Consider the following 57,671-nt stretch of genomic DNA (forward strand, 5'->3'; position numbering starts at 1 on the left):
CACGACCTTGGCCATGGTGCCGTCGGCGTTGAAGCGCAGGCGGTCGATGGTCACCTCCCGGTGCGTGCCGTCACCGCCGGGGACCCGGAACCGGTGGTAGGCGATGTACCAGTCGTCGGTTCCGGGCACCTGGACGATGCTGTGGTGCCCGGTGCCGAGGATGCCGAGCGACGGGTCCTTCTCCAGCACGACACCGCGGTTCACCAGGCCGTCGGCCATGGGTCCGGTCACCGTGGCGTAGCCGACGCGGTAGTTCTCGCTGCCGGTGTCGTCGATCGACCAGGTGAGGTGGTACGCACCGGCGCGCTTGGTCAGGAACAGCCCCTCGCGGAAGCCGTCCAGACCGGTGATGTGCTTGATCTTCGTGGCGTCGAACGACGTCATGTCCGCGTTCAACGGCACCACGTAGGCGTTCCCGTTGCCCCAGTACAGGTAGCTCCGGCCGTCGTCGTCGGTGAAGACGGCCGGGTCGATGGCCTGACCGCCGTTGGGGTTCGTCGCGATCAGGGGTTTGCCGAGCACGTCGGTGAACGGGCCGGTGGGCGAGTCCGCGACCGCCACACCGATCTTGGCGTCGGCGCAGAAGTAGAAGTAGTACTTGCCGTTCTTCTCCGCGATGGCCGGCGCCCAGGCCCGGCTGTCCGCCCACGACACCCCCGGCCCGAGGTCCAGGATCTTCTCGTGCTTCGTCCAGTTCACGAGGTCCTTGCTCGACCACGCGTCGAACGACGTGCTCGACCAGCCGGGAAAGCCGTCGGTCGTGGCGTAGATGTAGTAGGTGTCGCCGAACCGGACGATGTTCGGATCCGCGTTGAGGCCGGGAAGTACCGGGCTGTTCATGACCTCCGCACGCACGGTCCAGGTGCGCTTGCTCCGGTCGGCTCCGGTGACGGTGTAGGTCACCGGTTTGCGGAAGTCCTGTTTGGACCCGTTGCGCGGCGACACCTTCGCTCCGTCCGCGACCACGAGCCGGGGCGCGAGGCGGCGCAGGTCCGTGCCGGGCTTGACGGGCAGGACGATGGTTCCCGCCTGGCTGTCGACGATCGCCGGAACCTTGAGCGCGTCGAGCTCCACCGATGCGACGGCCGTCTCGTTGCCCGGCAACGCCAGCACTTCCGACGTGGTCAGGCCGCGGTTCCACACGGTGAAGCCGCGCATCTTGCCGTTGAAGAACTTGTCCGCAGCGTAGGCGGAGCGGCCGATGTAGTTCGACGTCGTGATGCCGCCGCCCAGGTCGCCCGGCTTCGTCGTCACGTTGTCCGCACGGGCCACCTCGACCCCGTTGTCGTACAGCCGCGCCTTCCCGCCGGCCAGCGTGTACGTCAGCGTGTGCCAGGTGCCGCGGGCGAGGTTGCGCCCGCTGTTGACGTTCTGCTCGGTCGACCAGTTGCCGGCCGCGATGGCAGCCCGGTAGCTGTCCCCGCTGGCGAACAGATAGCCGTCACCGGCGTTGTTCGTGCTGTTGCCGAGGTTGAACAGGAAGTACGGCGTCTGCTGGCCGGGATCGACCCACACCCGTGCCGACACGGTGATCGCGTCGAGCCCCGTCATGAGGTTGTTCGGCAGGTGCACGTAGCCATCGGTGCCGCCGAAGGCGAGGCCGTCCGACGAGCGGGTGACACCACCGTGGAGCACGGCGTCGCGGCCGTTTCCGGAGCGGTCCGCGACCGTCGTGCCCGAGCCCGCGGTGAGGTCGTAGTCGGCGATGACGCCCTTCTTGTTGGCAGTTGCCGGTGACGGGCCCTGACGCAACCGGTCGAGCTCGGCCTTCGTGACCGGGAGAACCGTGCCGTGGCGCGGGCGGGCCGGCAGCTGGTAGTCCGCCGGGATCTGCCAGTTCGGGTTTTCCAGGGAGTCGGTGACGAACGGGATGTAGCCGCGCCGCGGGGTCTCGTCCATGAAGGCGTAGAACTTCTTGCCGTCGTTGGACTTGAACACGGTCGGGCCCTCGACCCAGTCGGTGCCGAGACCGGTGCGGATGCAGTCGTCGACCAGCTCCCAGTTGCGCGGCTTGGTCGAAGGCAGGTCCACGGCACGCAGATCCTTCGAGCGCTCGAGCACGATGTCGCGGGTGCACGAACCGATGACCTTCTCGTCGGTGGTGAGGCGGTAGTAGTAGTCGCCGTCCTTGATGACCGTCGAGTCGATGACGCCCTGGCCGGGGTCGTTCCACACCTTCGGTTCCGAGAACGTCCGGAAGTCGCGGGTGGTCGAGTACATCATTCGCGGGTAAGTCGGCCCGGTGTGGTCGGGGTCGTCGGCCGCGTACGGACTTGTGGCCCAGTAGACGACGTAGGCGCCGATGGCGGGGTCGTAGGTCGCTTCGGGCGCCCACGTCATGCCGGCGGTGTCGGGCGAGACCCGGACGTGCCGCTGGGCCGACCAGTTGACGAGGTCCGTGGACTCCCAGATCTCCAGGTACTTGCTGCCCTGCCGCTGGGCCGCGCCCCAGCCACGGCCGTCGTTGATCTGCAGGTCGGTCGCGATGAGGTAGAACTTGTCACCCTCCGGGCTGCGGATGATGAACGGGTCGCGCACGCCGGTCTCACCGTACTGCGACTTCAGGACGGGCCGCCCGCCGTTGAGCTCGTCCCAGTGCAGCGGGTCGTTGCCACGGCTGACCGCGAAGTGCACCTGTTCGGTGTCCTGTGTGGCCTCGCCGGTGAAGTACGCGAACATGTAGCCCTCGCGCGCTTCCGGTTTCGGCAGCGGCAGCACGGTGAGGATGAAGTTGCGGACCTCGCTGACCTTCCCCTTGGTCGCGCGGACGCTCAGATGTGCCTTGCGCGGCTTGGCACCGTGCGGCGGCCGGGTCACCACACCGGACGCGGAGACGACGCTCTTGTCGTCGCTGCGCCAGGTGAACGTGACGTCGCGGGCCCCCTTCGCCGGCAGCGTGATGTTGCCGCGCACCGCGTTCTGGTCCCAGATCACGATGTCCCGCAGCGCGTCCCGGACCTTCTGCCGATCGGTGATGTCCTTGAGCACCGTGATTGTGAACGTGCGCGTGGCGGTGAAGCCGGCGTACGAGACGGTCGCCGTCAGCGTCGCGGTCGCGTTGGCCGCGCCCGGCGCCGGCCGCGTGACCACACCGGTCGCCGACACCACGGCCGGGTTGCTGGACGACCAGGTGATCGTCGAGCCGCCCGCCGCCTTGGCCGGCAGCACGAGGTTCTCCGTCACGGCGGACGTGTCACCGAGGTCGAGTGCTGCGGCATCGGCCGCGGCCCGGCCGGCCGCCGTGCGCTCCCCGAGCAGGCGGGCCTCCGCCGCGCTCACGGCGCGGTCGTAGATGCGGAAGTCGCGCACCTGCCCCTTGAGGTACCTGTCCGCGGTGTACACCGAGCGGCCCAGGTAGTTGGCCGTGGTGGTGCCGCCGCCGATCGACCCCGGGGTGATCGTCACGTCGGTCTTGCGGCCCACCTCGATGCCGTCCTCGTACAGCACGGCGACACCGCCGCTGAGCGCGTATGTGAGCGTGCGCCAACTCCCCCGCGCGAGGTTGCGCCCTGCGGAAACCGTCTGCTCCGTCGACCAGTTGCCGCTCGCGATCGACGTGCGGTACCCGTCGCCGGTGGTGAACAGGTAGCCGTTGCCGGCACCGTTCAGCGTGTTTCCGAGGCCCCAGACGAAATAGGGCGTGCCCTGGTCCGCGGCGACGTTCACCTGCACGGACACCGTGACGTCCGTGAGCCCGCGCAGCACGTTGTCGGGCAAGCGGACGTGCCCGTTCGAGCCGCCGAGGCTCAGCGCATCGCCCTGCCACGCGGCATCACCGCTGAGCGTTCCGTTCCGGCCGTTGCCGGAGGTGTCGATCGCCGTCGTGCCGGAGCTCTGGGCGAGGTCGTAACGAACGACCAGTCCCTGGTCGAGCGTCGATGCCGCAACGGCGGCCGGTGGGAAACTCGCTGTCGATGCCACCAGAGCCAGGACACCGAGACCCGCCGTCAACTTCCGACGCCAGGTCAACGAACGAATCGAACGCATTCCAGCCCTCCGCGAGGCCAACTGAAGTGAGCGCTAACAGGACGTGCGCAAAGGCGAGTGTCGGACGCCAGCTCAAGGCATTGAGCAGCCATGATCGCGAAATCAGCTGATCTCGCCACGACCTGGCCGCACCAGAACCGGCCCACAGATGTTAGCGCTAACATTCACCTTCGAGAGATGGCCGGACACAGTGTCTCCTTCGCGTCATTGCGTTACCAGGCAGATGCCTGGACACCGTCCGGACCCGTTTCGCGGTGAGCACGCCGCTCGCGTCGGGCCGTGGAAATCGCTCCAGATGATGACCTCACTTCGAGGCCGCAGTCAAGACGTTGCCGGGCAACCGGCGGACGACCGCTCCACACCAGCACACCTGGCGGCGTCCAAACAGGACAGTCCCGGTTCGCCTGATCAGCCGACGGCAGCAGGCGCTGTGCCAGTGGGGTGGCAGACCGATCCGTCGGTGGTGAAACCGAAACGGACAGCTCAGCGTCGGTCGCGGACACGAGTACGCACAAGTACGCATGGAGGCGAGCACCCCGCGGTTGGTGGCATGGAGGCCCAACCCAACCAACGGGAGATCTGAAGTGGTCGCAACGAAGAAGATCGCCGCGGTGGCCGGACTCGCCGCAGCGGCCGTGCTGGGCCTCGCGAACACCGCGTCGGCGGCACCGGCGCAGTACACCGAGACCAGCCTCAACCTCAACAGCAGCCTCGCCTCGAACCTGTCCGGGCTCGTGGTGGCGGCACCACCCAACGCGGCCGACGGCCTGCAGCGATGGCATGCGACAGAACGCACCATCACGTTGCCGGGCGGGGGAACCGCGTTCGGGTGGCAGCTGAAGAACGTCGCCACCCAGAAGTGCATCTCCGACGCCGGCGCCAACGCGCAGGTCAAGGAGGTCACCTGCGAGACGGCGCCGGGGTCGACCACCAGACAGGTGTGGCAGACCACGGGCCTCAAACACGTCGGCGGCAAGCTCTACTGGTTCTGGGAGAACGCCACGACGCACCGCAAGCTCAAGAACACCGGCGAGGTGACGGACGGGAAGTTCCCCACCTTCAAGGTGATCGCGTCCACGGACACGTTCAACTCCGGTACGGCGCGGGAAGCGCTGCACCTGTGGCACGAGATCCGGGTGGCCTGACGGATGGGCGCGGGCTCGTCCCGCGCCCATCCCAGGAACGGGTGCTCGATGATGCGTTGACATCGCCGTGGCGACCACGAACACTTGGCGCGCCCAAAATGTGATCGTTAACATCCTGGAGTCGAACTCGTGCGCGCACGGCGTGATGGTTGCTCGGTTGCGGTGACCGCGATCCTGCTCGCGGTCCTCGGCTCGCCGGCCGCGGTCGCACAACCCGGTGGCAGGGACGTCACCGCCGACATCCAGGCGAATCGGAACGTCACCCTGAACGGCGACGCTGTCGTGCGGCTCACCGGCGGCGTCACCACCTACACGGGCGTGATCACCGGTGAGGGAGTCTTCACCGTCGGCGGAACAGGCACCTTGGTGCTGGTGAAGAACAGCGACTTCGCCCTGCCGGCCAACCGCCGCCGGCAGAAGGTCGTCACCGTGGGCGGCAACCATCCGGTGACGACGATCCAGAACCCCGACCCGCCCGCCGTGATCGTGCAACGCGGCGCGACGCTGCAGTACGGCAGCGGCTCGGGCGGCGACGGCTTCATCGGGCACGTCACGCAGGCGCCCGAGGTGTCGCTGAACACGCTCAACCACCAGGTCGACGGCACCCTGGACCTGGCTCTGCACCGGCGGGTGAACCTGGGCGTCATCAGCGGGTCCGGCCTCGTCAAGCAACGGAGGGGCACCTGGCCCGGCATCGATCTGCCGGGCACGCACCCGTTCGCGGGCACGCTTTACGTCGGCACCGGTGCGGACTATGGCAGCCTGCACTACCTCACCGCCATGCCGAAGGTGCGCAAGGTGGTGAACCAGGGCTCGTTCATCCACAACGCCCCCGACGCCGAAGTGGTCACCAACGCCGCCGACATCTACTCGCAGTTCTACGGAAACGACATCAACTTCCACACCTGGGGCTCCGGCGTGGTGCGGATGTCGGGCGTGTACAGCTGGTCGGACAACGGATCCGACACCGATCCCGCGCTCAGCAACCCGTCCAGGAACTTCGCCACCGTGCCGCACCGCGACAACAAGCGCGGCATCAACATCGAGGGCGCCACGGTGACCTGGGGCGACGGCACGCACAACCGGTTCTTCCTGCCAGGCAACGAAAACACCGTGTACATCAACATGCACGCGGAACGCAACGGCACTCGCAGCGTGCTGAAGTTCGACTACAACGGTCCGGTCACCCTGGACGCGCCCATCTCCGGCGGCAAGTTCCACGACACGATGGCGGACGTCGGCCGCGGCGACGTCGTCATCGCGCCGACTCGCGGCAACGCGGTCACCTTCACCGCGCCGCAGAACTACGACGGCAACACGACGATCGGTGCCGGTGCGTCGCTGCGCCTGGGTGACGGAAGCCCGCAGGGTGACAGTGCGCTGCTGCGGACCGGCAAGATCGTCGACGACGGCGAGCTGATCGTGCAGAACGCCACCAGGGGCGTCGAACTCTCCAGGATCAGCGGCAGCGGTTCGGTGACCCAGGCCGGCCCGGCCACCACCACCCTGACCGGCGACCTCACCTACACGGGCAGGACCACGGTGAAAGCGGGCACGCTCGCGGTCACCGGGGGTGCCCTCGCCGCGAGCAACGCGGTCGACCTGCCCGCCGCGGGCACGAGGCTGGACCTCACCAGGGCCGGTGACCAGACGGTGAACAACCTCTCCGGCGCCGAAGGCAGCACGGTGGCAGGGGGCGGCACGCTGACCGTCCACGCCACGAACGCGACGACGTTCGGTGGCGCTCTGACCGCCACCGGAGGAATCACCAAGACCGGCGCCGAAACGCTCACCCTGACCGGCGCGCACGCCACCCCGGACAGCCCGTGGACGGTCGGGGAGGGAACCCTGGCACTGGGCGGGTCCGTGCAGGCGCGGAGTCTCACCGTGCAGCCTGCCGCCACCCTGCGCGCCACCGGCACGGTCGAGGGCCCGGTGGACAACGCCGGCACCGTCGACGCCTCCGGCCTGACCGTACGTGGCGACTACACCCAGCGTCCCGGCGCACGTCTGACCGGGACCCGGATGAGCGTGAGCGGCGCGGTGACGCTCGCCGGCACGTTCGCACCGGACCCGGCACACGGCCCCGGCGTGATCATCGACAACCTGGGAACCGCCCAGGTGAGCGGTACTTTCGACGGCCTTCCGGAGGGTGCCTCACTCGGCGCCCTGCGGCTCACGTACCGCGGCGGCGACGGCAACGACGTCGCCCTCACGAGCGACCCGACCAGCCCGGACGCCACGACGCAGCAGGCCGCGTCCGGGTCGAGTCTCAAGCTGTTGTGGTGGCTCTTGGCGGCCGGCGCGCTCGTGCTCGTGGTCGCACTTGTGCTGCTGCTGCGCAGGCGGTCACGGAACCAGTGAGTCCCCAGCCGTTCACCGAAGAAGCTGAACCAGCTTCTTCGGTGCGAACTTGCGATAGCTCTCGGTCAGCAGCTCTTTCACCTCAGCCCAGTCGGCATCGGGCTCGACCGTCATCGCGACCAGGTCGTGGCCCCACGGCCCGCGGCAGAACGGTGCACCGCCGGCGACCAAGGCCTCGAACTCCTCCGGCTGAGCGCGAAAGGTCATGACCACCGTGTCCTGGTCCGGACGTGTGTACACGTGCACGAAGGTGCGACCACGAACGCGCCATCGAGTTCCCACCCAAGCGGGTTCCTCGTAGCTTTCCGGCAACGTGGCACAAATTCCGCGAAGCGCTTCAAGCACCCACGGCGGCACGTCGGCGCGATCGGTCATGCCCCCACTCCCCTATTCGACCGAGCACTGCACCCCGTTGAGCGCGAACGACTTCGGCGCCGAGTGGGGGCCGCGCGAGTTGCCGTTGTACCCGACCTCGACCGAGGCGCCGGGTGCGATCTGCGGATTGTAGTCGGCGTTCACGGCGTTGACGGTCGCACCGGACTGCCGCGCCGACGCGTTCCACATCTCGCGAACGGTCTCACCGCCCGAGAAAGTCCAGCGCAACGTCCAGCCGGCGGTCGACTCGGTACCGGTGTTGCGCACGGTCGCATAAGCCTGGAACCCGCCCTGCCACTGCCCGGTGATCCGGTACGAGACGGCGCACGACCGCGCCGGTGCGGGCGGAGTGGTCGTCGGCGCAGGAGGAGCTGGAGGTGCGGGCGGGGGCGGCGGAGGTGTTGTCGGAGATCCGGGAGCGGGCTTCGACGTCGGGGAACCGTCGCACGGCGGACCCCACAGACCGCGCTTGGCCGCAGCCGCCTCGTTCTGGGCGTTGATCAGCGGTCCGCCGTCGACGCCTTCCGGTCGCAGTGCGCCCTGCAGCACGGCCAGCACGGCGTAGTCGGTGCCGTCTTCCAGAACCAGGTGGACTTCGCCGGGCGTGAGACCGGTGAAGCGGACGGACCGGGCCAGCAACGTTGTTCTCGCGAACGTCAGAGCGCCTGCGGCCCAGCACTCGGCGGGCGGCGCCAGCTGGGCGACGCGGACTCGGGAGCCGTCGGCGAGTTCGACCGTGCGGGCGTCGATCACATCGCGCACGACCGTGAGGACGTCCTGCGGTGGCACCACCTCGTTGATGAGCGAAGGTGGTTTCAAGGGTGTTCGAGTGGACGGTGGCGGCGCGGCTGGATCAGCCGAGCAGGCTCCGGTGAACAGAACCAACATCACCAGCAAGTACTTGCGCGCCACCGTCTCGCTCCCGACTACCTGACCGAAGAAGCTGTCCATCGCTGGTTCGCACCGGAAGTCGCGTGGTACAAACCGATTCTGGCTCCGTCCTCACGCGACTCGCCCACCACGTCGAGCAGTGCTCCGGTGGCCGCGTTGACGAACGTCCAGTTGTCGTCGCCGGTGGAGGACAACACCCACCTGGCAGCCGGACTGTCGGTGGAGATCAGCGTCGCGTTACCGTCCACGGCGGCGATTCGCTGGCCCGTGGCGGAGTTCACCACCGAGAACTGGACATCGTTGCCGTAACCGCCCGTGCGCCGCTCCAGTCGCCACACCTGGTCCTTCGCGGCGGCGTCGGCCGTGCGCTGGACCAGCGTGGTGCCGGACGGTGCGAGGTTCTTGCCGCTCTGCGCGCCGGTCAGCCGGACGTTGCCGCCCAGCGCCGCAGACCGGTCGAGCCCGCTGACACCGGAGACGTCGAACGTGACCACCGACTTGGCCGGCACGGTCAGCGTCGCCTTCTTGTCCTTCACCTTCACCGCGGCGCCCTTGACCAGCGCGCCGAACATGTCCGTCACGATCGGGCGCACCGAGGCGTTGGGACGCACCGAGCTGAACGCCGAGACGTCCAGCGTCACGGCCTGCGGCTGCTCGGACTGGTTCAGGTGCACCACCGTCTTCAGCTCGGTGTTGCGCACCGCGGCGAGGTCGGACTTCGTGTTGACCTTGACCATGCGGTCGCCCGGCTTGACGTAGTGGGTGAAGTTCCGCAGCGTGTGGAACTTCGTGTTGACGCGCGCGGGGCAGGTCGCGAGCGTGTCCTGCGCGCCGCAGTTGAACGGGATCTGAATTACGCCCCAGTTCATGCCGTTCGGCGTCTCGCCGCCGGGCTTCATGTTGTCGTAGTCCTCGATCGCCTGCCACAGCAGCCAGGCGCGCGGCTCGAGCTCGCGCACGTCGTCGATGACGCGGGCGGCGATGCCCAGGCCGGAGTCCATGGCGGTGAAGTTCTGCGAGTTGCCCCACGAGCCGTCGACTTCGCTCATCCACAACGGCTTGTCCGCCGCCTTGGCGATGTCACGGGCGGACGTGCGGCGATCTTGACCGTAGGTGTGCACGTTCAACTGACCGACCTGGTTGCGCACCGAGGCCGGGTAGCCGGCCCAGTCGTCGGCGAAGATGCCGGGGTTGGTCTCGTCCGGTGCGGACACGACGGCCTTGAGCCGCTTGGCGCGCAACGCGTCCGCGACGGCAGGCACGACCTTCGCCTGCAGCGCCGGGCTCATGTGCGCGCCCTCCTGACGGCCACCGGTGGGGTTGCCGTCCGGGCCGAGCGTGGTCTTCCAGTACGGCGTGTTCGGCTCGTTGAACGGGTCGAGCGTCTGGAACTTGATGCCGTGCGCACGTTCCAGCTCCGCGGTCGCCTGCGTCAGGTACGCGGCGAAGTCCTTGACCCGGTCCTCGCGCAGCTGGTCCGCGTTCGCGTCGAAACCGCCCGACACGTAGCCGCTGACGGTCTGGAACCACGGCGGCGAGTTGCTGAACGCCTCCCACTTGGTGACCTGCGACTTGATCCGGTCGACCCACCAGCGCTGGTTCGGGTCCGCCGAGGCGTCGAAGAACCGAGGATCGTTCGGCTTCCACCAGTCGGTGTCCGTCCGCTTCGTCCCGGAAGGCGCTTTCCACCAGCCGGGCACGGCAGCTCCCGCGCGCAGGTACGACGGCACGTCAGGAGCGTTGCCGCCGCCGATGTTGTAGCGGGCGATGTTGAGGTTCAGTCCGTCCTCACCGAACAGCAGCTCCGCGAGCTGGTTGCGGATCTCGTCCGGGTAGCCGCCCGTGGCGTGCGCGAACCACACCAGGCTCGTGCCCCAGCCCTGGAACGGCTCTTGCTGGTAGGTCGGATCCGGCCGCACGGTCACCGACTCCACGGCGGCAACGGCAGGCACGCCGCTGGCGACCACTGTGGACAGTGTGAGCGCCGTGGCGGCGAGAAAGGCAGGGATTCTGGTCATCGGTTCTCCGTTGAACGGGCGATGTTCGCGCTAACATCTACCGAGGACCACCTGATGCGTCAAGGTCCTGCCGAGCGGTGGCGCGTCCGCTCGGCAGGCCCTCGTTGGAACGCTCACCCCGAGGAGAGGTGGGCCCTGTGGCGCTCAACCCCGAGGAGGGTTACTTGAGCGAGCAGGTAGCGAAACGTTCCAAGCCTTCCGGCTTCGCGGCAACGCGGCCGATCGCGGTCTCGATCCGGTTCAGCGTCGCGATCCGCTTGTCCTCCAACGGCCCGAGGATCGCGTTCTGCACGAAGTTCGGGCCACCCTGACCGGCCGAGGTGCGCAGCCGCTCGTTGGCCTCCGCCTGTTGCTGGCCGAGGAGCTGCAGGTTGCGGTCCACTTCGGCCTTGGCCTGGGCGGGCACGTTCTGCACCACCGGCACCGGGCACTCGATCGTCTTCCCCGACGCCGACGCGTTGCCGTTCCCGTTCGCGTTCCCGTTCCCGTTCGCGTTGCCGTTCCCGTTCGCGTTGCCGTTCCCGTTCGCGTTGCCGTTCGCGTTGCCGTTCCCGTTCGCGTTGCCGTTGGCCGGCGCCGGGGCCGGGGCGACAGCGGGTGCCTGGCCGAGTCCGCAGGTCGCGAATCGCTCCAGGCCTTCCGGCTTCGCGGCCGCACGGCCGATCGCGGTCTCGATCCGGTTCAGCGCGGCGACCCGCTTGTCTTTCAGGGGCCCGAGAATTGCGTTCTGCACGAAGTTCGGCCCGCCTTGACCCGCGGACGTGCGCAACCGGTTGTTCGCCTCGGCGATCTGCTTGTCCAGATTGGCGAGTTCACGTGTGACCTCTGCCTGCGCCTGAGCGGGAACAGCCACGCCGATGACGGGCTGCGGGCACGCGATGGACTGACCAGCGGCGTTGTCCCCGCCAGCGGCGAACGCGGCGATCGCGGTCCCGGTGGTCAGCGTCGCAGCAACGGCGACTCCGGCAATGAGCACCCGCTTGCGTCGCTCTGGTTTTGCATGTGCTCTCGACATGTTCGAACCCTCACGAATCAGTGGACGATATCTGCCGGCACAGCGGGATACGGACCGGGACAGTCAATGGTTCAACTACTTGTGAGCGTTCACAGCAAATGCCATGCTGACTGTCTCGTACCGCAGACCGCACCTGCGCAGAATTCGGGGATCCGCCATGCCACTGGGGCACAGAGTCGTGCACGACGAACTACGCCTGAGAGTCCAGGGGGTCAACCTCAAGATCGCCGCGGTCCACCGCGGCGGAATCGGCGAGCCGATCGTGTTCCTGCACGGCTTCGGCACGAGCAAGGAGGACTACACCGACATCACGCAGCGGCACGACTTCGCCGACCGCGGGTTCCTCGCCTACGACGCGCCCGGTTGCGGTGCCACGGAATGCGCGGATCTCGGGGCGATCGACGTGCCGTTCCTGGTGGACACGGCCCGCGCGGTGCTCGACCGGTCGGGCATCGGCCGCTACCACCTCGTCGGACACTCGCTCGGCGGCCTCACGGCACTGCTGCTCGCCCATCGCGAGCCGGGCCGCGTGCTGAGCTTCGTCAACATCAAGGGCACGCTGGCGCCGGAGGACTGCGCGCCGACCAGGCAGGTGTTGTCGCACCAGGACTCGGGCGACCTCTTCCAGCGGTTCGTGGAGGGCCTCCGCCACGCGCAGGGCTACTCGAGCGGCCTGTACGTGGCGAACCTCCCCCACAAGGTCCGCCGCGGCGCCGTGCACAGCATCTTCCGGTCGGTGGTCGAGCTCGCCGACCACGGCGAGCTGCTGAACAAGTTCCTCGCGCTCCCGTTCCCGAAGATGTACCTCTACGGCGAGGACTGCGCGTCACTGTCCTATCTGCCGCTGCTGGACTCGAACGGGGTGGAGCTCGCCGAGATCCCGCACAGCGGGCACCTCCCGATGTACTCCAACCCCGTCGCGACCTGGAAGCGGATCGCCGCCTTCTACAGCGGCGACGTCAGTCAGCGCATCCCCGCCGCCAGGCGGTGGTAGGCCGAGTTCCAGCGCAGCCGGTCACCGAACTGGTCGGGGGTGGTGCCTGAGTCGATCAACACCAGCTCGGTGGCCGCCATGGTCGCGAAGTCCCGCAACGTCTCCGGCCCGACGGCCTGCGTCAGCACGGTGTGGTGCGGACCACCCGCGGTGAGCCAGCACTCCGCGGACGTCGAGAGCGACGGCGCCGGCCGCCACACCGCCCGCGCGACGGGCAGGTTCGGCAGCGGCTCGTCCGGGGCGACGACCTCGATCTCGTTGGCCACCAAGCGGAAGCGCTCACCGAGGTCGGCGAGACCGATCACCACGGCAGGGCCGGTCGCCGCGTCGAACACCAGGCGCACCGGGTCCTCCCGGTCGCCGATGCCGAGCGGGTGGATCTCGCAGGACGGCACCTCCTGCGCGATCGTCGGGCACACCTCCAGCATGTGCGCGCCCAGCACCTTCGGCTCACCCGGTCCGAAGTGGTAGGTGTAGTCCTCCATGAACGACGTGCCGCGGCCGGTTCCGGTGCCCATCGCCTTCACCGCGGCGAGCAGCGCCGAGGTCTTCCAGTCGCCCTCACCGCCGAAGCCGTAGCCGTCGGCCATCAGCCGCTGCACCGCGAGGCCCGGCAGCTGCTTCAAGCCGCCGAGGTCCTGGAAGTTCGTGGTGAACGCGCCGAACCCGCCCTCGTCCAAAAAGGACCGCAGGCCGATCTCGATGCGGGCGCCGTACCGGAGCGACTCGTGCCGCTCTCCACCGCGCGCCAGCTCGGGAGCGAGCCGGTACGCCTCGGCGTAGTCGGCCACCAGCAGGTCGATGTCGGCGTCGGACACCGCGTCCACCACGTCGACGAGGTCGTTGACGCCGTAGGTGTTCACCGAGACGCCGAACCGCAGCTCCGCCTCGACCTTGTCGCCCTCGGTCACCGCGACGTCGCGCATGTTGTCGCCGAACCGCGCCAGCCGCAACGAGCGCAGGTGCGCGAAGCCGGCCGCGGCACGGGCCCAGCCGTCGATCCGCTCGGCCAGCACCGGGTCGCTCGCGTGACCGGCCACGGTCTTGCGCGCCACGCCGATCCGCGTCTGGATGTAGGCGAACTCGCGGTCACCGTGCGCGGCCTGGTTCAGGTTCATGAAGTCCATGTCGATCGTGGACCACGGCAGCGCCTCGTTGAGCTGCGTGTGCAGGTGCAGCAACGGCTTGCGCAGCAGATCGAGGCCGGTGATCCACATCTTCGCCGGCGAGAACGTGTGCATCCACGCGATCACACCGACGCACAGCGGGTCGTTGTTCGCCTCCTGCATGATCGCGCGGATCGCGGCCGCGTCGGTGAGCACCGGCTTCCACACGATCTCGGTGCTGATCTTGCCGGAGTCGGCGAGCATCCGCTGGATCTGCTGGGACTGCCCCGCCACCTGGTCGAGCGTCTCCTGGCCGTACAGGTGCTGGCTGCCGGTGAGGAACCAGACCTGCGGCTTGCCCGCGAACGACATGTGCTCTCCTCGTGGGCTCACTGCCCGTAGACGTTCTGGTAGCGCTCGTAAAGCCGGTCGACGTCCTGCTGGTCGATGGCGGAGGCCTTGCCCAGCTGGAGTGCGAAGTGGACGGTCCGCGCCACGTCCTCCAGCATCACGGCGGACTTCACCGCGGCGCGTGCGGTGGGCCCGACCGTGAACGGGCCGTGGTTGCGCATCAGCACGGCGCTGGACCTGCTGGTGCTCAAGGTTTCCACGATGCCGCGGCCGATCGAGTCGTCGCCGATCAACGCGAACGGCCCGACCGGGATCTCCCCGCCGAACTCGTCCGCGATCATCGTCAGCACGCACGGGATCGGCTCACCGCGCGCGGCCCACGCGGTGGCGTAAGGGGAATGCGTGTGCACGACACCGTTCACCTCGGGCATGTGCCGGTACACGTAGGCGTGCGCCGCGGTGTCCGACGACGGGGCGAACTCGCCTTCCACGAGGTTGCCGTGCAGGTCGGTCACGACCATCGCCTCGGGTCCGAGATCGTCGTAGGACACCCCGGACGGCTTGATCACCATCAGCTCGTGGCCGGGCACCCGCGCGGACACGTTGCCCGCCGTCCAGATCACCAGCTCGTACTTGGTCAGCTCGCGGTGCAGGTCGGCGACCGTGCGGCGCAGCTCTGCCGTGGCGGACATCAGATCTTCCTCTCCAGTGCCTCACGGCGGTACTTGCGCAACCGGCGCATGACATCGTTGCCACCCCTGCCGAAGTGGTCGTGCAGCTCGAGGTATTCGAGAAACAACTTCTCGTAGGCTGCGACGTTCTCCGGGTTCGGCGTGTAGACGTGGCGCTGCACCGATCCCATGGCCTGCGCGGCCTCGCGGATGTCGGCGAACGCACCCGCCGCGACCGCCGCGTGCATGGCGCTGCCGAGCGCCGGTCCCTGCGCGGAGCCGATGATCGACAACGGCAGGTCGGTGACGTCGGAGTAGATCTGCATCAGCATGGAGTTCTTGATCAGGCCGCCCGCGACCACCAGCTCGGTCACCGGCACGCCGGCGTCGGTGAACGTGTCGACGATGACCCGCGTGCCGTACGCCGTGGCCTCCAGCAGCGCGCGGTAGACGTCCTCCGCCTTGGTGGCGAGGGTCTGCCCGAGGACCACCCCGGACAGTTCGTGGTCGACCAGCACGGACCTGTTGCCGCTGTGCCAGTCCAGCGCGATCAGCCCGTGCTCGCCGGGCAGCTGGTCCGCCGACAGCTCGGACAGCAGCTCGTGCACGGAGATCCCGCGCTCCTGCGCCTGCTCGTGGTAGGCGGGCGGCACCTGGTTCTTCACGAACCACGCGAAGATGTCGCCGACACCGCTCTGCCCGGCCTCGTAACCCCAGAGGCCCGGCACGATCCCGCCGTCCACCACGCCGCACATGCCGGGCACCTCGCGCAGCACGTCACCGCTCATCACGTGGCACGTCGAGGTGCCCATGATCGCGACCATCTGGCCGGGCTCCACAGCCTGCGCGGCGGGTGCGGTGACGTGGGCGTCGACGTTGCCGACCGAGACCGCGATCCCCTGCGGCAGCCCGGTCCACTCGGCTGCCTGCGCAGTCAGGGAGCCCGCGCGGTCGCCCAGCGCCGACAACGGGTGGTCGAGCTTGTCCTTGACGAACGTCGCGAACTCCGGGTTGAGCGCGGCGAGGAACTCCTCGCTCGGATATCCGCCGTCCTGGTGGATGCCCTTGTAGCCGGCGGTGCAGGCGTTGCGGGTGTACTCACCGGTGAGCTGCCAGACGATCCAGTCCGCGGCCTCGACCCAGTGGGTCATCGCCGCGTAGACCTCGGGCGCCTCTTCCAGGACCTGCAGCCCCTTGGCGAACTCCCACTCCGAGGAGATGAGCCCGCCGTAGCGCGGCAGCCACGGCTCCTTGCGGTCGCGGGCCAGCTCGTTGATGCGGTCGGCCTGCGGCTGGGCGGCGTGGTGGCGCCACAGCTTGATGTAGGCGTGCGGGTTGTCCGCGAACTCCGGCAGCTCGCACAACGGCGTTCCGTCGGCCGTCACCGGCACCATCGTGCAGGCGGTGAAGTCGGTACCGACGCCGATGACCAGCTCGGGCGCGACTCCGGCGTTCTCGACGGCCTGCGGGACGGCGGTCCGCAGAACGTCGACGTAGTCGGAAGGCACCTGCAGCGCCCACTCCGGCGGCAGAGCCTGGCCCGTCGCCGGCAGAACGCGGTCCACCACGGCGTGGCGGTAATCGTGCACCGCGGTGCCGAGCTCGGCGCCGTCGCGGACGCGGACGACTACCGCGCGACCGGACAACGTGCCGAAGTCGACTCCCACCACACAGGCATCGGGATGGATCGTCTTGTCAGTCACGAGCTGAGTGTTATCGCTAACATTCCGTCCGTCAAGATGTCGGCGGAACGTCATGAAACCCTTGATAGAACCGGTATGAGCAAAAGAGTGAGCGCACGACAAACAGCCCGCGCCGAGGTCGACGCGGGCTGCAGGTCACGGGCCAGGCCCGCGGCGCGCTCGCGGGCAGGTGGGTGGTGGTCGTGAGTGGGTGCGGTCGCCACCCGCGGCGCAGCCGAAGGCCGTCGCGACCGCACCCACTCACGACCGCCGCACTCACCACCCCAGCGCTCAGGACGCGGTGCCCCACCCACGAACACCGCCACCAGACCCCAGCACTCACGACCGCCGCACCCACCACCAGCACTCAAGCCGCCGGCACCAAACCGGCGCGTCAGGCCGGCGGTGCCACGCTCTCGCGCTGCACCAGCACCGGCGCGATCGTCCGCCGGGGCCGAATCGACTCGCCCTCGCTGACCTGCTCGAGCAGCAGGCCGAGGGTCTCCCGCGCCACCGCCGCGAAGTCGGGCCGCACGGTGGTGAGCGGCGGGATGAAGTACGCCGCCTCCGGCACGTCGTCGAACCCGACGACGCTGACGTCGTGCGGCACCCGGCGACCGCGCTCGTGCATGGCGCGCAGCACGCCGAGCGCGAGGTGGTCGTTGGACGCGAACACGGCGGTGACCTCGGGCATCCTGGCCAGCATCTGCCCTGCCTTGTACCCGGCCGCGGCACTCCAATCAGCCGCCACCACCGGCGGCACCTCCGCGTGGTAGGTCTCCAGCGCCTGCCGCCAGCCGGCCACGCGACCGGCCGCGTCGAACCAGTCGGGGGGGCCGGAGACGTGCCACACCGTCGCGTGCCCTGCCTGCAGGAGATGGGCGGTGGCCTCGAAGGCACCGGCTCCCTGGTCCACCGTGACCAGCGGAGTGGGTCGCTCCGGGTCGCCGTCCACAGTGACCAGCGGCAGGTCGGCCGGCACGTCGGCGAGCGCGTCGGCCGCCGACGAGTTCGGTGCGATGACCACGATCCCGGCCACCCGCTGGTCGCGGTGCCGTTCGACAGCGGCCGCTATCGAATCGCGGTCGAGGACCTTCACCCTGCCGACGCTGACCGCGAACCCGGCCTCCCCCGCCGCCTCCTCGAAGGCGGACAGCAGCGAGGCCGGGCCGTACAAAGTGGAGTTCTGCGCCACCACACCGATCAGCTGAGTTTTGCCGGTGACCAACGCACGAGCCGCCCGGTTGGGCCGGTAGCCCAGCTCCTTGATGGCGGCCCGCACGCGCAGTCGGGTCTGCTCGCGGACGTTCGGGTGGTCGTTGAGCACGCGCGACACCGTCTGGTGAGACACCCCGGCAAGGCGCGCCACGTCGGTCATCGCGGGATCACGCGTGATCTTCTGGTCCACGAACGGTCTCCGATCCTTGGTCTAGACCGATGATGTTAGCGATAACACCCGTCAGTCTCGCTTCACCACACCCATTGTGACCGCTATTCGAGCCGGAACGTCGCACGTCGGCGCGCGTCGCGGTCATTTCCGGGCCGGCCGGCCACCAGTCTGCCCCGGTCCTGGATGAGATAAGAATCTGCTCCAACATTCAACGAAATCGCCTTCTTGTCGGCGAGCCCAGGCAGCCGGTTGAAACTCGCCGCCCGGCCGTACGCGTCCGAGTCCTCGAACGGGTCGATGCGCACTACGTCGCCGTCGACCCGCACGTACCGGTCGGGGAAGTTCACCGACTGCAGAGCGACCGTGCCGGAGCCGAGAAATCCCGGCACGAACCGGAACTGCGAGTCGGCCAGGTCGCGCACGTTGCCGTCGACCCGCAGCCGGTACTCGTAGTGCCGCAGGTACAACCCGTCCAGCGTGGCCAGCCGCGAGATGGGGCCGCCACGGCCGACCGGGACACCGAACGACGGCGTGCCGTCGTCGTTCCAGTGCAACCGCTGCACGCGGGTGTGCCGGTTCGGGTCGAACAGCGGATCACCGTTGATGTCGCGGTAGTCGCGGGCGTGGTAGACCAGCACGTCCATGTCGCCGACCGTGGTGAACGAGTTGTGCCCCGGCCCGTACTGCGACGTCGGCACGTGCGTCGCGAAGATCGGCTGCGGCGACTTGGTCCACGACCTGGCGTCGAGCAGGTTCGCGTTCTCGTCCGCGGTCAGCAGACCCATGCAGTAGCGGGCGTCGGTGGCGCTGGCGGAGAACGTGACGAACACCCGGCCGTTGCGGATCAGCACCGCCGGGCCCTCGTTCACCCGGAAACCCTGCACCTCCCACGACAGCGTCGGCGTCGCGATGCGGACCGGCGTGGTCTTCAACGCGAGCGGCGAGGCCATCTCGGCGATGTAGAGGTTCGTGCCGGAGCCGACCGCCGGATCGTTCTGCGCCCACATGAAGTAGCGCTTCCCGCGGTGCGCGAACGTCGTCGAGTCGAGGGTGAACGTGTCCAGGTGCGTGATCATCTGACCGCGCAGCACCCAGCCGTCCTGACGCGGATCGGCGTTCGCGGACTCCAGCACGTAGGTGCGGATGCGGAACGGCTCGTCCTTGTCCCCTGCGGCGAAGTAGATGTACCACTTGCCGTCGATGCGGTGCAGTTCCGGCGCCCAGATGTAGCCGCCCATCTTGCCCGACGCGGGCCGGCGCCAGATCGTCCGTTCCCGCGCGGACGTCAGACCGTCCAATGTGGACGCGCCGCGGACCACGATCCGGTCGTACTCCGGCACGGATCCGGTCAGGTAGTACATGCCGTCGGTCGGCGGGGTGATGAACGGGTCGGCGCGCTGCTCGACCAGCGGGTTGCGGGTGGGCAGCTCGGCCGCCGGTTCCGGCGCGGCCACGACAGGTGCCGAGCCCGCGAGGGACAACGCGCTGGTGGCGGCGAGCACACCACCCGTGCCCAGCAGCAGGGATCTGCGGTCGATCACTTGCGGCTCCTGTCCTTGACGCGGAACACCGTGATGGAGTTCGGCGGGAACGTGTGCGTGAACGAGCTGCGCACGCTCACCTGGGTCGTGCGCGGCTTGATCGGCTGGGCGAACTCGGTGTTCACGTCGTCCGGCCTGCCCTGCAGAACGGTCACCCGCGCGGTCGACGCCACCGGCATCCCGAGGTCGATGCGAGTGCGGGCCGCGTTGTCCTGGGCGTTGACGACCTTGACGATCAGCTCACCGGTCGCGAGGTCGCGGGTCACGACCTGGCGGAACGGTTCCGCGAGCTTGTCGTCGGTGAACTCGCCCCACTTCTGACCGTCGAGGAACAGCGCGACGTGCCGTCCGCGCACCTCGACGCGCACGTCGTAGGTGCGGCCGGTCTCGATGCTGGTGTTGTTGCTCATCAGCGTGCTCTTGCCACCGCCGACGGCCTTCTCCACGGCCGACTGGGTGTTGTTCCAGCCGCCGAGGTTCCACCAGTAGTAGTTGCCGGTGTCCTGCACGCCGAACGCGACGAGGAAGCCCTCGCGCCCGGACTGCTTGGTGGCCTTGAGGTTCAGCGTGTAGTCGCGCCAGTTCCGGTCGCCGGCGGTCACGAGGGTGTTCTCGGCGGCGGCGTCGGACTGGACATAGGCACCGTTCACAACGTTCCAGGCGCCCTTGCCGGTCTTCGTCCACTGCGCGTCGGTACCGGAGAAGTCGTCGCTGAAGAGCTGCTGGCCGGCCGCGCTGGTAACGCGCACATCGTCGTAGGAAGCCGCGGTCGCCCACGTCGACAGACCGATCGCGCCCGTGATCGGGGCCTGGGTGGACGGCGTGGCCGACGCGGTGCTCGGCACGACCTCGTCGCCGACGTTGTTCATGAACAGCTTCTGCGTCTCGTAGCTCGCCGAACCCCACGACGCGTGGTTGTTGAACCAGATCATGTCCGGCCGCCACTGCACGTAGTCCTCATTGGACAGCAGCGGCGCGTAGGAGGCGAGCTTCACGACGTCGGCGTTGCGCTCGAGGCCGGTCATGAACGCGGCTTCGGTCAGCGCGTTGAAGTACTTGTTGTCCTGGGAGGCGTACTCGCCGAGGAACACCTTGGGACCATTGCGGTCGTAGGAGTCGTAGCGGTTGTTGTTCTCCAGGAACCAGCTCGGGCTGTTGTAGTAGTGCTCGTCGACCATCTGCACGCCGGCCTGCTTGTTGAGCTGCCACAGCCGGTCGAACGTGCCGCCGGTGTCGTCCGGGCCGGAGTTGCTGACGACCGTGATGTCCGGGTACTTGGCGTTGATGGCCTTGCGGAACTCGGTGAAGCGGGCGAAGAACTCGTCCGGCAGGTTCTCCTCGTTGCCCACCGCGAGGTGCGTGAGCTTGAACGACTTGGGGTGCCCCATCTCGGCGCGCTTGCGGCCCCACGTCGAGTCGGCGGGCCCGTTGGCGAACTCGATCAGGTCGAGCGTGTCCTGGATGTGCCGCTGCAGCAACGCGGGGTCGTTCGTGGCGCGGTTCTGGCCGCAACCGGTGACCAGGGCGGGCACGACGGGCAGCGGCATGGCGCCGACGTCCTCGGAGAACTGGAAGTACTCGTAGTAGCCGAGGCCGTAGGACTGGTTGTAGCCCCAGAAGTTCCAGTTCGTGGCGCGCTGCTCGACCGGGCCGATGGTGTCCTTCCACTGGTACGAACGGCGGCGCTCGTAGTCCGGCGCGTCGTAGCCGTAGTGGCTGCCGGTGTTGACCAGGCAGCCGCCGGGGAAGCGGACGAAGCCGGGCTTCAGGGCGGCGATCTTCTCGGCGAGGTCGCGCCGCAGGCCGTGGCCCTTGAAGGTGTCCTGCGGCAGCAGCGAGATCATGTCGAGGCGCAGGGTGCCGGTGCCGCCGCCGGTGACCAGCAGCCGGCCGGTGTTCGTCGACTTCTTCGCGCGGACCGAGCCGGAGTAGCGCGTCCAGCCGTCGCCCTTGACCTGGACCTGCACCGGGTCGCCCAACGGGTGGCCGGCCGGGTCGGTGATGGTGGCGGTCAGCGGTGTCGCGGCCTGGTCGGTGCGGGCCCAGACGGAGAAGTCGTAGCGCTGCCCCTCCTTGATCGCGATTCCGGTGTTGTAGCCCGAGTTGATGACACCCGCGGGCAGGCCGAGCTTGAGGTAACGGCGGTTGCGCTCGTTCATCCGGCCGCTGTCGTCGAACACGTCCACGGTGCCGCTGTGCGGCGCCCACGAGGTCAGGCTCGTGTAGTTCGCGTTGTCGGCCTTGTCGTACTCGAACGAGCGGTTCTGCACGAGCTCGGCGTAGAGGCCGCCGTCAGCGGCCCGGTTGATGTCCTCGAAGAAGACGCCGTACATCGTGTCGTCGATCGATGCGCCCTTCTTCGTGGCGTCGACCTTCAGCGTGTAGTCGGTTTCGGCCGCGGTTCCCGAACCGGGAACGACTGCCAGCAGGGAGGCCGCCAGAGCGGCGGACAGCAGAACGTGCCTGGACGACATGGGGGTTGAGCTCCCGACGTTGGAAGTTCAATGCAAAAGTGAGCGCTAACATACGACCGACACCAGGTCAGGTCAACGCTCACAAGTCGTTATGGTCAAACGCTTGACGAGACGGATGTGAGCGTTCACTCTTGTCCACCTGACAGCCGCGGACATGCGGCCGGGCTCCGCGACACCGTAGTCACCTCGGAGGAATCCCTGTGCTGAAGAAGATCACGACAGCCGCCAGCGTGATCGCGCTTTGCGCGCTGACAGCGTGCGGCTCTGGCTCTGGTGGTGGAACTGACACCGGCTCGTCCGGTGACACCATCACGATGGGCTTCGCCCAGGTGGGCGCCGAGAGTGGCTGGCGCACCGCCAACACCAAGTCGATCCAGGACGAGGCCAAGGCCGCCGGGATCGACCTGAAGTTCTCCGACGCGCAGCAGAAGCAGGAGAACCAGATCAAGGCCATCCGGTCCTACATCCAGCAGAAGGTCAAGGTGATCGCGTTCAGCCCGGTCGTCGAGACCGGCTGGGACACCGTGCTGCTGGAGGCCAAGCGCGCGAACATCCCGGTGATCCTCACCGACCGCGCGATCGACTCCGACGACACGTCGCTCTACAAGACGTTCCTCGGTTCGGACTTCGTCGAGGAAGGCCGCAAGGCCGGCGACTGGATGGTGGCCAACGCCTCCGGCCCCACGAACGTGGTGGAGCTGCAGGGCACGACCGGTGCGGCGCCCGCGATCGACCGCAAGAAGGGCTTCGAGGAGAAGATCGCCGCCAAGCCCGAGATCAAGGTCGTCGCCTCCCAGACCGGTGACTTCACCCGCTCCGGCGGCAAGCAGGTCATGGAGGCGTTCCTCAAGTCCCAGCCGAAGATCGACGTCGTCTACGCGCACAACGACGACATGGGTCTGGGCGCCATCGAGGCGATCAAGGCGGCCGGCAAGGTGCCCGGCAAGGACATCAAGATCATCACCGTCGACGCCGTCAAGGATGGCATGGCGGCGCTGGCCAACGGCGAGATCAACTTCATCGTCGAGTGCAACCCGTTGCTGGGCAAGCAGTTGATGGAGCTGGCGAAGAAGGTCGTCAAGGGCGAGGAGGTGCCGGCCAGGGTCGTGACCGTGGAGGGCACGTTCACCCAGGAGCAGGCCAAGGCCGCTCTGCCCACGCGCCAGTACTGATTCCTGCGACAGGACCTGCGGGGCCCGTCAGCTCGCCCAAGTGGTGGCGGGTCCCGCACCCCAGCAGACTCAGCGAACACAGCAAGCACCTGGCAACGCAGACTCGCGGGACCCGTCACTCTCTCCCACCCGGTGACGGGTCCCGCGCCCCAAGCGACGAAGGCCCGAACCCATGACCGAGCCCGACACACCGATCGTCGAGATGCGGGGCATCAGCCTCGCATTTCCTGGCGTGAAGGCGTTGCAGGACGTCGACTTCCGGCTGTTCCCCGGTGAAGTGCACGCTCTCATGGGCGAGAACGGCGCCGGCAAGTCGACTCTGATCAAGACGCTGACCGGCGTGCACACCCCGGACAGCGGCACAGTGCAGCTGGCGGGCGACACCGTCGCGTTCGCCGAACCCGCCCAAGCCCAGCAGGCCGGGATCAGCACGGTGTACCAGGAGGTCAACCTCTGCGCGAACCTCACGGTCGCGGAGAACATCCTCCTGGGCCGTGAACCCCGCAAGCGCGGCGGCATCGACTTCAAGGCGATGCGCACGCAGGCCGCCGCGGTGCTGGCGCGGATCGGCGTGCACATCGACCCCGCGTCGATCCTCGACACGCATCCCATTGCCGTGCAACAACTCGTCGCGATCGCCCGCGCGATCGCCATCGACTGCCGCGTGCTCGTGCTCGACGAACCCACGTCGAGCCTCGACGCGGGCGAGGTCGCCGAGCTCTTCCGGATCATGCGGGTGCTGCGCGACGAGGGCGTGGCGATCCTGTTCGTGTCGCACTTCCTGGACCAGGTCTACGAGATCGCCGACCGGATGACGGTGCTGCGCAACGGCACCCTCGTCGGCGAGCACCTCACCAAGGACCTCGACCGCCGGTCGCTCATCTCCGCCATGATCGGTCGTGAGCTCGGCGTGCTGGAGGCGATCGAAGACGCCAGCGAACGTCACAAGGTGTCCGGCCCGGTGCTCGTGCAGGCGGAAGGTCTCGGGCGGCGCGGCGCGATCGCACCGTTCGACCTGGACATCCGCGCGGGTGAGGTCGTCGGCCTCGCCGGACTGCTCGGCTCCGGCCGCACGGAGATGGCGCGCCTGCTGTTCGGCGCGGACAAAGCGACCGAGGGCAGGCTGCTCGTCGACGGCACGCCGCTGCACCTGCGCGGACCGCGGTCGGCCATCGCGGCCGGGATCGCGTTCTGCTCGGAGGACCGCAAGGGCGAGGGCCTGGTCGCCGACCTCAGCATCCGGGACAACCTCGTGCTGGCCATGCAGGCCGCACGCGGGTGGAGCCGCCCGGTACCGCGCAAGCTCAAGGACCAGCTCGTCGAGAAGTACCTGAAGGCACTGGACATCCGGCCCGCGAACCCGGACGCGCTGGTGCGCACGCTCTCCGGCGGCAACCAGCAGAAGGTGCTGCTGGCCCGCTGGCTCGTCACCGAACCGCGGCTGCTGATCCTCGACGAACCGACGCGCGGCATCGACATCGGCGCGAAGGCCCAGATCCAGCAGCTCGTCACCACGCTGGCCTCGGAGGGCACCGCGGTGCTGTTCATCTCCGCGGAGATGGAGGAGGTCGTGCGCATCGCCGACCGGATCGTCGTCCTGCGCGACCGGCAGAAGATCGCCGAACTGGACGGCGGCTCGAGCATCGACGAGGTCGTCGGGCTCATCGCGGGTGAGCAGCTCCCCGAGGAGGTGGCGTCGTGAAGAACCGCTTGCTGTGGCCGTTGCTCGCACTGGCCGCGTTGCTGTTGCTGAACCTGGTGGTCACCCCGTCGTTCTTCGAGATGCGCATCCAGGACGGTCACCTCTACGGCGGCCTGGTCGACGTGCTCAAGAACGGCGCGCCGACGCTGCTGATCGCACTCGGCATGACCCTCGTCATCGCCACCCGCGGCATCGACCTGTCCGTCGGCGCGGTCGCGGCCATCGCGGGTGCCGTCACGTGCGTCCACATCGGAACGTCCGGAGACGTCGGCACGGCGTTCGTGGGCATGGCGATCGCGCTGGTGCTCTGCGCTCTGTTGGGTCTCTGGAACGGTTTCCTGGTGGCCGGCCTGGGCATCCAGCCGATCATCGCCACGCTGGTGCTGATGACGGCGGGCCGAGGTGTCGCCATGCTGGTCACCGAAGGCCAGATCATCACGGTCAACAACGACGCGTACCGGCAGGTCGGCGCGGGGTTCCTGGTGCTGCCGATCTCGATCCTGATCGCCCTCGCGGTGCTGGGACTGGTAGCGCTCACCACGCGCAAGACCGCGCTCGGCATGCTGATCGAGTCCGTCGGCGTGAACCCGGAGGCGTCCAGGCTGGCGGGTGTCCGCGCGAAGACCATCATCTGGACCGTCTACGTGTTCGCGGCGGTGTGCGCGGGCATCGCGGGCCTGATGATCAGCTCGAACGTCAGCGCCGCCGACGCCAACAACGCCGGCCTGTGGATCGAGATGGACGCGATCCTCGCCGTCGTCATCGGCGGCACCTCGCTCGCGGGCGGCCGCTACTCGCTCACCGGCACGCTGCTCGGCGCGCTGATCATCCAGACCCTCACCACGACCGTCTACACGATCGGCGTCGCGCCCGAGGTCACGCTGGTGTTCAAGGCCGTCGTCGTCATCGCCGTGTGCCTGGTGCAGGCTCCGAAGGCGCGTGCGGCGCTCAGCTTCCGGAAGGTGGCAGTCTCGTCATGACCGCTCTCGCTACCCGGCTGCCGTCGCGGTTCCTGCCGGTCCTCGCGACCGTGGTGCTGTTCGTGCTGACGTTCGGCGTCGGCTCCGGGCTCTACGACGGGTTCGCGTCCGGGCAGGTGATCGCGAACCTGTTCATCGACAACGCCTTCCTGATCGTGCTCGCGGCCGGCATGACGTTCGTGATCCTCAGCGGCGGCATCGACCTGTCCGTCGGTTCGGTGGTCGCGCTGTCGACGATGGTCACCGCGTCGGGTCTCAAGGACGGCTGGCCGCTGCCGCTCGTCGTGATCGCCGTGCTGCTCATCGGCAGCACCCTCGGCCTGCTGATGGGCCTGGTGATCCACAAGTTCGACATCCAGCCGTTCATCGTCACGCTCGCCGGCATGTTCCTGGCACGCGGCCTGTGCTTCCTGATCAGCGTGGAGTCGGTGTCCATCAAGGACACCACGTTCCGCGCGATCGCCACCGCCGTCATCGAACTGCCCGGCGGCGTCACCATCACCTACAACGTGATCATCGCGCTCGTCGTGGTCGCCGTCGCGCTGTACGTGCTGCACCGGACCCGGTTCGGCCGAACGGTCTACGCGGTGGGCGGCAACGAGCAGTCCGCGCTGCTGATGGGCCTCAAGACCGCGCGCGCCAAGGTCGGCGTCTACGTGATCAGCGGGTTCTGCTCGGCGCTGGCGGGGCTGCTGTTCAGCCTCTACATGCTGTCCGGGTACGGCCTGCACGCCGTCGGCATGGAGCTCGAAGCGATCGCGGCCGTCGTCATCGGCGGGACGCTGCTCGCGGGCGGGATGGGCTACGTGCTCGGGTCTCTCACCGGGGTGCTGGTGCTCGGCACGATCCAGACGCTGATCTCGTTCCAGGGCACGCTCAGCTCGTGGTGGACCAAGATCGTGATCGGTGCCCTGCTGCTGGTGTTCATCGCGGTGCAGCGCGGGCTGATCCGCCCCCGGCAGACGACCTGACAAGATCGGGCTTGTGCGAAGCCCGAGCAACCTCGACGAGCTGCTGGCGTTGCGCGCCCAGCGGGATTCGGTGACCTCCCACGAGGTCGTCGAAGCCGCTGGGCAGCGCGTTCCCGTGCGCGTCTTCCGTCCGGCCGGCCCACCGCGTGCCGTCCACCTGGACCTCCACGGCGGCGGCTTCTACCTGGGCCCCACGGCCCGGGAGAACGCGCGCAACCAGCAGCTCGCCGACGCGCTCGGGTTCGCGATCGTGAGCGTCGACTACCGGATCGCTCCCGAGGATCCCTGGCCCGCCGCGCCGGACGACTGCGAGACGGCGGCCCGGTGGCTGATCGAGCACGCCGAGTCCCGGTTCGGCACGACCAGGCTGACCATCGGCGGGTTCTCGGCCGGCAGCACCCTCGCGATGACAACGCTGATGCGGCTGCGCGGACTCAACGCGTTCGACCGCGCGGTGCTGCAGTTCGGCACGTACGACCTGAGTGGACTGACGCCGGCAGGTCGATTGATCGCGGACGAGTACTTCCTCGAGGCGTACGTCGGCCACATGGCGGACCGCACGGTTGCGGACATCTCCCCCATCTACGGCGACCTCGGCGGTCTGCCTCCGCTGCTGATGGTCGTCGGCGGCGCGGACGTCCTGCTCGACGACAACCAGGCCATGGCCGCACGGGTGCGGGCGGCCGGTGGCGACGTCGAGCTGCGGATCTATCCTGAGGCACCGCACGCCTTCACCAACCAGGACACGGAACAGGCGAAGGCGGCGCGGCACGACATCGAGTGCTGGTTGACGAAGGCGGTCTGATGAAACTGGGCGATGTCACCAGGACGGCGCTGGCGTGCATTCGGATCTTCAACGGCGCGCTGGGGTTGTTCGCGGCCGGGAAGATGGCGAAGAGCCTCGGCGGCGAACTGGGCGACGACAAGAGGTTCGTGTACCCGGCGCGAATGTTCGGCATCCGCACTCTTGTGCTCGGCGTCGACCTGCTGACGCTCAAGGCCGATCGCCGGGTGTTGCGGCAGGCTGTGCTCATTCACGCCACGGACACGGCCGCGGCGTTCTACGCTGGTCGCAGTGGCGAGCTCCCGGCGAGGGCGGCGAAGCTCACCACGATCATCTCCGCCGTCAACACCGGGCTGGCCGTCGTGTCGCTCGCCGCCGCCGAGAAGGATCACTGATCTGTGGTCGAGATCGACCTGCTCGGAGAAGTGACCGCGCGGGTCGACGGACACCACGTCGAACTGGGGCCCGCGCGGCAGCGGTGTGTGCTCGCGGCACTGGCGGTCGACGTCAACAAGCCCGTCTCGGTCACGCAGCTGACCGAACGCGTCTGGGGTGACGAGCCGCCCTCGCAGGCACGCGCGACGCTGCACAGCTACCTGTCCCGGCTGCGCCAGCTCGGCATCGAGCTGGCCACCAGGCCCACCGGGTACGTGCTCGTCGCCGACGAGTCCGGTGTGGACGTTCTGCGGTTCAGGAAGCTGAGGCAGCACCCGGAAACCCTGGGCGAGGCCATCGCGTTGTGGCGCGGCGAACCGCTGACCGGTATCGGTGGCGAGTGGGCGCAACGGACCCGCGACCGCCTCGGCAGGGAACGTGACGCCGCCGAGCTCGACCTGATCGACGCACAGCTGAAGCTGGGCCGGGGTCCGGATCTGCTCGCAACGGTCTCCGCGCTCGCCGCGGCCCGGCCGGTCGACGAACGCGTGGCCGCCCAGCACCTGCAGGCCCTCGCGCAGGCCGGCCGCATTCCGGAGGCGCTCGAACAGTTCCTCGCCGTCCGGGCGAGGCTGCGGACCGAGCTGGGCACCGAGCCGGGCCCGGAACTCAAGCGGCTGCACGAAAAGCTCCTCCTCGGCGACCAGCAACCGCACGTCGAGGTGCCGCGGCAGCTGCCGTCCGCACCGGCGCAGTTCGTTGGCAGGCAGGAGGACCTGGCCGAGCTGGACCGCGCCGTGCGCACCGGCGTCGCGGCCATCGCGGGCGCGGGCGGCATGGGCAAGACGTGGCTCGCCCTGCACTGGGCCCACGGCAACCTGCACCGCTTCCCGGACGGCCAGCTGTTCGTCGACCTGCGCGGATTCAGCCCCGACGAGGCGCCGATGGGGCCGGACGTCGCCATCCGCGGGTTCCTGCACGCACTCGGCGTGGACGCCGGCCGCGTCCCGCCCGACCCGCACGCCAGGGCCGCGCTGTTCCGCGGTCTGATCGCGCGACGGCGGATGCTCGTGGTGATCGACAACGCGGCCGACGCCGCCCAGGTCGCCCCGATGCTGCCCGGCGGCGACACCTGCCGCGTGCTCGTGACCAGCCGCAATCGGCTGCCTGGCCTCGTCACCAGGCCGGTCGGTCTCGACGTGCTCGCCGACTCCGACGCGGGCACGTTGCTCGCCACCAGGATCGGCGCGGGCAGGCTGAGCCGCGAACCGCTGGCCGCGGGCAGGCTGATCGACCTGTGCGGCGGGTTGCCGCTGGCGTTGAGCATCGTCGGCGCCCGTGTGCTGACCGAGCCGGACCTGTCGCTCGCGGCCATCGCCCGCCAGCTCGAGGAGCTCGGGCTCGGCGCGCTCGACGCCGACCCGAGCGTCAGCGTGCCGGTCGTGCTCTCGTGGTCGTACCGGGCGTTGACCGAACGTCAGCGCGCAATGTTCGCTCTGCTCGGCATCGCGCCCGGCGAGGACATCGGACTGCGAGCGGCCGCCAGCCTGGCCAACACGTCCACAGAGGACGCACGACAAACCCTGCGATCACTGGAACAGGCCTCGCTGATCTCGATCACCAGCGGGTTCCGCGCGCGAATGCACGACCTCGTCCGGGCCTACGCGGCCGAACGAGCGCGGCACGCCGACGGCGACGCGGCCCTGCGCAGGCTCGTCGACCACCACGTGCACACCGCGCACGCGAACGACCGGGTGATCGACCCGCACCGGCCGTTGATCACGCTCGACCCCGCGCCGGCCGAGGTCGCTCCGGCCGAGGACAAGGCAGGCGCGCTGGCCTGGTTCGACGCCGAACGCGGCACGCTGCGGGCCGTCCAGCAGGCGGCCGCGGCACACGGGTGGAGCGACCAGGTCGTGCTGCTGGCCAGGGTTTCGCACGCCTACCACCAGCTGCGCGGCCACCTCGACGACGAGCTGACCATGTGGCAGGCCGCCATCGACGCGGCGGCGGACCCGGCCGACGAGGTCGTCGCGCACCGGATCATGGGCACCACCCTCGGCCAGCTGCACCGCTACGACGAGGCCCTGCACCACCTCCGCACGTCGCGCACGCTCGCCGAGCGGGTGGGCGAGCCACTCCCCCTCGCCGACGCGCACGGCGCCCTGGCCTGGTTGTGGGCGAACCGGTCGGACTTCGGCAGGGCGTTCGAACACGCCCAGGCCTCGCTGCCGCACTACCGGCGCACCGGCAACCGGATGCTGCTCGCGTTGGCGCACAACAACATCGGTCACTGCGCCGCGGAGATCGGCGACACCCGCCGCGGCCGCCAGCACGCCGCCAAGGCACTCGAACTGCTGCACGAACTGGGCGATCGGCTCGGCGAGGCGACAGCGGTCGACACGCTCGCCCGCATCGAGCACCAGGCCGGCCACCACACCGAGGCCATCGCTCTCTACGAGCGCGCCCTGGCGTTGTACCGGGCCGAGAACGACGACTACATGACCGCCAACTCGCTCTCCAACCTCGGCCACCCGCACGTCGCCCTCGATCAACGCGAGCGGGCCGCGCACGTCTGGCTGGAGGCGCTGGACCTGCTCGAACAGCAGGGCCGCGACGACGAGGCCGACCGCATGCGCAGGCAACTGGCAGAGCTCCACGTGCCCCCGGGGTCCTGACGACCAGGGTTCCTCACTGGCGCGAACGACCCACGGGACGGGGAAGTCTGGCTCCTGCAACCAGCGTCATGAGGAGCGAGCGAGGAAATGTCCACCATCACCCTGTCCCAGCCGACCACCGCCACGCCCGAGCAGTTCGTCGCGGGCCTCACCGACTTCGGTCCCGGCCGCACACGGCTCTTCCCCAACAGCACCGACGACTACCTGAAGGTGCACGAGCAGGGCGAGACCTTCGCCGACGTCACCGAGGGAGCCGGCGGCATCTGGGAACGTCTGCACTACGACTGGTCCGACCTCAGCCGCGTGGTGCTGACCACAGTGGACTCCAACGTCTGGGGCGGGAAGTCCGGCCACACCTACACGTTCACGAAGCAGGCCGACGGGACGACCGTCGTGCACGCCGAAGTGGTGCGGGAGGGCAAGAACCTCAAGGGCCGGCTGCTCGGCGTCGTGCTGGGCCTGTTCGGCAGGAAGGTCCTCGGTGGAGCGTTGGCCAAGACGGTGCAGGCCATCGAAACCAGGTAAGGGTGCACTAACGTAGCCAGGTCCGCGGTGGTCCGGACGATCTTCGGGCAGGGCGAGCGGGTCGACGAGTTCGTGGTCATGGACCTGCGGATGCCGCGCGCGCTCGTCGGCCTGATCGTGGGTGCCGCGCTGGGGATCTCCGGTGCGCTCACCCAGTCGATCGCGCGGAACCCGTTGGCCAGCCCCGACGTGCTGGGCATCACCAGCGGGGCCGGCGCGACGGCGGTCTTCCTCGTCACCGCTACCAACGGCGCGGCGGTCGGGCTGCCCGCGGCGGCGTTGACCGGCGGGCTGCTGACCGGGCTGCTCGTCTACTTCCTGGCGTGGCGCCGCGGGATCGACGGCTTCCGGTTGATCCTCATCGGCGTCTCGGTCAACGCGGTCATGCAGGCGGTCACCACGTGGCTGCTCGTGCTGGCCGACATCCGTGACGTCGCCCGCGCGCAGTCGTGGCTGGTCGGGTCGCTCGACTCGCGGTCGTGGACCGAGGTGTGGACGACGCTGTGGGTCACCATCGCGCTGGTCGTCGTCGTGCTGGTGACGGCGTTCCAGCTCAAGCCGTTGCACTTCGGTGACGACGTGGCCGCCGGTCTCGGTGTCCGGTACTCGGCCGTGCGAGCCGTACTGCTGCTGTGCGCGGTGCTTCTTGCCGGAGTTGCCGTGTCGGCTGCGGGTCCGGTGCCGTTCGTCGCACTCGTCGCGCCTCAGATCGCCATGCGGCTGCTGCGCACTCCGGTGCCGCCGTTGATCGCCTCGGGTCTGTTCGGCGCGTTGTTGCTGATCGGCTCGGACCTCATCGCGCGGACCGTGCTGCCGAACGACCTCCCCGTCGGCATCGTCACGGCGATGATCGGCGGCCCGTTCCTCGTCTATCTGCTCGTGCGCGCCAATCTGAAGCGAGCTTGAGTATCCGGGCTCTCGTCCGCCGCACCTTTTCTGCATGCCTGAGATCGCAGCGAAGGACCTGCGGCGGATGCTCGACCTCGTCCACGCGGTGCACGAGAACACCACGGCGGCCGTCCTGCCCCAACCCGTGCTCGCCGGGGTCGCGGCCCTGGTCGGCTGCGACTCGGCCTGCTACGTCCGGCTCGACCCGGTCACCGGACGGATCACGATCCTCGGCGACGAGCCGTTCGGCGCGGACCTCGGGCGCCGGCCGGAGTTCGCCCCCGCTGCCCGTGAGCACCCGGTGTTCCACGCCTACCAGGCGGGACGGCTCGCCCGGCACACCTCGATCGCCCTGAGCGACCTGGCGAACCGGGAGCAGCTCGCCCGGCTCGGGCTGTACCACGACTTCCACAAACCCGCCGGAATCGCCGACCAGCTCTTCAGCATGGTCGTCACCGGCCGGTCGCACTCGTCCGCACTGGCGTTCCACCGCGGCCGGCGTGGGGTGCGGGCCCGCGACCGGGCGCTCGCCGACCTCTTCTCCCGCCAGCTGGCCCACGCCGAACACCACCGCGAGCGCGTCGCCCGGCTCACCTCGGCGGTGCGCGTGCTGGCCAGGCACGAAGAAGGCCTGGCGCAGGCACGTCCGTTGCTGGACCACCTCACGTCACGGGAACGCGACGTGGTCGAGCACCTCGCCGCCGGGCTCACCGACCGCGAGATCGCCGGCAGCCTGGGCATCAGCCCGCGGACTGCCGGCAAACATCTCCAGAACATCTACGCGAAGCTCGGCGTCGTCAACCGCGCCAGCCTCATCGCCGCCATTGACGTCAGGCGAACGCGCAGACCGCGATCGTGGTGACCTGCCAGTTCGCGTTGTAGCCGTCCTCGTCCTCGTGCACGGTGACGAGGGTGGCGTTGGTGTTGGGCACCGAACCGGTGACCAGCACCCGGCCGAGCGAGTTGATGAAGTCCCAGCCGGTGGAGATCAGCCGCTTGCCCGCCGGGCACTGCTGGAACTCGAACGACGAGGTCGGCGAACCGGGCACCGACGAGTTCTGCGGGAACACGACCTGGAGCCCGCCGGGGTCGAACGCGCAGATCGCGTAGGCCCGCAGCGACCAGGCCCTGGGGTTCCCGGTCGGGTCGGCGAACCCCTTGGAGTGACTGCCCGTGTCGCCGGGGAACACGTCGTCGATGCTGACCTCCCCGAGCCCACCGGTCACCTCGGCACCACCGCCGAGCGCCCGCCGCCCGGCCGGGCACGTCGCGCTGAGCTCGGTCTCGAACCGCACCGCACTGGTGGAGGCGGCACTGGTGATCGTGTAGCCGGACGGCCGGTTGGCGCACACCGCGAACGCGGTCACGCTCCAGTTCGCGGCCGTGCCGTCCTCGTCCTCGTACGCACCGACGGTGACCCGGTCCTCGGACGGGATGACTTCGTCGAGCACGACGTCGCCGCCTCCGCCGTTGATCCGAGCGCCGGTGCCGACCACGACCTTGCCGCCGGTGCAGACGGCCGTGGCGGACTTGAACGACGCGGAGTTCGTGGCGCTCGTGGCCGGCGGCATGATCTCCAGGCCGGGTACCGCGGCCGACGCCGGGCTCGCGAGTCCGATCTGGACACTCGCGGTCAGTCCGGCGGCCAGCAGCAGGCCGGCCACGAGTCTGCGAGGTTTGTTCATTCGAGTGACTCCCCCGTTTTGCGTTCTGTCGGCACGTCCGTCGTGCCAACGAAATGAGCCCATGTCGGCCGGAGTCGTCGCCATACGTACTTCTGCGTAGCGGTAGGGTGCGACTTCATGACAGATGGGCCAGCCCCGCCGTCGGGCGAGATCGACCTGACGCGCCCCAGCGCCGCCAGGGTCTACGACTACTACCTGGGTGGCGCCCACAACTTCGCGGTCGACCGCGAGATGGCGCAGCGGGCGATCGAGATGTGGCCGGACCTGCCGCTGATCATGCAGGCCAACCGGGCGTTCCTGCGCCGCGCGGTGCGGTTCTGCGTCGCGCAGGGCATCCGGCAGTTCCTCGACCTCGGCTCGGGCATCCCCACCGCGGGCAACGTGCACGAGGTCGCGCGCAAGTTCGCGCCGGACGCGCGCGTCGTGTACGTCGACTGCGACCCGGTCGCCGTCGTGCACAGCCGCAACATCCTCGACGGCGACGAGCTCACGTCGGTCGTCGAGGCCGACCTGCGCGATCCGGCCAAGGTGCTGGACAGTCCCGGCGTCCGGTCACTGCTCGACCTGAGCCAGCCGGTCGCCGTCATGATGGTGGCCGTGCTGCACTTCGTGCCCGACGCCGACGACCCCGCCAAGATCGTCGCCGGGTACCGCGAGGCGATGGCGCCGGGCAGCTTCCTGGTGATGTCGCACGCCAGCCAGGACGGCCAGCCGGACAAGGCCGAGGAGCACCAGGACCTCTACCGCCGCACCCCGACCCCGATGAGCATGCGGTCGAAACCGGTCGTGACCGGCTTCTTCGAGGGCTTCGACCTCGTCGATCCCGGCGTGGTGTTCCTCCCGCTGTGGCGGCCGGAGTCGCTCGAAGACGTCGACGAGCACCCGGAGCGGTACACCGGCCTCGCCGCGGTGGGACGCAAGCCATAGGACAACGCGATGTCTGAGGCCAGCCTCAGTTAAGTAAGGTTGGCCTATGACCGCGCTCCCCCACGCCCGCCTGGGTGCCGAAGGCGTCACGGTCGGGTACGCCGACCGCGTCGTCCTCGACAACCTGGACGTCTCCATCCCGACCGGCGTCATCACCACGGTCATCGGGCCGAACGGCTGCGGCAAGTCGACCCTGCTGCGCACGCTGTCCCGCCTGCTCAAGCCGCGCCACGGCACCGTGCTGCTGGACGGCCACGACATCGCGCGGCTCAAGACCAAGGACGTCGCGAAGAAGATGGGCCTGCTCCCGCAGACCCCGATCGCGCCGGAGGGCCTCACCGTCGCCGACCTGGTCGCCCGCGGCCGGCACCCGCACCAGAACTGGCTGCGCCAGTGGTCCAGCGACGACGCCGACATCGTGGCCAGGGCCCTCGAGATGACCGGCGTGACCGACCTCGCGCACCGCCCGGTCGACTCGCTGTCGGGCGGCCAGCGGCAGCGCGTGTGGATCTCCATGACCCTCGCCCAGGGCACCGATCTGCTGCTGCTCGACGAGCCGACGACCTACCTGGACCTCGCGCACGCGATCGACGTGATCGACCTCGTCGACGACCTGCACGAGAGCGGCACCACGATCGTGATGGTGCTGCACGACCTCAACCTCGCCGTCCGCTACAGCGACAACCTGATCGTGATGAAGGCGGGAGCCATTGTCGCGCAAGGACATCCGAGCGAGGTGATCACGAGCGAGCTGCTGCTGGACACGTTCAGCCTGCAGGCGAAGGTCATCGACGACCCGGTCAGCGAACGCCCGTTGATCGTCCCCATCGGCCGGACCCACGTGGTGCCTCAGTCCGAATAGGTTGGCTGCCCTTATCTCGTTGCTGGGAGCTGAGGACCTGGGGGCTGCATGAAGCGTTTTTGGCTGGCCGTTGTCTTTGCGGTTGCGGGGTGTGCTTCCGCCACCCCGACGCCGGACTCGGGAAACGCCGCCGGCGGCACGTTCCCCGTGACGATCGAGCACTTCTTCGGCTCGACGGAGATCAAGCGGGCGCCCAAGCGCGTCGTCTCCCTCGGCTGCACCGACGACCAGACGATGCTCGCGCTGGGCACCGTCCCGGGTGATCGCCGATGAGGTGGATCAGAAGTCGCTCAAGGGGTTCGCGTTGTTCGCCAACCTGCCTGCGGTGAAGGCCGGCAAGGTGCATTGGTTGCCGGACAGCGAGGGGCCTGCGGTGGGTGCTGCGATGTCGCAGGCGACGTTGGCCTCGCTGCCTCACGCGATCGACGAGTTGGTCAAGGCGGCCGGCTGATCCGTGCAGCGTCGGCGTCCGGGGAGCAAGCTGTGGGCATGACCGCGATCTCGGTGATGCTGATCGTCCCCGACGCCGATGCCGCCCTTGCGTGGTACCGCGGCGCGCTCGGTGCCACGGAACTGTGGAACCTCGGTGGCGTCGCCGGTCTGGAGATCGGCGGCGCACCCTTCTTCCTCCACCAGATCAACCCGGACAACCCTGCGGAGAGCAGTCCCGGTCCGGTCACCAGCGTGCGGATCGAGGTGTTCACCGACGACCCGGACGGCTTCGTGGCTCGCGCTGTCGCGTCCGGAGCCGTCCAGGGATCGGCGGTCGTGGACCATCAGGTGCCGTGGGGGACGCACCGGCAGGGCGGGTTCACGGATCCGTTCGGGCACAAGTGGTCCGTGGGCGACAGGTCACCCCTGCGCTGACTCCAGCGGCCACACCTCCACCACTCCGTGAGCAACCGCGCACGGAGTGTGCGAGACGAGCTCAACCGCCTCCTCCAACGAATCCGCCTCGATGATCGCGAAGCCCGCCACCGGTAGCGAGGCTTGCAGGAAAGCCCCGCTCTCCGCGGTAGTTCCGGCGTTGTCGTGGTTGCGCACCTGAACGGGCGAACCGGCAATCCCCATCTCCACACCTGCCGCGCGTAGCCGCTGGTCGTGCGCATGGGCTTCGTCGCGAATGGACGCGTCCGTTCGGTCGTAGCCCTCGCGGTCGCCGTAGCCGATCGTCACGAACTTCATCGCGGTACCTCCTCGATCCCGAGTTCCTCAGCCATACCGACTCGGGGCGAGCGCCGGACTCATCGGCCCGTTCATCGACTGTTCACCTCACGATTGCGACGACTGCCCGCGTAACAGCGTCGAAGTGACGAAGGATCTCTTCTCCGACATAGGTTTCGGCAGAGGTGGACAGTGAAGAGAACGCTCGGCATCGGTCTCGCGGTCGTGCTGCTGGCAGGCGTCGTGACGGCCATCGTCCTGGGGCAGGGCGACGACGAAGCGGCCCGGCTCCAGACGGTGCGCGGCGTGATCGGCTCGGAGAAGCTCGCCTTCTTCGCCGACCAGCGGGTCAAGGACGTGTTCGCGAAGCACGGGCTCAAGGTCGAGGTGGATCCGGCCGGGTCGCGGCAGATCGCGACGGCCACCGACCTGAACTCGTACGACTTCGCGTTCCCGTCGAGTGCGCCCGCTGCCGAGAAGATCCAGCGGGACCGCAAGGCTGCGCGGACGTACGCGCCGTTCTCGTCGCCGATGGTGATCGCCACGTTCGACCCGATCATCGACCTGCTCACCAAGGCCGGTGTGGTCAAGGCCGGGCCCGGTTACCAGACGTTCGACGTGCAGGCGTACCTGGACCTCGCCGCCAAGGGCACGCGCTGGGACCAGTTGCCGGGCAACACGGCCTATCCCGCGCGCAAGAACCTGCTGGTCACCACGACCGACCCGCGTGACTCGAACTCCGCCGCCATGTACCTGGCGATCACGTCGTTCGTCGCGAACGGTGGCGTGGTCAGCTCGCAGGAGGCCGAGGCCAGGGTGCTGCCGGCGGTGTCGAAGTTGTTCCTGGACCAGGGTTACACGCAGAGCAGCACCGAAGGTCCGTTCGAGGACTACCTGTCCGCGGGGATGGGCAAGACGCCGCTGGTGCTGGCCTACGAGGCGCAGTTCGCCGACCGGGTGGTGCGCGGCGACTCGACGATCCGGCCCGACATGAAGCTGCTCTACCCGGCGCCGACCGTGCTGTCCAAGCACACGCTGGTGCCGTTGCGCGAGGCGGGCGACCGGGTCGGGCAGTTGCTGTCGAGCGACGCCGAACTGGGCAAGCTCGCGGCGACGTTCGGCTTCCGCACGGCCGATCCCCGGCACTTCAACGACATCGTCAAGGAGAAGAACCTGACCGTGCCGCAGACGATCGTGGACGTCGTCGAACCGCCCGCGCACGAGACGCTGGAGCGGATGCTCGAAGCGATCGGCAAGCAGTACTGATGACCGACTTCGTGCTCACGCCGCCGGATCCCGTCGAGCCCGTCCCGGTGGACCGCGCCGCCGGGCTGATTCCGGTGGCCGACGACGCCAAGGTCGAGCTCTCGTCCCAGGCGCAGCGGTTCATCGACGCGCTCAACGCCGTCGACCCGCAGTCACCGGACTTCAGCCGGATCGTCGACCAGGCGCTGGTGCTCGGCGAGGCGGAGATGCGGGTGGCGGCCCAGATCGCGGGCCGGATGCTCGACCGCACGCTGGCTTCCGTGTCGTCGCCGAACACCGCGCAGGTGTCGACGAGTCTGGTCGAGCTGCGGCGGTCGGTGCGCGAACTGGACCCGCAGGACCTGACCAGGCTGACCGGCCGCAAGATCCTCGGGTTCATCCCCGGCGGCAACGCGGCGAAGGGGCTGCTGGCCCGGCTGCGGGCGGCCGACGAGCCGGTCAACCGGATCGTGTTGAAGCTGCGGTCCGGCCAGGACGCCTTGAAGCGCGACAACGCGGCCATCAAGGGCGAGCGGCAGCGGTTGTGGGACCTGATGACGAAGCTGTCGCAGGACGCCGCGCTCGCCGCCGAGATGGACGAGGCCGTGCAACGGCAGGTGGAGATCCTCGACCTGTCCGAACCGGGCCGCGCCCAGGCCCTGCGCGCCGACGTGCTGTTCGGTCTGCGGCAACGACATCAGGACCTGCTGACCCAGCTCGCCGTGTGCGCGCAGGGGTACATGGCGCTCGACGTGGTGCGCCGCAACAACGACGAGCTGATCAAGGGCATCGAACGCGCCGTCAGCACCACCGTCACTGCGTTGCGCATCGGCGTGGCGGTCGCGGCGGCGCTGGCCGGGCAGCGCGAAGTGATCGACCAGGTCGACGCCGTGCGCGGGCTCACCGACTCGATCCTGCAGTCGAACGCGACGCTGATGTCGTTGCAGGGCCAGGACATCCAGCGCATCGCCGCGACCCCGGCGGTCGGCATCGAAGCGGTGCGGACCTCGTTCGACCAGATCTACGCGGCGATCGACGCGATCGACACGTTCAAGGCCCGCGCGGCCGACTCGATGTCCAGCACGGTGTCCGCGCTGGACGCCGAGATCCGGCGCGCCCACGACCACCTGAGCCGCGTGCGCGAGACCGGTGAGCAGACGTGACCCGCCACTCCCCAGGAGCCAGCATGATCCGCCGCTTCATCCCCGCAGCAGCCGCACTGGCGCTGCTGGCGGGCTGTTCCGACGAGGCCGACCCGTCCAGACCGGTCGGCGACCCCTCCCCCGGCGTTCTGCGCGTCCTCGCCGGCAGCGAGCTCGCCGACCTCCAGCCGGTCCTCGACGAGGCCGCCAAGGCCACCGGCATCTCCGTGAAGTTCAGCTTCACCGGCACCATCGAAGGCGCCGAGAAGGTCGCGAGCGGCACCGCCGAACAGGGCTTCGACGCCGTCTGGTTCTCCTCGAACCGCTACCTCGAACTGGTTCCGGAAGCCCAGAAGCGCCTCGGCACCCCGACCAAGGTCATGTCGTCCCCCGTCGTCCTCGGTCTGCCCGCCGCGAAGGTCAAGGAACTCGGCTGGGACGGCAAACGCGTCGGCTGGGCCGAGATCGCCGCGGCCGCGGGTGCGCAGAAGTTCACCTACGGCATGACCGACCCGTCCGCCTCCAACTCCGGTTTCTCCGCACTGGTCGGCGTCGCGGCGGCTTTGTCCGGCTCTGGCTCGGCCCTCGACGCGGGCAAGATCGCCGCGGTCGCCCCGCAGCTCAAGCAGTTCTTCTCGGCGCAGAAGCTGTCCGCCGGCTCGTCCGGCTGGCTGTCCGAGGCCTACGCCCGCCGCACCAGGGGCGAGGACCCGGGGGCCAAAGTGGACGGTCTGATCAACTACGAGTCGGTGTTGTTGTCGCTCAACGCGACGCTGCCCGAGCCGTTGACCCTGGTCTACCCGAGCGACGGCGTGGTGACCGCGGACTACCCGCTGACCCTGCTCACGACGGCGTCCTCGGAAGCCCGTGCGGCGCACCAAAAGCTCTCCGACCACCTCAAGGGCCAGGACGTCCAGCGCAAGATCATGGAGTCCACGCACCGCAGGCCGGGCGTGCCGCAGGTGCAGCTGGACGGCAAGTTCGCGGTGAAGGACCTCGTCGAGCTGCCGTTCCCGGGCAGTCAGTCCGCTGTGGACGGTCTGGTCACCACCTACTTCGACCAGCTGCGCCGCCCGTCCCGCACGCTCTACGTGCTCGACACGTCCGGCTCGATGCAGGGCGACCGCATCGAGAGCCTCCGCCAGGCACTGGTGGGCCTCACCGGCGCCGACGAGTCGCTCGCCGGCAAGTTCAACCGGTTCCACGGCCGCGAGCAGGTGACGCTGCTGCCGTTCAACAGCTCCGCGCGCCCGGCGTTGAAGTACGAGGTGCCGACCGACAACCCGCGCCCGGTCCTCGACCAGATCCGCGACACCGCCACGTCACTGGACGCGGCCGGCGGCACGGCGATCTACAGCAGCCTGCGCAGCGGTTACGATGTGCTGCGCGAGCAGATCAACGCGGACCCGGACAGGTTCACCTCGATCGTGCTGATGACCGACGGCGAGAACACCGGCAGCGAGGACATCGGCCGGTTCGAGCAGTTCCACCGCACCCTGCCGCAGAACCTCAAGGGCATCCCGATCTTCCCGGTGCTGTTCGGCGAGAGCGCGACGGCCGAGATGGAACGCGTCGCGAAGATGAGCGGCGGCAAGGTGTTCGACGCCCGCAGCCGCACGCTCTCGGCCGCCTTCAAGGAGATCCGTGGCTACCAGTAACCCGGTGCTGCGCTACCTGGCGTCCTGGAAGAACCTGGCGGGCTGCACCGCCGGGCTGGCCGGCCTGCTGCTGCACTTCGCCGGGCTGGCCGGCTCCTACTGGGTCCTCGTGGTGATCGGCCTCTACGGCGTGGGCGCGCTCGCCGCGCCTCCCGAACGGATCATCCTGGTCACCGCCCCGGAGGAGGAAGCCGGCCAGCTCCGCGCCGAACTGGACGCACTCGTCGACCGGGTGCGGGGCTTCAACGTCCCGAGCGAGGTCGCACCGAAGCTGGCCGAGATAGCCGAGGTGCTGCGCGGCATGCTCGACCGCCCGCGCGAGCTCCGCGCCGACCCGGACGCCCTGCACGCCGTGACGAGGCTCGTCGGCACCGACCTGCCGCTGTCCGTGCAGACCTACCTGAACCTGCCGTGGTGGTACGCCGCCGCGCGTGGCTCCGGCATGGAACTGGTGCGGCAGCTCGACTTGTTGAAGGCCGATGCTGTGCGGGTGGCCGAGCGGTTCCACGCGGCCGACGCGCAACGGCAGGCCGACCACACCAGGTACCTGGAAGATCGCGATTGACATCCTCTCCGCCCTAGAGGGCGGCGAATCCCTCCTTTCCGCCCACGGTCGCGATCTCGAAGCTGGTCAACTCCCTCAAGGGCGTCTCCTCCCGCCGGATGCGGCAGGAATTCCCCGAACTCGCCCGCTACTGCTGGCGGGCACAACGCCTGAGGTCGGGCTCCTACTTCGCCGGTTCGGTCGGCAGCGCCCCGGTCTCCGTACTGCGCCAGTACATCGAGCAGCAAACTCACCGGTCGAGAACACGCTCGGCCGTGACCGGCCTCCCGCGCGGGCCTTCACCACCGGGCTGAAGCCCGGCACACTGGCCCGCATTACCGGTAGCCTGCGAACGTTCGGCGTCAATATCGTGGAGCCATGGACATCGAGAAGGCGATCACGAGCCTGGACCTGGCCCGCAAGGTCCGGCTGCTGACCGGTTCCGCGCTCTTCGCCCTGCACCCGGAGCCGGAGATCGGGCTGGCACCGCTGAAGCTGTCCGACGGCCCGACCGGTGTCCGCGGCGCGGAGCTCAGGGGCGGGGTGATCGCCTGCGTGCTGCCCAACGCCACGTTGCTGGCCCAGCACTGGGACATCGAACTGGCTCGCGAGGTCGGCGAGGTGCTCGCGGACGAGGCGGCCTCGCAGCAGGTGCACGTCGTGCTCGGCCCGACGATCAACCTGCACCGCACGCCGCTCGGCGGCCGGTTGTTAGAGGCCTACAGCGAGGACCCGCTGCTGACCGGCGCGCTCGCCGCCGCGTACGTGCGGGGCCTGCAGGACAAGGGCATCGCGGCGACACCGAAGCACTACGTGGCCAACGAGTCCGAGACCGAGCGGCGCACGGCGAGCATGGTGCTCGACGAGAAGACGTTGCGCGAGGTGTACCTGCTGCCGTTCGAGATCGTCGTCGAGGACGCCGCGCCGTGGGCGATCATGGCGGCCTACAATCAGGTCAACGACATCCCGTCGACCGAGCACACCGAGTTGGTCGAGGGCGTGCTGAAGGGCGAGTGGGGGTTCGACGGCCTGGTCGTGTCCGACTGGTTCGCCACCTCGTCGACGGTGGAGAGCGCGAACGGCGGCCTCGACCTGGTGATGCCCGGTCCGGACGGGCCGTGGGCGGACAAGCTCGTCGCGGCCGTCGAGGCGGGCGAGGTCGCCGAGTCGACCATCGACGACCACCTGCGCCGCCTGCTGCTCCTCGCCTCACGGACCGGCGCGTTCGGCGGTGAGCGGTCGTGGCCTGCCGGCCTGCCCGCTCCGGACAGCACCACCAGGCGCGAGCAGCTGCGCCGGTTCGCCGCGGGTGGCATGACGGTGCTGACGAACAACGGCGTGCTGCCGCTCGACGACTCCCGCGTCGCGCTGATCGGCCGGCACGCGATCGACACCGTCGCCCAGGGCGGTGGCTCGGCCGGGTTGCGGCCGCCGCACGTCATCAGCATCGCTGACGGCCTGACCTCGCTGCTCGGCGCGCAGGTGTCCGTTGTGGACGGTGTGGAGGTCCGCATGCGGTACGCCGCTCCCGCCGCCGGTGTGCTGCGCGACATCCGTGCCACGACGTTCGACGAGTCCGGTGAGGTGCTGGCCTCGCGCGAGATGGAGATCGCCGAGCTCGCGGCGTACGGCGGCTGGGCGCAGGGTGCCGCGGCGATCGAGCTGTCCGGCGAGGTCGTGCTGGCTGAGCCGACGCGGCTGCTCGTCGGCGTGCGCGGGTTCGGCGACTGGACGCTGGAGGTCGCCGGCGAGCAGCACGCCACCCGCCTGGCGTGGGCGGACGGCGTGGTGGAGGAAGCACTGCTGAAGCCGCCGTTCTGGACCGCCGAGGTCCTGGTTTCGCCCGGTGACCGGATCACCGCCCGCGTGCGCGAGGCCGCCGCGCTCGTCGGCCTGATCACCCAACCGGTTCCCCGTGCTGCCACCGACGCGATCGACGCCGCCGTGCAGGCAGCGCGCGAGGCGGACGTGGCGGTCGTGGTCGTCGGCCTCACCGACGAGCAGGAGACCGAGGGTTTCGACAAGACCACGCTGGCGCTTCCCGGCGAGCAGGACGCACTGATCGAAGCGGTGGCGGCGGCCGCGCAACGGACCGTGGTCGTGGTGAACGCCGCGACCCCGGTGCTGATGCCGTGGCTCGACCAGGTCGACGCCGTGCTGTGGGCGGGCCTGCCGGGCCAGGAGGCGGGCGACGCCGTGGCGGCCGCGCTGCTCGGACACATCGAACCGGCCGGGCGGCTGGTCACCACGTTCCCGCGCTCCGACGCCGATGCGCTGACCCCGGTACCGGTGGACGGCGCGTTGTCCTACTCCGAAGGCACCGCGATCGGGTACCGCGGGGCGTCCGAGCCGTTGTTCTGGTTCGGCCACGGCCTCGGCTACACGACGTGGGAGTACGGGGAGGCAACCGCGTCCACTGTGGACGGTGTAGTCGCCTCGGTTTCAGTGACGCTCACGAACGTCGGCGAACGCTCAGGGCGCGAGGTCGTGCAGGTCTACCTCCGGCCGGAAGACGAACCCGTGCGCCTGATCGGTTTCGCGGTCGCGGATGTCGCGGCCGGCGAGACGGTGCAGGTCGAGGTGGAGTGCTCGGCGCGGGTGCAGCGGGTGTGGCAGGACGGCTGGCAACCGCTGGGCGGCGGGGAGATCCTGATCGCCCGCGGCCTGGGCGACGTCCAGGCGGTTGTGCAACTGCCGATCCGGGGAACAGCGAGGTAGATCAGCGTGCCCGCGCCAAGGGTGAATCTTGGCGCGGGTTCCGCGGTGTACGGTCGATTCGGGCCGTGCTCACGGTCCGTCGGTGACTGTCTCTGGGGGGATTGTTCCGTGCGCAAAACCGTTCTGTCGATCGTCAGCGCAGCCGCTGTCGCCATGTGCGGATCCGGAGTGGCCTCGGCCGGAGACGGCACCGTGCCCACCTTCTGCATCGGCCAGATAAAGGGCCATGAGGCGGAAATGACCTGCAAACCTCCCTCTGCGGAGATGCGCTGGATGGCGTTCGCCCGATGCCGGGCCACCTATCCGAGCGGCGGAAGCGCATCGTGGTGGAACCGCTCCGCCGAGACCAAGGGAGCTCGGTGGGTTCCCATCAAGCCCTGCGTCGACTCCGGTGCGACCAAGGTGTGGGTCGACCTGCTCGCCTGGGATGAGATCAAGTGATCCGCCAACGGCGCTCCGGGACGTCTGTTGCGGTACCGTCGACGTCGGGTGAAGTCATGTGACAGTGGTGGTTCCCGACTTCCACGGCAAACAGGCACTCGACGCGTGGCTGGTCGGCCACGACGCGGGTCTGCTCCTGCAGGGCCCTGATCCGGACAGTCCCCATCCCCTCCTGAACGGCGTCGTCGTGGCGCAGCGTCCTGCTGCGGGCACACGGGTCGAACGCTGGGACGTGGTGACCGTCTGGGTCGAGGGCGGTGGCGACGGCAGCGGAGTGCGCGAACCGCGTCACCCGCTGCCGATGCGCCTCACGGCGACGCGGTGGTGGACACCGGAGCAGTGAGCAGGCCGACGATCAGGTCGACCAGTTCCGCAGCCGAGTCCTGGTCGTCGCGGGCCGGGGCACGCTCGCGGTCGGCGAGCAGGGCGAACAGCACCGTGGGCAAGACGCGCAGCCGCCGGCGCCGGACCGCGGCAGGCAGCTGCCCCAACGCCCGGTCGAGGCGCACGATGATCAGCCGGACGGCGGTCCGCTCAGTGCGGTCGAGGTTCGTGTCCGCGGCCAGTGCGGGATGAGTGCGGACCTGTTCGAGGAACCGGGCGTAGTGCGTGGCGCCGTGCTCGTACGGAACGGTCAGCATCGGCACCACCAACGCCGAGACCAACGAGCGGACGTCCTGCGTCTCGCTCTCCGCGAGCAGCAGCAGGCGGTGCTGCTCCAGGTCGGCGATGCGGTACGACGCGACGGCGTCGATCAGCCCGTCCCTGGAGCCGAAGTGGTACTGGACGGCCGAGTTGTTGCGCTGGCCCGCAGCGGCAGCGATGTCGCGCAACGGCACGTCGACACCGCGCTCGGCGATCAACCGCTCGGCGGCGACGATGATCAGTTCCCTGGCGCTGGCCACGTCACCACGTTAACACGCGCTTCTTGACTTTTAAGCACGAGCGCTTAACAGTGGCCGAGTGGTGACGGACATGTTCGGGTTGCCAAACGCAGTAGCTGTGGTGACCGGCGCAGGACGGGGCATTGGCGCGGCATCGGCGGTAGCACTGGCCGAAGCGGGCGCGGACGTGGTGATCAGCGCACGCACCGCGGAGCAACTCGAAGAAGTCGCCGGCAAGATCGAGGCACTGGGACGCCAGGCCGAGGTCGTCCCGGCTGATCTGTCCGATGTGGACGCTGCGGCCGCACTGGCGCACCGGGCCGTCGAGCGGTTCGGGCGGCTGGACGTCGTGGTGAACAACGTGGGCGGCACGCTGCCGAACACGTTCCTGACGACGACACCGGACTTCCTGGAAGACGCCTTCCACTTCAACGTCACCACCGCGCACGCGCTCACGACCGCGGCGGTACCGCACATGCTCGAGAGCGGCGGCGGAAGTGTCGTCAACATCGCCTCGGTGATGGGCCGGCTCGCCGGTCGCGGGTTCCTGGCCTACGGCACGGCGAAAGCGGCGCTGACCCACTACACCCGCCTGGCGGCCGTGGACCTCGCGCCGCGGATCAGGGTGAACGCGATCGACGTCGGCTCGATCCACACCTCGGCCCTGGACGTGGTCGCCCGCGACGAGAAGATCAGGACCTCGATGGAGCAGGCGACGCCACTGCGCCGGCTGGGGCAACCCGACGAGGTCGCGGCCGCGGTGCTCTACCTGGCGTCCAGGGCGTCCGGTTACACCACGGGCTCGGTGCTGCGGGTCGACGGCGGCATCGGCGCGCCCAACCTCGACTTCAACCTGCCGGATCTGTAGAGGAGGCCCGGATGCGCGTCGTGCAGTGGAGCACCGGCAACGTCGGCAAGTGGGCGTTGCGCGGCATCATCGACCACCCCGCACTGGAGCTCACCGGTGTGTGGGTGTCGAATCCCGCCAAGAAGGGCCGTGACGCGGGAGAACTGGCCGGAACCGAACACGAAACCGGGATCCGCGCCACCACGGACGCCGACGAGCTGATCGCGTTGAAGCCCGACTGCGTGGTCTACACGGCGATGGCCGACAACAGGCTGAACGAGGCGATCGACGACATCACCCGGTTGCTGCGAGCAGGCATCAACGTGGTGGCCAGTGGCCCGGTCTTCCTGTCCTACCCGGAAGGCACCGTGCCGCCCGAGCTGATCGAGCCGATCCAGCAGGCCGCGATCGAGGGCGGAAGTTCGTTGTGGGTCAACGGAATCGACCCCGGCTGGGCCAACGACTGGCTGCCCCTGCTGCTGTCCGGCACCTGCCAGCGCATCGACCAGATCCGCTGCTCGGAGATCACCGACTACTCGACCTACGACAACCCGTTGGTGCTGTTCGACATCATGGGTTTCGGGACGCCGCTCGACCACACTCCCCTGCTGCTGCAACCCGGTGTGCTCACCCTCGCCTGGGGCAGCGTGGTCCGGCAGCTGGCCGCCGCACTGGACGTGCCACTCGACGAGGTCGTCGAACACCACGAGCGTTTCCCTGCGCCGGAACCGTTCACCGCAGCAGGCCGCACCATCGAAGAAGGCACCATGGCTGCACTGCGGTTCACCGTCAGCGGCATGGTCGCGAAACGACCCGTGCTCGTCCTCGAACACGTCACCAGGCTGCGGCCGGACCTCGCGCCGGATTGGCCACAACCGGCCGGCACCGGCTGCTACCGCGTCGAGGTCACCGGCGAACCCAACTACGTGCTCGATCTGCGACTGGTCGGCGGCGACGGCGACCACAACACGGCGGGCGTGGCGGCGACCGCCATGCGTCTGGTCAACGCCGTTCCCGCGGTCGTGGCCGCACCGCCCGGCCTGCTCACCGCGCTCGACCTGCCGTTGATCACCGGGCGGGGGCTGGTCCGCACGGGCTAGTGGCGTCGCCCAGAACGACGGCCGGGTAATTCACGCTCAGCAGGGCGCCTCGAATTCGCCTGGCAACGTTCTGGGCCACGCCACTACGCTCGTGATCATGACCGTTGCCGAGGACCTGGCGCCGACTGGCGTGCTACGAGCGTCGATCAACCTGGGAAACCCCGTGCTGGCACACGGCACGCCCGACCACCCGTCCGGTGTCACGGTGGACATCGCGCGGGAGGTCGCCGCCCGCCTCGGCCTGCCCGTGGAGTTCGTGTGCTTCGACGCCGCGCGCAAGTCGTTCGAGGCGATGCAGGACGGGCGAGCCGACCTCTGCTTCCTCGCCATCGAACCCGCACGCGAGGCGGAGGTCGCGTTCACCGAGCCGTACGTGGTGATCGAGGGCGTGTTCGCGGTGCCGGTGGACTCGGCGATCACGACGGTCGCCGACGTCGACCGGCCCGGTGTGCGGATCGGCGTGAAGCAGGGTTCCGCGTACGACCTGTACCTGACCCGCACCCTGCAGCACGCGGTCATCGTGCGCGGCGACGAGGGCGTCGAGGTCTTCCGCGAGCAGGAACTCGACGTCGCGGCGGGCATCCGCGAGCCGATGACCGCGTTCGTGGCGGCGAACGCGGACGTGCGGCTGCTCGACGAGCGGTTCATGGAGATCCGGCAGGCGGTCGGCACCACGAAGTCCCGCAGGCCCGAGACCGTGCGGTTCCTCAACGACGTCGTCACTGAGCTGAAGGAGTCCGGGTTCGTCGCCCGCTCGTTGGGACGTGGTGGAACAGCAGGTTCAGCACGAACGCCGTGAGCGCCGCGCTGGTGATGGCGCTGCCCGCGATCACCTGTGCCCACGCGGGGAACGAGTGGTAGATCTTCGGCGCCACGACCGGCAGCAGGCCGACGCCGATCGTCACCGCCACGATCAGCAGGTTCCCGGTGTGCTCGAAGTCGACCCTGCGCAGGATCCCGATGCCCAGCGCCGCCACGGTCGCGAACATGACCAGTCCCGCCGCACCGACCACGGGACCGGGCAGCGCCGCGACGATCTCGCCGAGCTTCGGGATCAGGCCCAGGACCACCAGGATCCCGCCGGCCACCGCGCAGACGTATCGGCTGCGCACCTTGGTGATCCCGACCAGCCCGACGTTCTGCCCGAACACGGTGTCCATGAACCCGTTCATCGCCCCGCCGAGCACTCCGGACACCCCCTCGGCGGCCAGCCCGCGCGCCAGGTCGCGTGACGTGACCGGACGGCCCGTCATCTCGCCGACCGCGAGCATGGAGGCGGTCGACTCGGTGAAGGTCACCAGCATGACTACGCACATGGAGATCACGGCCGCGATCGGGAACTGCGGCGCGCCGAAGTGGAACGGCTGGGCGATCCCGAGCCACGCGGCGCCGCCCACGTTCGAGAAGTCGGTCATGCCGAGGAAGAACGCCGCGATCGTGCCGCCGACCAGTCCGACCAGGACGCCCAGCTGTCCCAGCAACCCGCGCGCGAACCGCCCGACGAGCACGATGACCAGCACGATTCCGAAGGCCAGCGCCAGTTTTGCCGGCGCGGCGTAGTCGGGAGCGGACTCCTGGCCGGTGATCAGCCCGGCGCCGACCCCGATCAACGACAGCCCGATCACGGTGATCACCGACCCGGTCACCACGGGCGGGAAGAACCGCACCGCCCGCGCGAACGGCACCGCGACCAGGATCCCGAACACGCCGGCCGCGAGCATCGACCCGTAGACGGCCTGCACGCCGTACTGCCCGGCGATCAGGATCATCGGCGTCACGGCGGTGAACGTCGCCCCGGCCACGACCGGCAGCCGGATTCCCAGGACGGTGCCGATCCCGAGCGCCTGCAGCAACGTGATCAGGCCCGCCACCAACAGGTCGGCGTTGACCAGCAGTCCGATGGTGTGGGTGTCGAGTCCCGCGGCGGCACCGAAGACGAGCGGCACCGTGACGCAGCCGGTGTACATGGCGAGGACGTGCTGCAAACCGAGCAATCCCAGGCGCGCAGGTGGCAGCACCTCGTCGACCGGATGCTTCAGGGCGGTCTCCATGTGCTCTTCGTAGCCCCTCCGCGTTGCGGCCGCGTCACGCGGACGAGAAGTCGCCCGCTCAGCGGTACGTTCAGGTGCATGACCGAGCCGGTGACGCCGGTGACGCCGCGTCCTGTGCGGTTCGCGGCCGTTGGCCAGTGGTGGCGTGACGTCACGTTCCTGCACTGGGCCGTGCCGCCTGCCTCGGTGGCGGGGTTCCTGCCCGCGGGCACGCGGCCGGACGTGCTCGACGGCGTCACGTACATCGGGCTCGTGCCGTTCCGGATGCACCCGATCGGCGGGCGGGTCGGGCCGCGGCTGCCGTACGTGGGCACGTTCTGCGAGACCAACGTCCGGCTCTACTCGGTGAACGCCGCGGGCAGGCGCGGGGTGGTGTTCCTGTCGCTCGACGCGAGCAGGCTGGTTCCGGTGCTCGGCGCACAGATCAGCGCGCGGCTGCCGTACAAGTGGTCATCGATGCGACTGGAACGCTCCGGCGACGTCCTCACCTACACGTGCCGGCGCATCTGGCCGGAACCTCGTGGCGCGTCCAGCCGCGTGGTCGTCCGGACCGGAAAACCCGTGAAAGCCGGTGACCTGGAGCGATTCCTGACCGCGCGGTGGGGTCTGCACGTGGCCTGGCACGGCCGCACGATCTATTTGCCCAATGACCATCCGGAGTGGCCGCTGCACCAGGCCGAGCTGCTCGAGCTGGACGACGAACTGGTCGCCGCGGCGGGTCTCGAAGCGCCGGCGGGGCCGCCGGTCAGCGTGCTGCACTCGCCTGGAGTGCCGGTTCGCTTCGGCGTTCCGGTCTCGTAGAAAGGGTGGTGGCCCGGCGCAGTCTGGGGGACCCGACCGGGCCACCGGCAAAGGTGGCCGACGTGCGCGGTGACTTTCACACGTCGGCCGGGTTCTTGGGGGAACCGGACCCGGCAACTGCGCCGACCCCCTGCCCCGGGTTGCGGGCCCGGCGGCGCAGGTACCGAATCTGACTACAACGATGCCAGGCGGCGCGCACAGATTTCGCCCAGGCGCCGCACAGAGCCGCCGAAGTGCGCGAGGATGAATCGGCCCAAACGTTGAGGAGAGATGCGCCTGTGGAGTACCTGTTGCTCGGCTCGCTGGGGGTCAGGCGAACGGGCACACCGCTGGAGCTGGGCGGACCCCGGCAACGAGCGGTGCTCACGATGCTGTTGCTGCACGCCAACCAGACGGTCAGCGTCGCACAGCTCACGGAGGCCGTCTGGGACTCGCCGCCCGTGTCGCCGGAGTCGAACCTGCGCACGTACGTGGCCGGCCTGCGGAAGGTCCTCGGCGACCGGCTGATCACCCGGCCTGGGCAGGGCTACCAGCTCGTCGTCGAACCGGGCGAGCTCGACCTCGACGCGTTCGACTCACTCGTGCGGCAGGGCGAGGAGGCGCTGGACGAGGCCGACGTCGAGGCCGCGGCCGGGTTCTTCGCCGAGGCGCTGGCCAAGTGGCGCGGCACCCCGACCGCGGAGCTGAGCGCGGGCCCGTTGCTGCGCGCGGAGTTCACGCGGCTGCAGGAACGCCGGCTGACCGCGGTCGAGCGGTATGCCAAGGCAGCGCTGGAACTGGGCCGCTTCGACGACGTGATCGACCGGCTGCGGCGGGAGACGGCGCAGCACCCGTTGCGCGAAGAGCTGTGGGCACAGCTGATGCTGGCGCAGGACCGCTCCGGCCGGCGCGGCGAGGCGCTGGAGGCCTATGCGGCCGTGCGCAAGCACATGGTCGAGCAGGTCGGGGTCGAGCCGGGCGCGCGGCTGCGCCAGTTGCAGCAGGTGATCCTCGAGAGCCGGGCACCGTCGCCGGCCGTCTTGAACGCGCATCGGCAGCTGCCGATGGACATCGCCGAGTTCACCGGGCGTGAGGCGGAGCTGCGCAAGTTGTGCGAGCCGGGGCCGCAGACCACGGTCGTGATCTCCGCGATCGAGGGCATGGCCGGCGTTGGCAAGACGAAGCTGGCGGTGCGGGCGGCGCATCAGCTCGTGCAGCGGTATCCGGACGTGCAGCTGTGGGCTGACCTGCACGGGTTCGACGCGGACGAGCTGCCCGCTGATCCGTCCGCTGTGCTGGAGAGCTTCCTGCGGCTGCTCGGCGTGCCGGGCGGGCAGATCCCGGAGTCGCTGGAGGCACGGGCGGCGCTGTACCGCGACCGACTGGCGGGCAAGCGCGCGTTGGTGCTGCTGGACAACGCCGCGGGCGAGGACCAGGTGCGGCCGTTGCTGCCGGGCAGCGCGTCGTGCCTCGTGCTGATCACCAGCCGTCGCACGCTGTTGCGGCTGGACGGCGTCAAATCGCTGTTCCTGGACGTCTTCACGCCGGGCGAGGCGATCGCGCTGCTCTCCCGCGTCGCCGGCGCCGACCGGATCGACGCCGACCATGAGGCCGCTTTGCGGGTTGCGGAGCTGTGCGGGCACCTGCCGATCGCGGTCGCACTGGCCGCCAAACGACTCGCCCGTCGTCCACAGTGGACCGTGCGCGACCTGATGGCGCAGCTGGAACGAGGGGGTGGTCTCGGCGCGCGAGGCGTGTTCGACCTCTCCTACCAGGCGTTGCCGGAGAACCAGCGCCGATTATTTCGACTCCTGGGACTGCACCCCGGCGAGGACGTCACCGCCGAGTCCGCGGCCGCCCTCGCCGGGCTGACCGCGTACGAGACCGAAGACCTGCTGGAGACGTTGCTCGACGAGCACCTGCTGCAGCAGCACACGCCCGGACGTTACGGGATGCACGACCTGTTGCGCGCCTACGCCGTCGAGCAGGTCATGGCGGCAGAACCGCCTCCCGCGCGCGATCTGGCGCGACGGCGCGTGCTGGGCTGGTACGTGCACACGTCGTGGCACGCCGAGCTGCAGCTCAACCCGGTGCGCAAGCTGGAGATCGGCACCGCGGACCCGGCCGTGCACCCGCGCACGTTCGCCGACCGCGACGCCGCGTTGCTGTGGTGCGACACGGAACGCGCCAACCTGGTGGCGGCGGTGCGCGACGCGGCCGAGCACGGCCTGGTGGAGCAGTGCTGGAACCTGGCTCAATGCCTGTGGGACTTCTTCAACCTGCGCAAGCACTGGGCCGACTGGATCGACACGCACAGCGTCGCGCTGGCCGCCGCCCGGTCCGTCGGCGACCGCAGTGCCGAGGGCCGGATGCTGATCACGCTCGGCATCGCGCTGCGCGAGGTCCGCCGGCACGACGAGGCGGTCGAGTGCTACCAGCAGGCGCTGGCGATCTTCCGCGCGACCGGGGACAAGTCGCGGCAGGAACCGACGTTGAACAACCTCGGCATCGCGTACATGGTGCAAGGGCGGATCGACGAGGCCCTGTCGTGCTACGAGCAGTCCGCCGAGATCGCGCGTGAGCTGGGCAACCTGCACAGCGAAGCCGTGACGCTGAACAACATCGGGCTGCTGCACGCCGACGCCGGCCGGTTCGCGCAGGCCCTGGACCGCTACCTGCGCTCGCTGGAGATCCGGCAGGAGATCAAGGACCCGTACAGCGAGGCCATCCTGCTCAACAACATCGGCGAGGTGTACCGGGGGCTGCTCGACTTCGCCGCGGCCGTGTCGTACATCGATCGCGCGCTGGAGACGTTCCGCACGATCGGTGACCTCTACGGGCAGGCCGAGTCGCTGGACAACCTGGGGCTGGCGCTGGACGGTCTCGGCGACCGGCGGGGTGCGGAGAAGTGCTGGCTGGAGTCGGTGACGTTGTTCGAAGAGTTGGGTGAGCCGAGGGCCGACGAGGTGCGCGCCAGGCTGTAGCCCGCTGTAGCGCGCGGTAGTCCGTGCGATCAAGCAAAGCGCGATCCGTGCCGTACCGCGCTTTGCCAGCGTGGTCGGCATGCAGGATCGCGTGCAGGGAGAACTCGCGCCGTACGCCCTCGTGCGGCTGGCGGCCCTGCCGCACCCGGACGACGCTGTGGCCGCGGCGCCGTTCCGGCGGGCCGTGGAGGCGTTGGCGAACAACGAGAGCGAGCTGCTCGCGGTGACGAGCCCGCTGTGCGACCTGCTGCATGACAGCGCGGGCGCCCACTCCGTCGAGTTGCGCCACGACGTCCACAACCGGCGCATGCCCCGGCCTGCCTTGCGCGTCGCTGCCTCGGCGCTGGGGATTCCGTTGCTGGACAGCTGGTTCGAGTTGATGGACGCGCGGGCCGCGTTGCTCGTCGAGGTCGAGCGGCTGCAGCCGGACGCCCTGGCCGCCGAACGCGAGGTGCTCGCGTCGGTGCGTGCGTCGGAGCCGTTGCGCAGAGCGGCTGTCCTCAGTGGACGCGAGGGGCAGACGCGCAACGCCGAGCCGACCGTGCTGCGGCACGCCCTGCGCGCGACCTCGAAGACCAGTCCCCTGTCCTCCGTCGGCTGGGGCACCTGGTCTCCCGACGCCCCCGCACCTGACTGGGGCACACCGGTCTCCGTGACGCGGGTGAACCAGTTGCTGCTGACCCGGCTGATCGCCGCGTTGGTCGCCGACCGCACGCGGCTCTTCGACCACCCGCACCGGCTGGCGCCCGGCGTGCACGAGGACGACGGCCGGCTGCGGTTCCTCCGCGACGTCCCTCCTTCCGGTCCGCGGGCTTCTGCGGGTGCCGAGGAGAACGTGGAGCTGGCGTCCAGCCCACCGTTGAAGTTCCTCGTCGGCCTGACCGCCGCCAACCCCAAGGGGATCAACCCCGCCGAGCTCGCCAGCGCGCTCGCCACCCGCCTGCCCGACGGCGAGTCCGACCGCGCCCAGCACCACGTCGCACTGCTGCTCGACATCAAGCTGCTGGTCCCGGTGCGGCCGGTCGACCCGCAGGACCCGGCGGCGTGCTTGTCCTTGGCCTCGTGGTTGCGGGACACCGGCCGGGCCTCGCTCGCTGACCGGCTGCTGTCGATCCACCGCTCGACCGTCGCTTTCGGTTCGCTCGAGTCTGCGGCGCGTCCGGCCGCGTTGGCTGGTTTGGCCGCGGAATGGGAGTCACTGGGCGCGGCCGTCGGTGCGGATCTGTCCGGCGTCGTGCCGCTGAGCGAGGACGTCGTGCTGCCCCAACCGGTTCGTCTCGGCCGCGCGTACGGCTACGACGGCGCCCGGACTCTGGCCGCGCTGACTCCGTTGCTGATGCTGTTCGACCGGCACCTCGCGATCCGCCGGTACATCCGCGACCAGTTCGTCGTCGAGTTCGGCCGCGGTGGTTCCGCCCGTCTTGCCGAGTGCGCGCCGTTGCTGCTCGAAGCGCTGGCCTCCGCACCGACCGGCGGCCTCGGTGCGAGCCGCGCCCAGGTGGCCGACCTGGTGCAGGACGGCGTGATCACCGACGAGGCCGTCGAGGCCGCCGCCGACCTGTTGCCTTCGTGGATGAAGACCCGGCCGGTCTCGTACGGCTTCTTCGCCCAGCCTTCGCCGGAAGGCCTGGTGGTGAACCACGTCCACGACGGCTTCGGCCGCTTCCCCAGCCGGTTCCTCGACCTGCTGCCACCGGAGGCCTACGCCTCCGTCCGGGCCACTTTGGACGGTGTCTTCCCGCGCGGTTTCGCCGAGTACCGCCCGGTGCAGGGCTTCAACCCGAACCTGCACCCGCTGCTGAGCCGCGTGGAGATCGGTGAGGACCCGCGCTGGGCCGACCTCACCCCGGACGCCTTCGAGCTGTTCCACGACCAGGAACGCGACGAGCTGCGCCTGCGCCGCTCCGGTGCGCCTGTCGACGTCCTGTACCTCGGTCACCTCGCGGCGTTCTCCCTGCCCGGCCGAGTCGCCGCCCTGCACGCCGACCTGACCTGCGGCGCGGTCGACCTGTCGGCGTTGCGCCCGGTCTCGGAGTCCGGCGACGTGCTCTTCCTCGACCGCCTGCGCCACCGCGACGTGCTGCTGGCCCGCCGCTCCTGGGAGTTCTCCTCGGATGCGCTCGACCTGGCCGACATCGGGTCCGTGACGCAGTTCCGCGCTCGTTTCGGCCTGCCCGCTCAACTGTTCTGCGGCACGGAGTCGCAGTACGTCGACCTGTCCAACGCGCTGCACCTGCACACGCTGCCTCGCCTACTGGCCCGCTGCTCGCGCGTCCAACTGACCGAGGCCCTGCCCGTCCCGTCCGGCCAGGTTCTGGAGATCTTCGCGGAGACCTACCGGAGACCCGAATGATCCTGGCACTCAGAGCACGCCGACGACGTTGCCGATCGCGATCGCGCCGATCACCAGCGCCAGCAGGGACAGCAGCGCACCGATCGCGGCCATCGGCTTGCCCCGGCGGTGGCCGAGGAGCCCGACAGCCGCGATGACGATGCCCGGCAACCCGAACGCCCATGCCACGTAGGCACGCACGCCGGTCAGGTCGATCGGAAGGAACGTGGCGACGACCCCGAGCACTCCGAGGATCAGCGCGAGCAGGCCCAGCAACGGCCCCTTCGGCGGAGCCTGCGGTCCGTAGGACATGCCCGCGACCCTAATCCAACCGATCTTCAGATCTCCACTGAATCCAACAGCGAGTCGACCGTGGGCTCGATTGCGGCCGCCGCCCGCGCGTCCCGGAACCGGCGCTCAATGCCCAGGTCCCGGCGAAACGCCGCGTCACCGCACACCTTCATCGCCAGGTCCGTCACCGCGACCGCGGCCTCGGTAGCGGTCACCGCGAGCAACCGCACCCGGTCCGCAGACCGCTCCGGATGCCACGTCACCGCGGACAGCGTGTCGTTGTAGAGCACCCGCACCGAGTCGGTCCGCAGCCGCATTCGGGCCAGGTCGGCCCGTGCGCGCGGATCACCACCGCCGAGATGCCCCAAAGCCGCGGCCAGCGCGCCCTCCATCAGCCCCAGCGACACGGCGGCGCCGAGCACCAGGAACCACGGGAACGCCAGCTCTTCCGACCACAGCTGGTTGGACGCGGGCACTCGCACCGGATCGGCCTCCACGCACGTGGCGACGGTGCCGCGCAAGCCCATCCCGGCGTGGTCGGCCGGCACGAGCAGGCCCGGCGCCTCGGCCGGCACCAGCAGCAACGCCGCACCGCACGACCAGACGTAGCTGTCCGCCTCCCCGGCCGCGATCACCCAGCTCTTGCGCGCCCGCACCTGCACCACGTCGCCGTGCGTCGACACCTCGCCGCCCGCGCCGAACGCCGCCAACGTCGACAGGTGCCGGCCGGCCGCGATCTCCGCGCGCAACCAGTGCGGGCCGGAGCGGTCCAGGACAGCGGCCGCCGAGTAGTGCGAGCGCAGGACGGAAGCCGTTGCGCCGCAGACCCGAGCGATCTGCTCGACCACCCGCCCGGCCGACCGCAGGTCCTGTCCTCCCCCGCCGACCGTGCGGGAGATCGTCATGCCCAGCAGGCCGCGCGCGCCCAACGCGTTCAGAGCAGCGCGCGGGAATCTGGCGTGTTGATCGACGTCGGCGGCGGACGGTGCCACCACGTTCTGCACGATGCGGAGCAAGTCCGCCCGGTACGTCACGTTGGCGGGTACAGCGAGTAGGACGGGAAGTTGCCGTACGGGCGTTCATCGGGCGGACCCTCCGTGACGGCGTGCACGAGCAGCGAGCCGCCCACGAACGCACCGCGCCACGAAGCCCCGCGTCCGCCGAACACCTCGTCCCGGTCACCACGGGAACGCGGCTTGTTGATCCCGACCTTGAACGCCTGGACGTCTTCCGCGAGCCTCTTGGCCGTCGCCTCGTCGTCGCAGGCGAGCGTTGCCACCAGAGCGCCGTTGGAGGCGTTCATCGCGGCGAGCAGCTCGGCCTCGGTGTCGACCAGGACGATCGTGTCGACCGGCCCGAACGGCTCCGCGTGGTGCAGCACGGACGACCGCGGCGGGTCCAGGATCGCGACCGGCGCCAAATACGCAGCCGTCTGCTGACCCGGCAGGAACCGGCCGGAGTCCAGCGAACCCCGGTACAGCGGCACCCCGCCCGCCCGGATCGCCTCGTCCACGACGTCGCCGAGCTCCTTGGCCTTGGCGTCGTTGATCAACGGCCCGAAGTCCAAAGTGGGCAGCTCGTCATCGGGTGCGGAGACGGCGAGCGGGTGCCCGAAGGTGACCTCGCGGACCGCGGGCAGGTACACGGACAGGAACTTGTCGAACAACGACCGCTGCACGACGTACCGCGGATAGGCGGTGCAGCGCTGCTTGCCGTAGTCGAACGCCTTGCGGATCTGCGTGCCGAGCACGTCCCAGGAGTCGGTTTCCCAGATGCCCCAGCAGTTCAGGCCCTCCTGCTCCAGCACGTGTCGCCGGTTGGAGTCGACCAGCCGCGCCGCGATGGCGCTGCCGACGTCCCGTCCGCCCACAAAGGACACACAACCGAGGAACGACGACCCGACCAGCACCGGCGCCAGTTCGGCACCACTGCCCGAC

At 69.3% G+C, this 57,671-nt stretch carries 49 protein-coding genes and 1 pseudogene (2 of these 50 cut by a window edge); 32 read left to right on the top strand and 18 right to left on the bottom strand.

Features of this window, described 5'->3' with window-relative positions:
* On the bottom strand, positions 1-3,921 hold the 5' portion of the coding sequence (locus tag DI276_RS24175) for a family 43 glycosylhydrolase (RefSeq protein ID WP_198680854.1). It extends 36 nt beyond the left edge of the window; the window shows 3,921 of its 3,957 coding nt (coding positions 1-3,921); the start codon lies at positions 3,919-3,921; the stop codon falls past the left edge of the window.
* Positions 3,922-4,571: 650 nt separating this feature from the next.
* Between DI276_RS24175 and DI276_RS24180 the strand changes: the two genes are divergently transcribed.
* Both DI276_RS24180 and DI276_RS24185 read left to right on the top strand, forming a co-directional pair.
* The gene (locus tag DI276_RS24180) at positions 4,572-5,132 is read left to right on the top strand and encodes a hypothetical protein (RefSeq protein WP_112267069.1); all 561 of its coding nucleotides are present in this window, start codon (positions 4,572-4,574) and stop codon (positions 5,130-5,132) included.
* Positions 5,133-5,294: 162 nt separating this feature from the next.
* Positions 5,295-7,496 carry an autotransporter-associated beta strand repeat-containing protein gene (locus DI276_RS24185; RefSeq protein WP_232836870.1) on the top strand — a complete coding sequence of 734 codons (2,202 nt, stop codon included), beginning with the start codon at positions 5,295-5,297 and terminating at the stop codon, positions 7,494-7,496.
* Positions 7,497-7,508: 12 nt separating this feature from the next.
* Here the strand turns inward: DI276_RS24185 and DI276_RS24190 are convergent, their stop codons facing one another.
* From DI276_RS24190 to DI276_RS24205, 4 genes are all read right to left on the bottom strand, one after another.
* Positions 7,509-7,871: an MmcQ/YjbR family DNA-binding protein gene (locus DI276_RS24190; protein ID WP_112267071.1), complete on the bottom strand. Its 363-nt coding sequence runs from the start codon at positions 7,869-7,871 to the stop codon at positions 7,509-7,511.
* A gap of 12 nt (positions 7,872-7,883) precedes the next feature.
* Complete coding sequence (locus DI276_RS24195) at positions 7,884-8,783, bottom strand: cellulose binding domain-containing protein (RefSeq protein ID WP_112267073.1); 900 nt, start codon at positions 8,781-8,783, stop codon at positions 7,884-7,886.
* A gap of 14 nt (positions 8,784-8,797) precedes the next feature.
* On the bottom strand, positions 8,798-10,780 hold the full coding sequence (locus tag DI276_RS24200) for an RICIN domain-containing protein (RefSeq protein WP_112267075.1): 1,983 nt from the start codon (positions 10,778-10,780) through the stop codon (positions 8,798-8,800).
* Positions 10,781-10,940: 160 nt separating this feature from the next.
* A complete protein-coding gene (locus DI276_RS24205; RefSeq protein WP_112267077.1) occupies positions 10,941-11,795 on the bottom strand; it encodes a hypothetical protein in 855 nt (284 codons plus the stop codon).
* A 157-nt stretch (positions 11,796-11,952) separates the two neighbouring features.
* On the opposite strand from DI276_RS24205, the gene DI276_RS24210 reads away from it, so the two are divergent.
* Positions 11,953-12,789, top strand: a complete 837-nt coding sequence (locus DI276_RS24210; protein WP_112267079.1) for an alpha/beta fold hydrolase — start codon at positions 11,953-11,955, stop codon at positions 12,787-12,789.
* Here the strand turns inward: DI276_RS24210 and araA are convergent.
* The 6 genes from araA to DI276_RS24240 all read right to left on the bottom strand — a co-directional run bounded on the left by araA (position 12,759) and on the right by DI276_RS24240 (position 22,004).
* Positions 12,759-14,267 carry an L-arabinose isomerase gene (araA, locus tag DI276_RS24215; RefSeq protein WP_112267081.1) on the bottom strand — a complete coding sequence of 503 codons (1,509 nt, stop codon included), beginning with the start codon at positions 14,265-14,267 and terminating at the stop codon, positions 12,759-12,761. The genes DI276_RS24210 and araA overlap by 31 nt on opposite strands.
* 17 nt (positions 14,268-14,284) lie before the next feature.
* A complete protein-coding gene (locus tag DI276_RS24220) occupies positions 14,285-14,938 on the bottom strand; it encodes an L-ribulose-5-phosphate 4-epimerase (RefSeq protein WP_112267083.1) in 654 nt (217 codons plus the stop codon).
* Positions 14,938-16,620: a ribulokinase gene (gene araB / locus DI276_RS24225; RefSeq protein WP_232836871.1), complete on the bottom strand. Its 1,683-nt coding sequence runs from the start codon at positions 16,618-16,620 to the stop codon at positions 14,938-14,940. The genes DI276_RS24220 and araB overlap by 1 nt, the downstream gene beginning before the upstream one ends.
* Before the next feature lie 373 nt (positions 16,621-16,993).
* The gene (locus tag DI276_RS24230) at positions 16,994-18,007 is read right to left on the bottom strand and encodes a LacI family DNA-binding transcriptional regulator (RefSeq protein ID WP_232836872.1); all 1,014 of its coding nucleotides are present in this window, start codon (positions 18,005-18,007) and stop codon (positions 16,994-16,996) included.
* Positions 18,008-18,090: 83 nt separating this feature from the next.
* The gene (locus DI276_RS24235) at positions 18,091-19,530 is read right to left on the bottom strand and encodes a family 43 glycosylhydrolase (RefSeq protein ID WP_112267087.1); all 1,440 of its coding nucleotides are present in this window, start codon (positions 19,528-19,530) and stop codon (positions 18,091-18,093) included.
* On the bottom strand, positions 19,527-22,004 hold the full coding sequence (locus DI276_RS24240) for an alpha-L-arabinofuranosidase C-terminal domain-containing protein (protein ID WP_112267089.1): 2,478 nt from the start codon (positions 22,002-22,004) through the stop codon (positions 19,527-19,529). Before DI276_RS24240 ends, DI276_RS24235 begins: the two co-directional genes overlap by 4 nt.
* Positions 22,005-22,204: 200 nt before the next feature.
* On the opposite strand from DI276_RS24240, the gene DI276_RS24245 reads away from it, so the two are divergent.
* From DI276_RS24245 to DI276_RS24290, 10 genes are all read left to right on the top strand, one after another.
* Positions 22,205-23,176, top strand: a complete 972-nt coding sequence (locus DI276_RS24245; RefSeq protein WP_112267091.1) for an ABC transporter substrate-binding protein — start codon at positions 22,205-22,207, stop codon at positions 23,174-23,176.
* A 172-nt stretch (positions 23,177-23,348) separates the two neighbouring features.
* The gene (locus tag DI276_RS24250; protein WP_112267093.1) at positions 23,349-24,878 is read left to right on the top strand and encodes a sugar ABC transporter ATP-binding protein; all 1,530 of its coding nucleotides are present in this window, start codon (positions 23,349-23,351) and stop codon (positions 24,876-24,878) included.
* Entirely contained in the window at positions 24,875-25,858 is a 984-nt protein-coding gene (locus DI276_RS24255) for an ABC transporter permease (RefSeq protein ID WP_112267095.1), read from the top strand. Before DI276_RS24250 ends, DI276_RS24255 begins: the two co-directional genes overlap by 4 nt.
* Entirely contained in the window at positions 25,855-26,829 is a 975-nt protein-coding gene (gene yjfF, locus DI276_RS24260; protein WP_112267097.1) for a galactofuranose ABC transporter, permease protein YjfF, read from the top strand. The genes DI276_RS24255 and yjfF overlap by 4 nt, the downstream gene beginning before the upstream one ends.
* A 13-nt stretch (positions 26,830-26,842) precedes the next feature.
* The gene (locus DI276_RS24265; RefSeq protein ID WP_232836873.1) at positions 26,843-27,634 is read left to right on the top strand and encodes an alpha/beta hydrolase; all 792 of its coding nucleotides are present in this window, start codon (positions 26,843-26,845) and stop codon (positions 27,632-27,634) included.
* Positions 27,634-28,008 (top strand): hypothetical protein, encoded by a 375-nt coding sequence (locus DI276_RS24270; protein WP_112267101.1) that lies wholly within the window; start codon positions 27,634-27,636, stop codon positions 28,006-28,008. The genes DI276_RS24265 and DI276_RS24270 overlap by 1 nt, the downstream gene beginning before the upstream one ends.
* 3 nt (positions 28,009-28,011) lie before the next feature.
* Positions 28,012-30,666, top strand: a complete 2,655-nt coding sequence (locus DI276_RS24275; RefSeq protein ID WP_112267103.1) for an AfsR/SARP family transcriptional regulator — start codon at positions 28,012-28,014, stop codon at positions 30,664-30,666.
* Between the two features lie 87 nt (positions 30,667-30,753).
* Positions 30,754-31,191, top strand: a complete 438-nt coding sequence (locus tag DI276_RS24280) for a hypothetical protein (protein ID WP_112267105.1) — start codon at positions 30,754-30,756, stop codon at positions 31,189-31,191.
* Positions 31,192-31,218: 27 nt separating this feature from the next.
* The gene (locus tag DI276_RS24285) at positions 31,219-32,097 is read left to right on the top strand and encodes a FecCD family ABC transporter permease (protein ID WP_112267107.1); all 879 of its coding nucleotides are present in this window, start codon (positions 31,219-31,221) and stop codon (positions 32,095-32,097) included.
* A gap of 34 nt (positions 32,098-32,131) precedes the next feature.
* Positions 32,132-32,941: a helix-turn-helix transcriptional regulator gene (locus tag DI276_RS24290; protein WP_112267109.1), complete on the top strand. Its 810-nt coding sequence runs from the start codon at positions 32,132-32,134 to the stop codon at positions 32,939-32,941.
* Here the strand turns inward: DI276_RS24290 and DI276_RS24295 are convergent.
* On the bottom strand, positions 32,910-33,764 hold the full coding sequence (locus DI276_RS24295) for a hypothetical protein (protein WP_157984903.1): 855 nt from the start codon (positions 33,762-33,764) through the stop codon (positions 32,910-32,912). The genes DI276_RS24290 and DI276_RS24295 overlap by 32 nt on opposite strands.
* A 117-nt stretch (positions 33,765-33,881) precedes the next feature.
* On the opposite strand from DI276_RS24295, the gene DI276_RS24300 reads away from it, so the two are divergent.
* Genes DI276_RS24300 through DI276_RS24315 form a run of 5 tightly spaced genes read left to right on the top strand, consistent with a single transcriptional unit; the run spans position 33,882 to position 36,420 of the window.
* A complete protein-coding gene (locus tag DI276_RS24300) occupies positions 33,882-34,691 on the top strand; it encodes an SAM-dependent methyltransferase (protein WP_112267113.1) in 810 nt (269 codons plus the stop codon).
* 46 nt (positions 34,692-34,737) lie between these two features.
* On the top strand, positions 34,738-35,553 hold the full coding sequence (locus tag DI276_RS24305) for an ABC transporter ATP-binding protein (protein WP_112267115.1): 816 nt from the start codon (positions 34,738-34,740) through the stop codon (positions 35,551-35,553).
* Between the two features lie 48 nt (positions 35,554-35,601).
* Positions 35,602-35,826 (top strand): ABC transporter substrate-binding protein, encoded by a 225-nt coding sequence (locus tag DI276_RS50170; protein WP_157984904.1) that lies wholly within the window; start codon positions 35,602-35,604, stop codon positions 35,824-35,826.
* Between the two features lies 1 nt (position 35,827).
* Positions 35,828-36,004, top strand: a complete 177-nt coding sequence (locus tag DI276_RS24310) for a hypothetical protein (RefSeq protein WP_198680855.1) — start codon at positions 35,828-35,830, stop codon at positions 36,002-36,004.
* Positions 36,005-36,042: 38 nt separating this feature from the next.
* Positions 36,043-36,420: a VOC family protein gene (locus DI276_RS24315; protein WP_157984905.1), complete on the top strand. Its 378-nt coding sequence runs from the start codon at positions 36,043-36,045 to the stop codon at positions 36,418-36,420.
* On the opposite strand, the gene DI276_RS24320 is transcribed toward DI276_RS24315, so the two are convergent.
* Positions 36,406-36,738, bottom strand: coding sequence for a YciI family protein (locus DI276_RS24320; RefSeq protein ID WP_112267119.1), 333 nt, complete (start codon positions 36,736-36,738; stop codon positions 36,406-36,408). The genes DI276_RS24315 and DI276_RS24320 overlap by 15 nt on opposite strands.
* 171 nt (positions 36,739-36,909) lie before the next feature.
* Here DI276_RS24320 and DI276_RS24325 point away from each other — a divergent pair, with 171 nt between their 5' ends.
* The 8 genes and pseudogenes from DI276_RS24325 (at position 36,910) to DI276_RS24355 (ending at position 44,808) form a co-directional block, all read left to right on the top strand.
* Positions 36,910-37,983, top strand: coding sequence for a hypothetical protein (locus tag DI276_RS24325; protein ID WP_112267121.1), 1,074 nt, complete (start codon positions 36,910-36,912; stop codon positions 37,981-37,983).
* Entirely contained in the window at positions 37,983-39,125 is a 1,143-nt protein-coding gene (locus DI276_RS24330) for a toxic anion resistance protein (protein WP_112267123.1), read from the top strand. Before DI276_RS24325 ends, DI276_RS24330 begins: the two co-directional genes overlap by 1 nt.
* Before the next feature lie 23 nt (positions 39,126-39,148).
* Positions 39,149-40,762, top strand: coding sequence for a substrate-binding domain-containing protein (locus DI276_RS24335; RefSeq protein WP_112267125.1), 1,614 nt, complete (start codon positions 39,149-39,151; stop codon positions 40,760-40,762).
* Positions 40,749-41,327 (top strand): hypothetical protein, encoded by a 579-nt coding sequence (locus DI276_RS24340; protein ID WP_232836874.1) that lies wholly within the window; start codon positions 40,749-40,751, stop codon positions 41,325-41,327. The genes DI276_RS24335 and DI276_RS24340 overlap by 14 nt, the downstream gene beginning before the upstream one ends.
* A 35-nt stretch (positions 41,328-41,362) precedes the next feature.
* Positions 41,363-41,620, top strand: a pseudogene (locus DI276_RS24345) (IS200/IS605 family transposase); the annotation flags it as partial.
* Between the two features lie 64 nt (positions 41,621-41,684).
* Positions 41,685-44,024: a glycoside hydrolase family 3 protein gene (locus DI276_RS24350; protein ID WP_112267129.1), complete on the top strand. Its 2,340-nt coding sequence runs from the start codon at positions 41,685-41,687 to the stop codon at positions 44,022-44,024.
* 108 nt (positions 44,025-44,132) lie between these two features.
* Entirely contained in the window at positions 44,133-44,465 is a 333-nt protein-coding gene (locus tag DI276_RS50175; protein ID WP_157984906.1) for a hypothetical protein, read from the top strand.
* Between the two features lie 58 nt (positions 44,466-44,523).
* The gene (locus DI276_RS24355) at positions 44,524-44,808 is read left to right on the top strand and encodes a PASTA domain-containing protein (RefSeq protein WP_112267131.1); all 285 of its coding nucleotides are present in this window, start codon (positions 44,524-44,526) and stop codon (positions 44,806-44,808) included.
* On the opposite strand, the gene DI276_RS24360 is transcribed toward DI276_RS24355, so the two are convergent.
* Entirely contained in the window at positions 44,774-45,370 is a 597-nt protein-coding gene (locus DI276_RS24360; protein ID WP_112267133.1) for a TetR/AcrR family transcriptional regulator, read from the bottom strand. The two genes, DI276_RS24355 and DI276_RS24360, sit on opposite strands and share 35 nt — an antisense overlap.
* A gap of 58 nt (positions 45,371-45,428) precedes the next feature.
* On the opposite strand from DI276_RS24360, the gene DI276_RS24365 reads away from it, so the two are divergent.
* The 3 genes from DI276_RS24365 (at position 45,429) to DI276_RS24375 (ending at position 48,095) form a co-directional block, all read left to right on the top strand.
* Positions 45,429-46,217 (top strand): SDR family oxidoreductase, encoded by a 789-nt coding sequence (locus DI276_RS24365; RefSeq protein WP_112267135.1) that lies wholly within the window; start codon positions 45,429-45,431, stop codon positions 46,215-46,217.
* 11 nt (positions 46,218-46,228) lie between these two features.
* The gene (locus tag DI276_RS24370; RefSeq protein WP_112267137.1) at positions 46,229-47,296 is read left to right on the top strand and encodes an NAD(P)H-dependent amine dehydrogenase family protein; all 1,068 of its coding nucleotides are present in this window, start codon (positions 46,229-46,231) and stop codon (positions 47,294-47,296) included.
* A 97-nt stretch (positions 47,297-47,393) separates the two neighbouring features.
* Positions 47,394-48,095 carry a transporter substrate-binding domain-containing protein gene (locus DI276_RS24375; protein WP_112267693.1) on the top strand — a complete coding sequence of 234 codons (702 nt, stop codon included), beginning with the start codon at positions 47,394-47,396 and terminating at the stop codon, positions 48,093-48,095.
* On the opposite strand, the gene DI276_RS24380 is transcribed toward DI276_RS24375, so the two are convergent.
* The gene (locus tag DI276_RS24380) at positions 48,016-49,347 is read right to left on the bottom strand and encodes a nucleobase:cation symporter-2 family protein (protein ID WP_112267139.1); all 1,332 of its coding nucleotides are present in this window, start codon (positions 49,345-49,347) and stop codon (positions 48,016-48,018) included. The genes DI276_RS24375 and DI276_RS24380 overlap by 80 nt on opposite strands.
* Before the next feature lie 78 nt (positions 49,348-49,425).
* Here DI276_RS24380 and DI276_RS24385 point away from each other — a divergent pair, with 78 nt between their 5' ends.
* The 3 genes from DI276_RS24385 to DI276_RS24395 all read left to right on the top strand — a co-directional run bounded on the left by DI276_RS24385 (position 49,426) and on the right by DI276_RS24395 (position 55,464).
* Positions 49,426-50,148: a YqjF family protein gene (locus DI276_RS24385; protein ID WP_112267141.1), complete on the top strand. Its 723-nt coding sequence runs from the start codon at positions 49,426-49,428 to the stop codon at positions 50,146-50,148.
* 278 nt (positions 50,149-50,426) lie between these two features.
* The gene (locus tag DI276_RS24390) at positions 50,427-53,111 is read left to right on the top strand and encodes an AfsR/SARP family transcriptional regulator (protein WP_112267143.1); all 2,685 of its coding nucleotides are present in this window, start codon (positions 50,427-50,429) and stop codon (positions 53,109-53,111) included.
* 79 nt (positions 53,112-53,190) lie between these two features.
* Positions 53,191-55,464 carry a hypothetical protein gene (locus DI276_RS24395; RefSeq protein WP_157984907.1) on the top strand — a complete coding sequence of 758 codons (2,274 nt, stop codon included), beginning with the start codon at positions 53,191-53,193 and terminating at the stop codon, positions 55,462-55,464.
* 9 nt (positions 55,465-55,473) lie between these two features.
* Here the strand turns inward: DI276_RS24395 and DI276_RS24400 are convergent, their stop codons facing one another.
* The 3 genes in view from DI276_RS24400 to DI276_RS24410 are tightly spaced (at most 26 nt apart) and all read right to left on the bottom strand, a layout consistent with a single transcriptional unit that may run on beyond the window.
* Positions 55,474-55,755 carry a hypothetical protein gene (locus DI276_RS24400; RefSeq protein ID WP_112267147.1) on the bottom strand — a complete coding sequence of 94 codons (282 nt, stop codon included), beginning with the start codon at positions 55,753-55,755 and terminating at the stop codon, positions 55,474-55,476.
* A 26-nt stretch (positions 55,756-55,781) separates the two neighbouring features.
* Positions 55,782-56,768 (bottom strand): acyl-CoA dehydrogenase family protein, encoded by a 987-nt coding sequence (locus DI276_RS24405; RefSeq protein WP_112267149.1) that lies wholly within the window; start codon positions 56,766-56,768, stop codon positions 55,782-55,784.
* A protein-coding gene (locus DI276_RS24410; protein ID WP_112267151.1) for an aldehyde dehydrogenase family protein crosses the window boundary here: on the bottom strand, positions 56,765-57,671 show its 3' portion. Its footprint extends 635 nt past the window's final position; the window shows 907 of its 1,542 coding nt (coding positions 636-1,542); its start codon lies beyond the right edge, outside the window; its stop codon occupies positions 56,765-56,767. Before DI276_RS24410 ends, DI276_RS24405 begins: the two co-directional genes overlap by 4 nt.

Origin of the sequence: Lentzea terrae (assembly GCF_003265345.1) — a bacterium.
Taxonomy (GTDB): Bacteria; Actinomycetota; Actinomycetes; order Mycobacteriales; family Pseudonocardiaceae; genus Lentzea; species Lentzea terrae.

Bases quoted from the DNA above. Each gene is read 5' to 3' on its own strand.
- DI276_RS24190 (WP_112267071.1), bottom strand. From the start codon at position 7,871: ATGACCGATCGCGCCGACGTGCCGCCGTGGGTGCTTGAAGCGCTTCGC.
- DI276_RS24200 (WP_112267075.1), bottom strand. From the start codon at position 10,780: ATGACCAGAATCCCTGCCTTTCTCGCCGCCACGGCGCTCACACTGTCC.
- DI276_RS24205 (WP_112267077.1), bottom strand. From the start codon at position 11,795: ATGTCGAGAGCACATGCAAAACCAGAGCGACGCAAGCGGGTGCTCATT.
- DI276_RS24210 (WP_112267079.1), top strand. From the start codon at position 11,953: ATGCCACTGGGGCACAGAGTCGTGCACGACGAACTACGCCTGAGAGTC.
- araA (WP_112267081.1), bottom strand. From the start codon at position 14,267: ATGTCGTTCGCGGGCAAGCCGCAGGTCTGGTTCCTCACCGGCAGCCAG.
- DI276_RS24220 (WP_112267083.1), bottom strand. From the start codon at position 14,938: ATGTCCGCCACGGCAGAGCTGCGCCGCACGGTCGCCGACCTGCACCGC.
- DI276_RS24240 (WP_112267089.1), bottom strand. From the start codon at position 22,004: ATGTCGTCCAGGCACGTTCTGCTGTCCGCCGCTCTGGCGGCCTCCCTG.
- DI276_RS24250 (WP_112267093.1), top strand. From the start codon at position 23,349: ATGACCGAGCCCGACACACCGATCGTCGAGATGCGGGGCATCAGCCTC.
- yjfF (WP_112267097.1), top strand. From the start codon at position 25,855: ATGACCGCTCTCGCTACCCGGCTGCCGTCGCGGTTCCTGCCGGTCCTC.
- DI276_RS24270 (WP_112267101.1), top strand. From the start codon at position 27,634: ATGAAACTGGGCGATGTCACCAGGACGGCGCTGGCGTGCATTCGGATC.
- DI276_RS24280 (WP_112267105.1), top strand. From the start codon at position 30,754: ATGTCCACCATCACCCTGTCCCAGCCGACCACCGCCACGCCCGAGCAG.
- DI276_RS24290 (WP_112267109.1), top strand. From the start codon at position 32,132: ATGCCTGAGATCGCAGCGAAGGACCTGCGGCGGATGCTCGACCTCGTC.
- DI276_RS24295 (WP_157984903.1), bottom strand. From the start codon at position 33,764: ATGAACAAACCTCGCAGACTCGTGGCCGGCCTGCTGCTGGCCGCCGGA.
- DI276_RS24300 (WP_112267113.1), top strand. From the start codon at position 33,882: ATGACAGATGGGCCAGCCCCGCCGTCGGGCGAGATCGACCTGACGCGC.
- DI276_RS24305 (WP_112267115.1), top strand. From the start codon at position 34,738: ATGACCGCGCTCCCCCACGCCCGCCTGGGTGCCGAAGGCGTCACGGTC.
- DI276_RS50170 (WP_157984904.1), top strand. From the start codon at position 35,602: ATGAAGCGTTTTTGGCTGGCCGTTGTCTTTGCGGTTGCGGGGTGTGCT.
- DI276_RS24315 (WP_157984905.1), top strand. From the start codon at position 36,043: ATGACCGCGATCTCGGTGATGCTGATCGTCCCCGACGCCGATGCCGCC.
- DI276_RS24320 (WP_112267119.1), bottom strand. From the start codon at position 36,738: ATGAAGTTCGTGACGATCGGCTACGGCGACCGCGAGGGCTACGACCGA.
- DI276_RS24330 (WP_112267123.1), top strand. From the start codon at position 37,983: ATGACCGACTTCGTGCTCACGCCGCCGGATCCCGTCGAGCCCGTCCCG.
- DI276_RS24335 (WP_112267125.1), top strand. From the start codon at position 39,149: ATGATCCGCCGCTTCATCCCCGCAGCAGCCGCACTGGCGCTGCTGGCG.
- DI276_RS24350 (WP_112267129.1), top strand. From the start codon at position 41,685: ATGGACATCGAGAAGGCGATCACGAGCCTGGACCTGGCCCGCAAGGTC.
- DI276_RS24370 (WP_112267137.1), top strand. From the start codon at position 46,229: ATGCGCGTCGTGCAGTGGAGCACCGGCAACGTCGGCAAGTGGGCGTTG.
- DI276_RS24375 (WP_112267693.1), top strand. From the start codon at position 47,394: ATGACCGTTGCCGAGGACCTGGCGCCGACTGGCGTGCTACGAGCGTCG.
- DI276_RS24380 (WP_112267139.1), bottom strand. From the start codon at position 49,347: ATGGAGACCGCCCTGAAGCATCCGGTCGACGAGGTGCTGCCACCTGCG.
- DI276_RS24385 (WP_112267141.1), top strand. From the start codon at position 49,426: ATGACCGAGCCGGTGACGCCGGTGACGCCGCGTCCTGTGCGGTTCGCG.
- DI276_RS24395 (WP_157984907.1), top strand. From the start codon at position 53,191: ATGCAGGATCGCGTGCAGGGAGAACTCGCGCCGTACGCCCTCGTGCGG.
- DI276_RS24400 (WP_112267147.1), bottom strand. From the start codon at position 55,755: ATGTCCTACGGACCGCAGGCTCCGCCGAAGGGGCCGTTGCTGGGCCTG.